General features: G+C 62.5%; 51 protein-coding genes and 8 tRNA genes (2 of these 59 running past the window's edge). 42 read left to right on the forward strand and 17 right to left on the reverse strand.

Going from position 1 to position 55,953, the window contains the following annotated elements; genetic code table 11:
* The 21 genes from ruvB to nadA all read left to right on the forward strand — a co-directional run.
* On the forward strand, positions 1–107 hold the 3' portion of the coding sequence (gene ruvB / locus KW821_RS18010) for a Holliday junction branch migration DNA helicase RuvB (RefSeq protein ID WP_042653366.1). 904 nt of this gene lie to the left of the window's left edge; the window shows 107 of its 1,011 coding nt (coding positions 905–1,011); its start codon lies off the left edge, out of view; its stop codon occupies positions 105–107.
* Between the two features lie 935 nt (positions 108–1,042).
* Positions 1,043–2,599, forward strand: coding sequence for a cytochrome ubiquinol oxidase subunit I (gene cydA / locus KW821_RS18015; protein ID WP_042653367.1), 1,557 nt, complete (start codon positions 1,043–1,045; stop codon positions 2,597–2,599).
* Between the two features lie 12 nt (positions 2,600–2,611).
* Positions 2,612–3,748 carry a cytochrome d ubiquinol oxidase subunit II gene (gene cydB / locus KW821_RS18020; protein WP_218292418.1) on the forward strand — a complete coding sequence of 379 codons (1,137 nt, stop codon included), beginning with the start codon at positions 2,612–2,614 and terminating at the stop codon, positions 3,746–3,748.
* 14 nt (positions 3,749–3,762) lie between these two features.
* Positions 3,763–3,879 carry a cytochrome bd-I oxidase subunit CydX gene (gene cydX, locus KW821_RS18025; RefSeq protein ID WP_033130708.1) on the forward strand — a complete coding sequence of 39 codons (117 nt, stop codon included), beginning with the start codon at positions 3,763–3,765 and terminating at the stop codon, positions 3,877–3,879.
* 52 nt (positions 3,880–3,931) lie between these two features.
* Positions 3,932–4,177: a cyd operon YbgE family protein gene (locus KW821_RS18030; protein ID WP_218292469.1), complete on the forward strand. Its 246-nt coding sequence runs from the start codon at positions 3,932–3,934 to the stop codon at positions 4,175–4,177.
* Between the two features lie 282 nt (positions 4,178–4,459).
* On the forward strand, positions 4,460–4,867 hold the full coding sequence (ybgC, locus tag KW821_RS18035; RefSeq protein WP_218292419.1) for a tol-pal system-associated acyl-CoA thioesterase: 408 nt from the start codon (positions 4,460–4,462) through the stop codon (positions 4,865–4,867).
* Position 4,868: 1 nt separating this feature from the next.
* On the forward strand, positions 4,869–5,546 hold the full coding sequence (gene tolQ, locus KW821_RS18040) for a protein TolQ (RefSeq protein ID WP_218292470.1): 678 nt from the start codon (positions 4,869–4,871) through the stop codon (positions 5,544–5,546).
* Positions 5,547–5,993 (forward strand): protein TolR, encoded by a 447-nt coding sequence (gene tolR, locus KW821_RS18045; protein ID WP_218292420.1) that lies wholly within the window; start codon positions 5,547–5,549, stop codon positions 5,991–5,993.
* A gap of 5 nt (positions 5,994–5,998) precedes the next feature.
* Entirely contained in the window at positions 5,999–7,141 is a 1,143-nt protein-coding gene (gene tolA / locus KW821_RS18050; RefSeq protein WP_042653373.1) for a cell envelope integrity protein TolA, read from the forward strand.
* A gap of 93 nt (positions 7,142–7,234) precedes the next feature.
* A complete protein-coding gene (gene tolB, locus KW821_RS18055; protein ID WP_218292421.1) occupies positions 7,235–8,560 on the forward strand; it encodes a Tol-Pal system beta propeller repeat protein TolB in 1,326 nt (441 codons plus the stop codon).
* Between the two features lie 51 nt (positions 8,561–8,611).
* Positions 8,612–9,136, forward strand: coding sequence for a peptidoglycan-associated lipoprotein Pal (gene pal, locus KW821_RS18060; RefSeq protein WP_042013644.1), 525 nt, complete (start codon positions 8,612–8,614; stop codon positions 9,134–9,136).
* Between the two features lie 12 nt (positions 9,137–9,148).
* Positions 9,149–9,949, forward strand: a complete 801-nt coding sequence (gene ybgF, locus KW821_RS18065) for a tol-pal system protein YbgF (RefSeq protein WP_042653375.1) — start codon at positions 9,149–9,151, stop codon at positions 9,947–9,949.
* A gap of 174 nt (positions 9,950–10,123) precedes the next feature.
* A tRNA-Lys gene (locus tag KW821_RS18070) sits at positions 10,124–10,199 on the forward strand.
* Positions 10,200–10,231: 32 nt separating this feature from the next.
* A tRNA-Val gene (locus KW821_RS18075) sits at positions 10,232–10,307 on the forward strand.
* A gap of 60 nt (positions 10,308–10,367) precedes the next feature.
* Positions 10,368–10,443, forward strand: a tRNA-Lys gene (locus KW821_RS18080).
* 21 nt (positions 10,444–10,464) lie between these two features.
* Positions 10,465–10,540: transfer RNA gene (locus KW821_RS18085), tRNA-Val, on the forward strand.
* A gap of 21 nt (positions 10,541–10,561) precedes the next feature.
* Positions 10,562–10,637, forward strand: a tRNA-Lys gene (locus KW821_RS18090).
* 18 nt (positions 10,638–10,655) lie between these two features.
* Positions 10,656–10,731, forward strand: a tRNA-Val gene (locus KW821_RS18095).
* Between the two features lie 23 nt (positions 10,732–10,754).
* Positions 10,755–10,830: transfer RNA gene (locus KW821_RS18100), tRNA-Lys, on the forward strand.
* 18 nt (positions 10,831–10,848) lie between these two features.
* Positions 10,849–10,924, forward strand: a tRNA-Val gene (locus tag KW821_RS18105).
* A 205-nt stretch (positions 10,925–11,129) separates the two neighbouring features.
* On the forward strand, positions 11,130–12,203 hold the full coding sequence (gene nadA / locus KW821_RS18110) for a quinolinate synthase NadA (protein ID WP_218292422.1): 1,074 nt from the start codon (positions 11,130–11,132) through the stop codon (positions 12,201–12,203).
* Between the two features lie 103 nt (positions 12,204–12,306).
* Here nadA and KW821_RS18115 read toward each other — a convergent pair whose 3' ends face one another.
* Together KW821_RS18115 and gap are read right to left on the reverse strand one after the other, a co-directional pair.
* Positions 12,307–13,173: a D-hexose-6-phosphate mutarotase gene (locus KW821_RS18115; protein WP_218292423.1), complete on the reverse strand. Its 867-nt coding sequence runs from the start codon at positions 13,171–13,173 to the stop codon at positions 12,307–12,309.
* A gap of 108 nt (positions 13,174–13,281) precedes the next feature.
* The gene (gene gap, locus KW821_RS18120; protein WP_042651298.1) at positions 13,282–14,277 is read right to left on the reverse strand and encodes a type I glyceraldehyde-3-phosphate dehydrogenase; all 996 of its coding nucleotides are present in this window, start codon (positions 14,275–14,277) and stop codon (positions 13,282–13,284) included.
* A gap of 339 nt (positions 14,278–14,616) precedes the next feature.
* Between gap and malQ the strand changes: the two genes are divergently transcribed.
* The 4 genes from malQ to msrB all read left to right on the forward strand — a co-directional run bounded on the left by malQ (position 14,617) and on the right by msrB (position 21,653).
* Entirely contained in the window at positions 14,617–16,806 is a 2,190-nt protein-coding gene (gene malQ / locus KW821_RS18125; protein ID WP_218292424.1) for a 4-alpha-glucanotransferase, read from the forward strand.
* An 82-nt stretch (positions 16,807–16,888) separates the two neighbouring features.
* Positions 16,889–19,066, forward strand: a complete 2,178-nt coding sequence (gene glgB / locus KW821_RS18130; RefSeq protein ID WP_042651296.1) for a 1,4-alpha-glucan branching protein GlgB — start codon at positions 16,889–16,891, stop codon at positions 19,064–19,066.
* The gene (gene glgX, locus KW821_RS18135) at positions 19,066–21,207 is read left to right on the forward strand and encodes a glycogen debranching protein GlgX (protein ID WP_218292425.1); all 2,142 of its coding nucleotides are present in this window, start codon (positions 19,066–19,068) and stop codon (positions 21,205–21,207) included. The genes glgB and glgX overlap by 1 nt, the downstream gene beginning before the upstream one ends.
* A 56-nt stretch (positions 21,208–21,263) precedes the next feature.
* On the forward strand, positions 21,264–21,653 hold the full coding sequence (msrB, locus tag KW821_RS18140) for a peptide-methionine (R)-S-oxide reductase MsrB (RefSeq protein WP_042651294.1): 390 nt from the start codon (positions 21,264–21,266) through the stop codon (positions 21,651–21,653).
* Between the two features lie 91 nt (positions 21,654–21,744).
* On the opposite strand, the gene chrA is transcribed toward msrB, so the two are convergent.
* From chrA to KW821_RS18155, 3 genes are all read right to left on the reverse strand, one after another.
* The gene (gene chrA / locus KW821_RS18145) at positions 21,745–22,878 is read right to left on the reverse strand and encodes a chromate efflux transporter (protein ID WP_218292426.1); all 1,134 of its coding nucleotides are present in this window, start codon (positions 22,876–22,878) and stop codon (positions 21,745–21,747) included.
* A 248-nt stretch (positions 22,879–23,126) separates the two neighbouring features.
* On the reverse strand, positions 23,127–23,573 hold the full coding sequence (locus tag KW821_RS18150; protein WP_218292427.1) for an NUDIX hydrolase: 447 nt from the start codon (positions 23,571–23,573) through the stop codon (positions 23,127–23,129).
* A 199-nt stretch (positions 23,574–23,772) separates the two neighbouring features.
* Positions 23,773–24,774: an NADP-dependent oxidoreductase gene (locus KW821_RS18155; protein ID WP_218292428.1), complete on the reverse strand. Its 1,002-nt coding sequence runs from the start codon at positions 24,772–24,774 to the stop codon at positions 23,773–23,775.
* Positions 24,775–25,004: 230 nt separating this feature from the next.
* Between KW821_RS18155 and KW821_RS18160 the strand changes: the two genes are divergently transcribed.
* The 3 genes from KW821_RS18160 to KW821_RS18170 all read left to right on the forward strand — a co-directional run bounded on the left by KW821_RS18160 (position 25,005) and on the right by KW821_RS18170 (position 26,149).
* Complete coding sequence (locus KW821_RS18160) at positions 25,005–25,430, forward strand: MarR family winged helix-turn-helix transcriptional regulator (protein ID WP_042651290.1); 426 nt, start codon at positions 25,005–25,007, stop codon at positions 25,428–25,430.
* A 24-nt stretch (positions 25,431–25,454) separates the two neighbouring features.
* On the forward strand, positions 25,455–25,685 hold the full coding sequence (locus KW821_RS18165; protein WP_042651301.1) for a hypothetical protein: 231 nt from the start codon (positions 25,455–25,457) through the stop codon (positions 25,683–25,685).
* A 146-nt stretch (positions 25,686–25,831) separates the two neighbouring features.
* A complete protein-coding gene (locus KW821_RS18170) occupies positions 25,832–26,149 on the forward strand; it encodes a hypothetical protein (protein WP_042651289.1) in 318 nt (105 codons plus the stop codon).
* A 98-nt stretch (positions 26,150–26,247) separates the two neighbouring features.
* Here KW821_RS18170 and KW821_RS18175 read toward each other — a convergent pair whose 3' ends face one another.
* Positions 26,248–26,724: an Lrp/AsnC family transcriptional regulator gene (locus tag KW821_RS18175; protein WP_042651288.1), complete on the reverse strand. Its 477-nt coding sequence runs from the start codon at positions 26,722–26,724 to the stop codon at positions 26,248–26,250.
* A gap of 399 nt (positions 26,725–27,123) precedes the next feature.
* On the reverse strand, positions 27,124–27,744 hold the full coding sequence (locus KW821_RS18180) for a metalloregulator ArsR/SmtB family transcription factor (protein ID WP_042651287.1): 621 nt from the start codon (positions 27,742–27,744) through the stop codon (positions 27,124–27,126).
* A gap of 443 nt (positions 27,745–28,187) precedes the next feature.
* Between KW821_RS18180 and KW821_RS18185 the strand changes: the two genes are divergently transcribed.
* Positions 28,188–29,426 (forward strand): MFS transporter, encoded by a 1,239-nt coding sequence (locus KW821_RS18185; protein ID WP_218292429.1) that lies wholly within the window; start codon positions 28,188–28,190, stop codon positions 29,424–29,426.
* Between the two features lie 177 nt (positions 29,427–29,603).
* The gene (locus tag KW821_RS18190) at positions 29,604–30,425 is read left to right on the forward strand and encodes a Cof-type HAD-IIB family hydrolase (RefSeq protein WP_218292430.1); all 822 of its coding nucleotides are present in this window, start codon (positions 29,604–29,606) and stop codon (positions 30,423–30,425) included.
* 40 nt (positions 30,426–30,465) lie between these two features.
* Here the strand turns inward: KW821_RS18190 and KW821_RS18195 are convergent, their stop codons facing one another.
* A complete protein-coding gene (locus KW821_RS18195; protein WP_218292431.1) occupies positions 30,466–31,029 on the reverse strand; it encodes a DUF2799 domain-containing protein in 564 nt (187 codons plus the stop codon).
* A 206-nt stretch (positions 31,030–31,235) separates the two neighbouring features.
* Between KW821_RS18195 and KW821_RS18200 the strand changes: the two genes are divergently transcribed.
* The 3 genes from KW821_RS18200 (at position 31,236) to KW821_RS18210 (ending at position 35,356) form a co-directional block, all read left to right on the forward strand.
* On the forward strand, positions 31,236–32,075 hold the full coding sequence (locus tag KW821_RS18200; RefSeq protein WP_218292432.1) for an isopenicillin N synthase family oxygenase: 840 nt from the start codon (positions 31,236–31,238) through the stop codon (positions 32,073–32,075).
* A gap of 213 nt (positions 32,076–32,288) precedes the next feature.
* Entirely contained in the window at positions 32,289–33,602 is a 1,314-nt protein-coding gene (locus KW821_RS18205; protein WP_218292433.1) for a sodium-dependent transporter, read from the forward strand.
* 440 nt (positions 33,603–34,042) lie between these two features.
* The gene (locus KW821_RS18210) at positions 34,043–35,356 is read left to right on the forward strand and encodes a sodium-dependent transporter (protein WP_218292434.1); all 1,314 of its coding nucleotides are present in this window, start codon (positions 34,043–34,045) and stop codon (positions 35,354–35,356) included.
* 174 nt (positions 35,357–35,530) lie between these two features.
* Here KW821_RS18210 and KW821_RS18215 read toward each other — a convergent pair whose 3' ends face one another.
* A complete protein-coding gene (locus KW821_RS18215) occupies positions 35,531–35,995 on the reverse strand; it encodes a hypothetical protein (RefSeq protein ID WP_218292435.1) in 465 nt (154 codons plus the stop codon).
* Positions 35,996–36,005: 10 nt separating this feature from the next.
* Positions 36,006–37,382 carry a PLP-dependent aminotransferase family protein gene (locus tag KW821_RS18220; protein WP_218292436.1) on the reverse strand — a complete coding sequence of 459 codons (1,377 nt, stop codon included), beginning with the start codon at positions 37,380–37,382 and terminating at the stop codon, positions 36,006–36,008.
* 118 nt (positions 37,383–37,500) lie between these two features.
* On the opposite strand from KW821_RS18220, the gene KW821_RS18225 reads away from it, so the two are divergent.
* From KW821_RS18225 to KW821_RS18235, 3 genes are all read left to right on the forward strand, one after another.
* The gene (locus tag KW821_RS18225; protein WP_218292437.1) at positions 37,501–38,097 is read left to right on the forward strand and encodes a LysE family translocator; all 597 of its coding nucleotides are present in this window, start codon (positions 37,501–37,503) and stop codon (positions 38,095–38,097) included.
* A gap of 101 nt (positions 38,098–38,198) precedes the next feature.
* Positions 38,199–38,789, forward strand: a complete 591-nt coding sequence (locus KW821_RS18230) for a LysE family translocator (protein WP_218292438.1) — start codon at positions 38,199–38,201, stop codon at positions 38,787–38,789.
* 87 nt (positions 38,790–38,876) lie between these two features.
* Positions 38,877–39,569: an aspartate/glutamate racemase family protein gene (locus KW821_RS18235; protein ID WP_218292439.1), complete on the forward strand. Its 693-nt coding sequence runs from the start codon at positions 38,877–38,879 to the stop codon at positions 39,567–39,569.
* Between the two features lie 92 nt (positions 39,570–39,661).
* Here KW821_RS18235 and KW821_RS18240 read toward each other — a convergent pair whose 3' ends face one another.
* Positions 39,662–41,452 carry a long-chain fatty acid--CoA ligase gene (locus KW821_RS18240; RefSeq protein WP_218292440.1) on the reverse strand — a complete coding sequence of 597 codons (1,791 nt, stop codon included), beginning with the start codon at positions 41,450–41,452 and terminating at the stop codon, positions 39,662–39,664.
* A 183-nt stretch (positions 41,453–41,635) separates the two neighbouring features.
* On the opposite strand from KW821_RS18240, the gene KW821_RS18245 reads away from it, so the two are divergent.
* Positions 41,636–42,178 (forward strand): thioredoxin family protein, encoded by a 543-nt coding sequence (locus tag KW821_RS18245; RefSeq protein ID WP_218292441.1) that lies wholly within the window; start codon positions 41,636–41,638, stop codon positions 42,176–42,178.
* A 13-nt stretch (positions 42,179–42,191) separates the two neighbouring features.
* On the opposite strand, the gene rimI is transcribed toward KW821_RS18245, so the two are convergent.
* Both rimI and KW821_RS18255 read right to left on the reverse strand, forming a co-directional pair.
* Positions 42,192–42,641, reverse strand: coding sequence for a ribosomal protein S18-alanine N-acetyltransferase (gene rimI / locus KW821_RS18250; protein ID WP_218292471.1), 450 nt, complete (start codon positions 42,639–42,641; stop codon positions 42,192–42,194).
* Positions 42,642–42,776: 135 nt separating this feature from the next.
* Positions 42,777–43,184 (reverse strand): DNA polymerase III subunit psi, encoded by a 408-nt coding sequence (locus KW821_RS18255; protein ID WP_218292442.1) that lies wholly within the window; start codon positions 43,182–43,184, stop codon positions 42,777–42,779.
* 299 nt (positions 43,185–43,483) lie between these two features.
* On the opposite strand from KW821_RS18255, the gene KW821_RS18260 reads away from it, so the two are divergent.
* The gene (locus tag KW821_RS18260; RefSeq protein ID WP_218292443.1) at positions 43,484–45,091 is read left to right on the forward strand and encodes an ATPase RavA domain-containing protein; all 1,608 of its coding nucleotides are present in this window, start codon (positions 43,484–43,486) and stop codon (positions 45,089–45,091) included.
* Positions 45,092–45,180: 89 nt separating this feature from the next.
* Positions 45,181–46,635 carry an ATPase RavA stimulator ViaA gene (viaA, locus tag KW821_RS18265; protein WP_218292444.1) on the forward strand — a complete coding sequence of 485 codons (1,455 nt, stop codon included), beginning with the start codon at positions 45,181–45,183 and terminating at the stop codon, positions 46,633–46,635.
* Positions 46,636–46,672: 37 nt separating this feature from the next.
* Here viaA and KW821_RS18270 read toward each other — a convergent pair whose 3' ends face one another.
* Entirely contained in the window at positions 46,673–47,671 is a 999-nt protein-coding gene (locus KW821_RS18270; RefSeq protein WP_218292445.1) for a sensor domain-containing diguanylate cyclase, read from the reverse strand.
* A gap of 195 nt (positions 47,672–47,866) precedes the next feature.
* Here KW821_RS18270 and KW821_RS18275 point away from each other — a divergent pair, with 195 nt between their 5' ends.
* The 3 genes from KW821_RS18275 to prfC all read left to right on the forward strand — a co-directional run bounded on the left by KW821_RS18275 (position 47,867) and on the right by prfC (position 53,800).
* Positions 47,867–49,741 carry a diguanylate cyclase gene (locus tag KW821_RS18275; RefSeq protein WP_256353560.1) on the forward strand — a complete coding sequence of 625 codons (1,875 nt, stop codon included), beginning with the start codon at positions 47,867–47,869 and terminating at the stop codon, positions 49,739–49,741.
* Positions 49,742–50,139: 398 nt separating this feature from the next.
* The gene (locus KW821_RS18280; protein ID WP_218292446.1) at positions 50,140–51,897 is read left to right on the forward strand and encodes a tetratricopeptide repeat-containing diguanylate cyclase; all 1,758 of its coding nucleotides are present in this window, start codon (positions 50,140–50,142) and stop codon (positions 51,895–51,897) included.
* Positions 51,898–52,210: 313 nt separating this feature from the next.
* The gene (gene prfC, locus KW821_RS18285) at positions 52,211–53,800 is read left to right on the forward strand and encodes a peptide chain release factor 3 (RefSeq protein ID WP_126623457.1); all 1,590 of its coding nucleotides are present in this window, start codon (positions 52,211–52,213) and stop codon (positions 53,798–53,800) included.
* A gap of 97 nt (positions 53,801–53,897) precedes the next feature.
* Here the strand turns inward: prfC and KW821_RS18290 are convergent, their stop codons facing one another.
* The 3 genes from KW821_RS18290 to KW821_RS18300 form a co-directional block, all read right to left on the reverse strand.
* Entirely contained in the window at positions 53,898–54,359 is a 462-nt protein-coding gene (locus KW821_RS18290) for an acyltransferase (RefSeq protein WP_218292447.1), read from the reverse strand.
* Positions 54,352–55,281: a bifunctional helix-turn-helix transcriptional regulator/GNAT family N-acetyltransferase gene (locus KW821_RS18295; RefSeq protein WP_218292448.1), complete on the reverse strand. Its 930-nt coding sequence runs from the start codon at positions 55,279–55,281 to the stop codon at positions 54,352–54,354. The genes KW821_RS18290 and KW821_RS18295 overlap by 8 nt, the downstream gene beginning before the upstream one ends.
* A 322-nt stretch (positions 55,282–55,603) precedes the next feature.
* Positions 55,604–55,953 carry the final stretch of an alkene reductase gene (locus KW821_RS18300; RefSeq protein ID WP_218292449.1) on the reverse strand. The gene runs 688 nt beyond the window's last position, so only the last 350 of its 1,038 coding nucleotides appear in the window; its start codon lies off the right edge, out of view; it ends in the stop codon at positions 55,604–55,606.

The raw sequence follows: 55,953 nt of genomic DNA on the forward strand, positions 1-55,953 counted from the left end.
AGCCTTATCTCATCCAGCAGGGCTACCTGCAGCGCACGCCCAGAGGGCGGCTGGCGACCCCGAGAGCCTATGCTCACTTCGGCCTGCAACGGCCCGATGAGGGATAAAAACAGCTGATTGAACAAAAAACCGCCTCCAGGGGCGGTTTTTTACTATTCTGACAAAAAAAAGCCCACCGCTGAGCAGGGTGGGCAAAGACAATTCAGGATGGATGTTCACAGACAGTGAGAGTGTCCAGAGACAGACCGGAAAAACACAAAGGAGCCGTCGCGAGGCTTCAGAGTCGGTTCATTTGATAGAGCTGAACGAACGAAAGCTTGTAGTAACGAATGGTCTTGGCAACAAACTTTTTCATCTTAAATTCCAACAAACAGGTTCGAGATGTTCATCGAATACATACCGGGAACCCAGAATGACCGGCCTGTACTCAGGGGCGTACCCTCACTGCGAGGCGCATTGTAGGAGCTCTTTCCGGGCCGGACAAACAAGAAAATTTACCTGTTTCGGATTAGATAAAGTAATTGATATGGTGGCCGGTCCAATAAGCATAAACATGTGTTTTTGTTGGTTTTAAATTGGAATTGCCGTGGGTGGTTCAGATTGGGAAATACAGAATGAAATCGCCCCGCCACACTATTCTTTTAACAGAATTGAAACTAATATTGATTTATCTAAAATTGATTTAAATCAAACATTTACAGATAAGTGTTTTTTGTGAACAAGCTCTCAAAATTAACCTGCACCCGTTGGTAAGTTACCTTGAAAAGGCATGTATTGATGATGGTTTTACATTGATTTCAATCAAATAAAGGTGATATAAAACGGCGGTCATTATAGGCGGGAATGGAATTACAGTTCTTGTTTATTAAATGTTAAACATTAGCTTTTTTTGTTCCTGTATATTGCCTTGTTGTTAATGTGGTGGCAGTCGAATCCGGTCGCCGGTGTCAACCGGGGTGTGACCGGCCATTCGGGGACTTCCAATGGAAGCTTTGTCCTTAAAACTTAAAATAGCCGTGCCAATAATCGGTGAGGAAACATCATGATTGCTGAGCATGTGGTAGACCTATCGCGGTTCCAATTTGCCGCGACGGCCCTTTATCACTTCCTGTTTGTACCCCTGACGCTGGGAATGGCCTTCATTCTGGCGATCATGGAGTCTGTCTATGTGATGACCAACAACTCTGTTTACCGGGACATGACCAAGTTCTGGGGCAAGTTGTTCGGGATCAACTTCGCCCTCGGGGTCACCACTGGGCTTACCATGGAGTTTCAGTTCGGTACCAACTGGGCTTACTACTCCCACTATGTCGGCGACATCTTCGGGGCCCCGCTGGCCATCGAAGGGCTGATGGCCTTCTTCCTGGAGTCCACCTTCGTCGGTATGTTCTTCTTCGGTTGGGATCGCCTCACCAAGCGCCAGCATCTGGCGGCCACCTGGTTGATGGCGCTGGGGACCAACCTCTCCGCCCTCTGGATCCTGGTCGCCAACGGCTGGATGCAGAACCCGGTCGGTGCCGAATTCAACTTCGAGTCCATGCGGATGGAGATGGTGAGCTTCGCCGATCTGGTGTTCAACCCGGTTGCGCAGGTCAAGTTCGTCCACACCGTGGCGGCTGGCTATACCACGGGTGCCATGTTCGTGCTGGGTATCTCCTCCTATTACCTGCTGAAGAGTCGTGATGTGGCCTTCGCCCGTCGCTCCTTCGCCATCGCGGCCGCGTTCGGCATGGCCTCTATCCTGTCCGTGCTGATCCTGGGTGACGAGTCCGGTTACGAGACGGGTGAAGTGCAGAAGGTGAAACTGGCCGCCATCGAGGCGGAGTGGAACACCGAGCCGGCACCGGCTTCCTTTACCCTGTTCGGCATCCCGAATCAGGAAGAGATGCGCACCGATTACGCCATCAAGATCCCCTATGCCCTCGGCATCATCGCGACCCGTTCCCTGGACGGCCAGGTGACCGGTCTGAAGGATCTGAAGAGCGAGCATGAACTGCGCGTGCGCAACGGCATGGTGGCCTATGACCTGCTGACCAAGCTGCAATCCGGTGACAAGTCCGACGATACCCGCGCCCGTTTCGACGAGGTGAAGCAGGATCTGGGCTACGGTCTGCTGCTCAAGCGTTACACCAGCAACGTGACCGACGCGACCGACGAGCAGATCAAGTCCGCCGTGGATGACTCCATCCCGCAGGTGGCCCCGCTGTTCTTCGCCTTCCGCATCATGGTGGCGTGCGGCATGCTGATGCTGCTGCTGATCGGCCTGGCCTTCTATGACAGCACCCGCCACAAGATCGGTGAGCGCAAGTGGCTGCTCAAGGCGCTGCTGTGGGGTATCCCGCTGCCCTGGATCGCCATCGAGTGTGGCTGGTTCGTGGCGGAATATGGCCGTCAGCCCTGGACCATAGCCGAAGTGCTGCCGACCTCGGTCTCCGCATCCAACATTCCTGCGTCCGAGATCTGGTTCTCCCTGATTGGGATCTGCCTGTTCTACACGGTGCTGCTCATCATCGAGATGTACCTGATGTTCAAGTATGCGCGTCTGGGCCCCAGCAGTCTGAAAACGGGCAAGTACCACTTCGAACAGAGCAAGGCATAAGGAGAGGATCTCATGTTTGATTACGAATTATTGCGCTTGATCTGGTGGGTGCTGGTCGGTGTCCTGCTGATCGGGTTCGCCGTCACCGACGGTTTTGACATGGGGGTGGGCGCTCTGCTCCCCTTCGTCGGCAAGAAGGATGTTGAGCGTCGGGTGATGCTCAACACCATGGGCCCGCACTGGGAAGGTAACCAGGTCTGGCTGGTCACGGCGGGCGGGGCACTGTTCGCCGCCTGGCCCATGGTCTATGCGGCGGCCTTCTCCGGCTTCTACATCGCCATGATCCTGACCCTGATGGCGCTGTTCTTCCGTCCGGTCGGCTTCAAGTACCGCTCCCTGCAGGAAGGCGCCAAGTGGCGCAACAACTGGGACTGGGCACTGTTCATCGGTAGCGCCGTGCCGCCGATCATCTTCGGGGTGGCCTTCGGCAACCTGCTGCAGGGTGTGCCGTTCAGCTTCAACCAGTTCCTGATGCTGACCTACCACGGCAACTTCTTCGGCCTGCTCAACCCGTTCGGTCTGCTGACCGGCCTGGTCAGCCTGTTCATGATCGTGACCCAGGGCGCCGCCTGGCTGATGATGAAAACCGAGGGTGAGGTGCTGGCCCGTTCCCGCACCGCCGCCACTGTGTTCTCGCTGTTGACCCTGGTCACCTTCGCGCTGGCCGGTGTCTGGGTCAGTGGCATGGATGGCTATGTGGTGGTCAGCAACATGGCGACCGATGCCGTCACCAACCCCCTGCACAAGGAAGTGGTGGTGCAGGCCGGTGCCTGGATGCAGAACTACAACCTCTACCCCTGGATGATTGCTGCTCCCGTGCTGGGCCTGGTGATGAGCCTGCTGACCGCCGCCGCGGCCAAGCTGGGTAAAGGCTGGCTGGCGTTCCTGTGCTCTTCCCTGGCCATCGCGGGCATCATCTTGACGGCGGGCTTCTCCATGTTCCCGTTCATCATGCCTTCCAGCCTGGAGCCATCCCAGAGCCTGACCATGTGGGATGCCACCGCCTCCTTCAACACCCTCAAGGTGATGACGGTCGTCGCGGCCATCTTTGTCCCGACCGTGCTGGCCTATACCATCTGGACCTACATCAAGATGTTTGGCCGGGTGAGTAACAAGCACATCGAAGACAACCAACAATCGCTCTACTAAGAAGGTGCCCTGATATGTGGTATTTCACCTGGATACTGGGTCTGTTGCTGGCTTGCGCGTTTGGGATCATCAATGCGCTCTGGCTGGAACACACCGAGAACCTGGATCGTCAGATAGATGAAAACAAGTGATCGCCTAGCCCGGTTGGCCGCTCCGCTGGAGCGCCAACCCTGGCAAGGAGTGATGCTGGTGGCGGCGACCCTGTTGGCCGTCGCCATCTTGCAGGCCCCCAACCTGATCGCCGCGAACACCAGCGAGCACGGCCTCTGGCTCGCGCCCTGGCTGATGTGGGCGGTCTGTTGCGGGGTGATGCACGGGCTGGGGTTCCACCCCCGCAGCCTGGTCGGTCGTCTGTTGTTTTGCCCCTGGCTCGCCCTGCCAAGTCTGTTGTACGGACTCTGGTTGACCAGCGGTTATTTCCTGCCATAACAAACGGGGGGAGGCGAGAATTGCTCTGTCTCCCTCTGTCTCCCTCTGTCTCCCTCTGTCTCCCTCTGTCTCCCCCTGCTTACCGACGTCATCGGTTGGCTGCTGTTTTGCTCCCTGGTTTGCCCTGCCAGCCCGTTGCGTGGGCTCCGGTTGACCATGAGCTATTGCCTGCCATAAAAAACGGGAGGAGGTGGGATTTCCCTGTCTCCCCCTGCTTCTTTCCTATTCAGCCCTGCGCTATGATAGCCCCCCATCTGACTGTCGAATGGATCACAGATTTTTATGGGGGAAGTCTCTGAGTTTCCGGTACGTGTCTACTACGAAGACACCGACGCCGGAGGCATCGTCTACAACGCCAACTATCTCAAGTTTATGGAACGGGCTCGTACCGAGTTCCTGCGCGCCGGCGGCATCGAACAGGATGTCCTGCTGCAAGAGGGGCTTGCCTTCGTGGTGAGTCGCACCGAGATCGATTTCCGCTCTGCGGCCCGCTTCAATGAACTACTGACCGTATTGACGCAAGTGACTGAAGTGAAACGCGCCTCCATGCGCTTTTCACAACGGATCCTGGCGGCTGATGGACGACTGATCACCCAGGCCATGGTACAGATAGCCTGTGTCAGTCATCTGCATATGAAACCTGTTGCAATACCTGAAAATGTGAAGGGAGTGCTGTTAAGTGCACGCTGAAATTTCGTTTATTGGCCTGTTTTGGCAAGCCAGCCTGTTGGTAAAACTGGTCATGATGACCCTGATGGGTATGTCGGTCGTCTCCTGGGCGCTGATCTTCCAACGCTCCAAGGTCATCAAGGCGGCCAATCTCGCATCGGAGCAGTTTGAGGACAGATTCTGGTCCGGGGTCGACCTCAACCGTCTCTACCAGGAGTCCTCTTCCCGCCGCGATGACATCGAAGGCATGGAAGACATCTTCTACTCCGGCTTCAAGGAGTATGCCCGCCTGCTCAAGGCCGGTGCCCGTGGCCAGGATGCGGTGATGGACGGTACCTATCGTGCCATGCGGGTCTCTCTGTCCCGCGCGGTGGACGAGCTGGAATCCAACCTGCCGGTGCTGGCGACCGTCGGCTCCATCAGCCCTTACATAGGTCTGTTTGGTACCGTATGGGGCATCATGAACGCCTTTATCGCCCTGGGTCAGGTGCAGCAAGCCACCCTGCAGATGGTGGCTCCGGGTATCGCGGAGGCGCTGATCGCCACCGCCATGGGCCTGTTCGCGGCCATCCCTGCGGTCATCTTCTACAACAGGTTCACCAACAAGGTAGAGAAGCTGGAGAACGCTTACGCCAACTTCATGGACGAGTTCACTACCATTTTGAACCGCCAGATTGCTCAACAGCAGGGTGAGAAGTAAATGCAAACCTATCAGCGGATCCGGCGCAAGAAGGTGTGCGAGATCAACGTGGTGCCCTATATCGACGTCATGCTGGTGCTGCTTATCATCTTCATGGCGGTGACGCCCGTGATCACCCAGGGGGTCAAGGTTGATCTGCCCCAGGCGGAATCCGAGCAGTTGCCAGAAGATGCCAAGCCCCCCTTCATCGTCAGCGTGAACACCGAGGGGGAGTACGTCATCAAGGCCGGCGAGGCGGATGACGAGCCGGTACCGAGCGGTACCCCGGAGGCGATGCAGCAATACATCACCGAGAAGGCCATGGGCTATCTGGCCATCAACCAGAATGCCCCCGTGGTGGTGGCGGGTGACAAGTCCGTACGCTACGAAGAGGTGATCCTGTTGATGGTCGCGCTCAAGAAAGCCGGTGTGCCTCAGGTTGGCCTGATGACGGATCCGGTGAACTGACGGAGATGGATGTGAAGCGTGGTATTTCCGGTTATCTCATCGCGTCGGTGCTGCTGCATCTGATCATCGGCATCATCCTGTTGGTTGGTGTCGACTTCAGCAAGCCGAAGCGACCCGAGTCGAAGGGCCAGATCGTCAATGCGGTGATGCTGGACAGCGAGTTCCTGGAGCAACAGGCGCAGCAGATCCAGCAGCAGAAGAAGGCGCAACCCAAGGCTGCGCAGCAGCAGAAAGAGAAGGACAAGGAAGACGCCGAACAGGTCAAGCGTGAGCTGGCGCAAGAGCAGGAGCGACTGCGCATCGCCGAGACCAAGCGTAAGGAAGCCGAGGAGGCGACCCGCAAGGCGGAGACCGAGAAGCAGAAGAAGGTAGCCGAGCAGAAGCAGGCGGAGGAGCAGGCACAGAAAGCCGAGGAAACCCGTAAGCTGGACGCCCAGAAGACCAAGCAGGCCGAGGCCAAGCGCGAGCAAGAGGAATTGGCCAAGGCACTGGCGCTGAAGAAGAAGAAAGAAGAGCTGGAGAAGCAGCAGGCCGACGAGAAGGTGAAGGAAAAAGCCAAGGCGGATGCGGCCAAGAAGGCGGAGGCTGACAAGAAAGCCAAGGCCGAGGCGGAGAAGAAAACCAAGGCGGAAGCCGAGAAAAAGGCCAAGGCCGAGGCCGATAAAAAGGCTGCGGACGAAGCCGCCAAGAAGGCAAAAGCTGACGCAGAGAAGAAGGCGAAGGCGGAGGCCGACAAGAAGGCCAAGGTAGAGGCGGAGCGCAAGCGCAAGGCCGCCGAAGAGGCCAAGCTGCAGAAAGAGATGGAAGCCATGATGCAGCAGCAGCTGGAGGCTGAGGCCAATTCCCGCAGTCAGGCCGCCTCGGCGGCAGCCAAGGGTGAGGTCGACAAATATGCCGCTCTCATCAAGGCCACGGTCGAGCGCTACATGATTTTGGATCCCACCATGCGGGGCAAAACCTGTACTATCGGTGTCAAATTGGCCAGCAGCGGCTTCGTCATTTCGGTGGATAGCGGCCAGGGTGACCCGGCGGTCTGTCGCTCCGGCAAGGCGGCGGTGTTGAAGGCCAATCAGCTACCGGTGCCGAAGGATCCGGCGGCATTCGAGATGTTGAAGGAGTTTAACCTCAAGCTGGAGCCGAGCATCTAAGCGGACTAGCGCGGGGGCATTGAACGTGGTTGGCAGCATCTTGCTGATAAAGGAACTTACCTCTCATTTTTATTGGAATAGAGTACTAAAGCCATGATAAGAAAAGTATTTTTTGCTTTGGTTGGCTGCCTTCTGCTGGGCCAGAGCGCTCAGGCGGCCTTGGACATCGTCATCACCGGCGGGATTGACAGCGCACGCCCCATCGCGATTGCGCCCTTCAAATGGGAAGGCAATGGCCAGCTGCCGCAGGACATCGCCGAGGTGGTCTCCAACGATCTGATGCGCAGCGGCAAGTTCAAGCCGCTGGCCCGTGGTCAGATGCCGCAGACCCCGAGCAGCAGTGGCGAGATCAACTTCGCCCCCTGGGCCTCCCAGGGTGTCGAGGCCGTGGTGGTCGGTACCGTCTCGGCCGTGGGCGATGGCACCTACAAGATCAACTTCGAGCTGGTTGACGTGCTGAAGGGCCAGCTGGCCAAGACCCAGGGCGGGGAAGCCAACGGCTACATCCTCGATAGCCGCATGGCGACTATCCCGGGTGCCCAGATGCGCCAGTTTGCCCACCGCATCTCCGACATCGTCTATGAGCGTCTGACCGGCGAGCGTGGTGCCTTCCTGACGCGTCTGGCCTATGTCTCCGTCCAGCAAGGGACCCAGTTCCCGTATCAGCTGCGGATCTCCGACTACGACGGCTACAACGAGAAGACCCTGCTGCGCTCCCGCGAGCCGCTGATGTCGCCGGCCTGGTCGCCGGATGGCAGCAAGCTGGCCTATGTCAGCTTCGAGAACCAGAAATCCGAGATCTACGTGCAGGACATCTATACCCAGCAGCGTAGCCTGATCAGCAGCTTCCGCGGTATCAATGGCGCGCCGGAATGGTCACCAGATGGTCGTCGATTGGCTATTGTTTTGTCCAAAGATGGGCAGCCTGATCTCTATGTCATTGATGTGGCAAGCAAGCAACTCACTCGAGTCACAAATAACCGCACCATAGATACCGAACCCTCCTGGTTGCCGGATGGCCAAACTTTGATGTTCACCTCTGAACGTGGTGGCAAACCCCAGATTTATAGCGTAAATTTGGCGACTGGCGTCACTCGCCGGATGACCTGGGAAGGGGATTCCAACCAGGGGGCATCCATCACGCCGGACGGCAAGTCCATGGTGATGGTGACCCGGGTTCAGGGACAATATCGCATCGCTCGTCAAGATATGGAAAGCGGAGCCATGTTGGTACTGACTCAGAGTGCTCTGGATGAGTCGCCAAGTGTGGCTCCCAATGGCAGCATGATTATCTATGCCACCATCTATCAGGGTCGCAAGAGCCTGGCTTTGGTATCGACCGACGGTCGTTTCAAGGCAGTGCTCCCGACCAGTAGCGGTGAAATTCGTGCACCAGCTTGGTCGCCCTTCTTGAATTGATAAAAAAAATCGATTGTTTTTTGTTTTGTTATAAAGGTTTAAGGAAATAGCATGCAACTCAATAAACTGCTCAAGGGTCTGGCCATCGCACTGCCACTGTTCACCCTGGCTGCCTGTAGTTCTTCTTCCGACTCCGACGCCGCTGGTGCCGAGTCTGGCATGACCGACGGCATGGGCGGTGTACAAACCGGTGGCGCCAACGGCATGTTGTCCCCGGAAGAGCAGATGCGTCAGAAGTTCGAAGCTCTGCAGCGCGACAACGTGATCTACTTCCCGTACGATGGTTACGACATTCAAGGTCAGTATGCCGACCTGCTGGATGCCCACGCCAGCTACCTGCGTGAGCGTCCGTCCGTCAAGGTGTTGATCGAAGGCCACGCCGATGAGCGCGGTACTCCGGAATACAACATCGCACTGGGCGAGCGTCGTGCCAAGGCCGTTGCCAAGTATCTGCAAACCCTGGGTGTGCAGGCTGAGCAGCTCTCCATCGTCAGCTATGGCGAAGAGAAGCCGCTGGACATGTCTCATACCGAGGATGCCTTTGCCAAAAACCGCCGTGCGGTTCTGGTTTACTAAGGTTTGATCCGAATGAAATTCGTGTTTAAGCAAGCGGCCATTTCGATGGCCGTTTTATTTGCACTGAACGCTCAGGCGGCCGCGCCGGTGAGCGACCTCAGTGGCGATAGCGGCGGTGTGGTCCTCAGCGGCAACAACGGCGCCATCGTGCCCACGGGCAGCCTGGAAGACCGAGTTGCCTTGCTGGAGCGCACCCTCAATGCCCGTCTGCGTCTGCAGGCCGAGCTGCAGCAGCAAGTCGACTCGCTGCAAGGGGAAGTCTCCGAACTGCGTGGTCAGCTGGAGCAGCAAACCTATCAGATGGAGCAGTCGCAAGAGCGTCAGCGCCAGCTGTATCAGGAGCTCGACAAGGTGGCCAACAGCCAGCCTGCCGCTGCGTCTGCAGCCTCCGCTGCGGCCGCCCCGGCCCCCGCAGCTGCGGCCAATTACTCGACCAATCAGGACGAGAACCAGGCCTACGATGCTGCCGTGAACATGGTGCTCAAGGAGAAGAACTACGACAAGGCCATTCCCGCCTTCGAAGGGTTCATCAAGCAGTACCCGAGCTCCAGCTACGTGCCCAATGCCCATTACTGGCTCGGTCAGCTGATGTTCAACAAGGGTGACAGGAGTGGCGCCGCGGCCCAGTTCTCCACGGTGGCGAACAAGTACAGCAAGTCGCCAAAGCGGGCCGATGCTCTGCTGAAACTCGGCATGCTGGCACAGCTCGATGGCAAGAAAGCGGAAGCCAAGACCTTCTATGAACAGGTGATCAAGGGTTACCCCAACACCTCACCGGCCCAGCTGGCCAAGCAGAGCCTGAGCAAGTTGTAGTATTGCTGTAGGTCACTGTTTTCGTAACAGTCTTGTAAATACGACGCCGCGTTGTATGCGCAGTGAACAAACAGATTTAATTTAAGAATTTTCTATTGCGCCAGGATGATAAATCCGTATTATAGGCCGCCGTCAGAGCCGGTGCAGTAATGCAGTCGGACCTGGTCGTGGTGAGGGTCGTTAGCTCAGTCGGTAGAGCAGTTGACTTTTAATCAATTGGTCGCTGGTTCGAATCCAGCACGACCCACCATTTCTTCACTCAGGGTGAAGACAGAATTCCCAGGTCGTTTAGCTCAGCTGGGAGAGCACCTCCCTTACAAGGAGGGGGTCACTGGTTCGAGCCCAGTAACGACCACCAGTTTTGTGAGTAAAGCGTTAGAGCTGTTTGCCGAAGGTGAGCAGTGTCAGGTGAAGGTGGGGGTCGTTAGCTCAGTTGGTAGAGCAGTTGACTCTTAATCAATTGGTCGCTGGTTCGAACCCAGCACGACCCACCAATGTGGCAACACAGAATCCCAGGTCGTTTAGCTCAGCTGGGAGAGCACCTCCCTTACAAGGAGGGGGTCACTGGTTCGAGCCCAGTAACGACCACCAGTTTGTAAAAATGATATAGATGGGTCGTTAGCTCAGTCGGTAGAGCAGTTGACTTTTAATCAATTGGTCGCTGGTTCGAATCCAGCACGACCCACCATCATTTAGCCATATCCCAGGTCGTTTAGCTCAGCTGGGAGAGCACCTCCCTTACAAGGAGGGGGTCACTGGTTCGAGCCCAGTAACGACCACCAAGTTTGTAAAAAATGATATAGATGGGTCGTTAGCTCAGTCGGTAGAGCAGTTGACTTTTAATCAATTGGTCGCTGGTTCGAATCCAGCACGACCCACCATCATTTAGCCATATCCCAGGTCGTTTAGCTCAGCTGGGAGAGCACCTCCCTTACAAGGAGGGGGTCACTGGTTCGAGCCCAGTAACGACCACCATATTTCGAGCCGACCGCTTGTGATAGAACGCCAAGAGCCCGCTGCATAGCGGGCTTTTTTGCATCCAGCGCCTGCCGGCCACCGGCGCGGCCGAGAAATTCACGAACCTATTTAGGCACTTGTATCTCGCCAGATTTGTTGGTGGGCTTGCGCTCGGCTTCTGGTTATAATTTTTGCCTTTCCAAGCGTTGATGGAACAGTCGCAATGAGCAATGCACTGAGCAGTGTCCCTCCGGCTATCGAGATGGACTACCCCTTTCCGGCCAAGCCGGCTCCGCTGACCAGCGAACAGAAAGCGGCCCTGATCACCGAGATCAAGGCCCTGCTCGAATCGCGTCAGGCGGTACTGATAGCCCACTATTACACGGACCCCGAGATCCAGGCGCTGGCCGAGGCCACGGGTGGCTTCGTCGGTGACTCCCTCGAGATGGCGCGCTTCGGCCGGGATCACGCGGCCCAGACCCTGATCGTGGCGGGGGTGCGTTTCATGGGGGAAACCTCCAAGATCCTGAGTCCTAACAAGCGGGTGCTGATGCCGGCCCTGGAGGCGGAGTGTTCCCTCGATCTGGGTTGCCCCATCGACCAATTCTCCGCCTTCTGCGATGCCCACCCCGACCACATAGTGGTGGTCTATGCCAACACCTCGGCGGCGGTCAAGGCGCGCGCCGACTGGGTGGTGACCTCCAGCATTGCGCTGGAGATCGTTGAGCATCTCGACAGCCAGGGTCACAAGATCATCTGGGGCCCGGACAGACACCTCGGGGCCTACATCGAGAAGCAGACCGGGGCCGAGATGCTGCGCTGGCAGGGTCACTGCATAGTGCACGATGAGTTCAAGGCCAAGGCCCTGCGCGAGCTTAAGGCCCAGAACCCGGACGCGGCCGTGCTGGTCCATCCGGAGTCACCGGCCTCGGTCATCGAGCTGGCCGATGCGGTGGGCTCCACCAGCCAGCTGATCAAGGCGGCGAGGGAGCTGCCCCAGCAGAAGCTGATCGTGGCCACCGATCGCGGCATCTTCTACAAGATGCAGCAGGCCTGTCCGGACAAGGAGATGGTCGAGGCACCGACCGGGGGCGATGGTGCCACCTGCCGCAGCTGTGCCCACTGCCCCTGGATGGCGATGAATGGCCTGGTGGCGATCAAGGAGGCCCTGACCGATGGTGCCGAACGCCACGAGATCCTGGTCGATGAAGCGCTGCGGCTGAAGGCGTTGATCCCGCTCGATCGGATGCTGAACTTTGCCGCCGAGCTCAGGCTCAAGACCCAGGGCAATGCCTGATCCATTAAGGCATCGCATGTAGAGAGGGCACCCAATGGGTGCCCTCTCTTGTTATTGCTGTCGCTCGCAGCAGGGGCACATGACGCGCCGCGGTTCCTTGGGATCAGATGATCACGGTGGAGAGGCTGTGTTCCTCGCCAGCGGCGACCGTGACACCGACCTCATCGGTGATGGCGGTCTCGACACAGAGCATGGTGCGATAGCCGTCATCGCTCATGTCGGCCATGGCGGTGGCTCCTTCCAGCCAGGGGGTCCACACCACCACGCTGTCGTGATTGCCGCTGGTCACCCCGATGCGATGATCCCCATCCTGGACGACAACTGTGGTCTCTGCGTCCAGATAGATGCGATCCAGGGCGCCTGAGAGCGTCAGGGAACCCTGTTGCTGCGCGTGCTGGCCGCCGACCACCTTGTCCAGGTAGGGTTCGCCCAGACCGGTCACGCTGACGGTCTCTGGCGCGCTTATCTGCAGATAGGTATGCAGGGCTCCGCTGTAGACGAGGGGTTCCTGCCCGGTGTTGCGGGTGGTCAGCACCAGGGAGAGCTCCTTGCCGACCAGCACATCCAGATCCAGCTCGAAGGGGTGGGGCCAGAGGGTGCGGCTGGCATCGCTGTCGGTCAGGGAGAGGTGCACCAGAGTGCCCTCCTCGTGGTCGGAGACGCCATCCAGCGTCCACAGGCTGGTGCGGGCGAAGCCATGGGCAGGTTTGCCGCTGCCAACGCGCGCGGGGGCGGGGCCGAACCAGGGCCAGCAGAGCGGAATGCCGCCGCGGATGGGCTTGCTGCCATCCAGCACGGCCTTGTCGCTGAGCCAAAGGGAGGCGGGCTCGCCGTGGCGCTGATAGCTCAGCACATGGGCGCCAAACAGGCTGATCTCGGCCTTGGCGTAACCATTGTCGATAGAGAGCAAGGGTTGGCCCGTCTCGTGGCTGAGGCTGCAGTGGGCGGTCAGAGTGCGTGTCGGTTGCATGAAGACTCCTGTGCTAGCGCACATTCAAGGAAGAGGTCGGCGGATCCAGAATACAAAAAGGCGGCCAATGGCCGCCTTTTTTCAAGCTACTTGATTGCGCATCCCAAATTACTTGGAGATGTGAGCGATCAGGTCCAGAACCTTGCTGGAGTAGCCCATTTCGTTGTCGTACCAGGATACAACTTTAACGAACTTGTCGTTCAGTGCGATACCAGCTTTGGCATCGAACACGGAAGTCTGACGCTCACCCAGGAAGTCAGTGGAAACCACTTGATCTTCGGTGTAGCCCAGCACGCCCTTCATGGAGCCTTCGGAGGCTGCTTTCATGGCTGCGCAGATTTCAGCGTAAGTAGCGGCTTTCTTCAGGTTGACGGTCAGGTCAACAACAGACACGTCCGGAGTCGGTACGCGGAAAGCCATACCGGTCAGTTTGCCGTTCAGTTCCGGGATAACGACGCCAACAGCCTTGGCAGCACCGGTAGAGGACGGGATGATGTTCTGAGCCGCACCGCGGCCACCGCGCCAGTCTTTGGCAGACGGACCATCAACGGTCTTCTGGGTAGCAGTGGTAGCGTGGACGGTGGTCATCAGGCCGGATTCGATACCGAAGGTATCGTTCAGAACCTTGGCGATCGGGGCCAGGCAGTTGGTGGTGCAGGAAGCGTTGGAAACGATGTCCTGGCCAGCGTAGGTAGAGTCGTTAACACCCATGACGAACATCGGGGTAGCGTCTTTGGACGGACCAGTCAGTACGACTTTCTTGGCACCGGCAGCGATGTGCTTACGAGCAGTCGCGTCGTCCAGGAACAGACCGGTGGCTTCGGCAACAACGTCAACACCGATGGCATCCCACTTCAGGTTTGCCGGGTCACGTTCAGCGGTAACACGTACGGTTTTGCCGTTGACAACCAGGTTGCCGTCTTTGACTTCAACGGTGCCATTGAAGCGGCCGTGAGTGGAGTCGTACTTCAGCATGTAAGCCATGTAGTCAACGTCGATCAGGTCGTTGATACCAACCACTTCGATGTCGTTGCGCTCAGCGGCCAGACGGAAGACGAAACGGCCGATGCGGCCAAAACCGTTAATACCTACTTTGATAGTCATAATTGGTTACCTAACTGTTCAGTAGTCAAAGAAAATTCCGTTTGTAAATTTACTAGAACTCACCCGTGAGTCAACCAACAATCTGCGCGAAATTGCGCTATATCATGAAAAACTGTGAAATTTATTTTCGGTTTATGTAACTGACTACCAACTTTTGTCGAAAGTGTCATCGGCTGGTTCGCGTCACAGAGATCAACAATAGTGCCTGTCTGGTCACACATCCAGCCAGGGAGATATGTAAAAATGTGCGCGGTTTAGCATGGCCAAAGAGCCACTGTTCAAGTACCACCCATAAAAATTAATCATATAGATAGAATCCACAGCGGGAATTCTCAAACTATGACCACCCTGATTGAACAGCTGGCTGCCGCCAAAGGTATTGCCAGCGAGTATGTTGATGCCTGGGGCCAGCCGGCTCTGGTATCCGAAGAGAGCAAGGCCGCCATGCTCGGCGCCATGGGTTACCGCGTCGATGACGAGCCCGCCCTGAGCGAACAGCTTGAGCAAGAGTATCGCCAGCACTGGTTGCGTCCACTGGATCCCGTGATGGTGGTGCGCAGCGGCGAACCCATCAGCCTTGAAGTCCGTCTGCCCATCGAGTTCGTCAACGACGCCCTTCACTGGCAACTCAGCCTGGAGCAGGGCGCGCTCCTGACGGGCCAGATCACGCCGATCGAGGGTGAACTGGTCGGCGTCGCCGAATTTGAAGAGATGGAGTGCCAGGCCTATCGCGTGGCGTTGGCGGTGCAGCCCGAGCTGGGCTATCACCAGCTGACCCTGCTGGAAGAGGGCAATGACGAGCCGCTGGCCAGCATGCGCCTCATAGTCGCGCCCAAATCCTGTTACAAGCAGGCTCCCATCGCCAATGGCCGCAAGGTGTGGGGCCCGAGCGTGCAGCTCTATTGCCTGCGCAGCCGCCACAACTGGGGCATGGGGGACTTCAGCGATCTCGGCCAGCTGGTTGAGAAGGCTGCCGCCTGGGGGGCCCACTTCGTCGGCCTGAACCCCATCCATGCGCTCTATCCGGCCAATCCGGAGAGCGCCAGCCCCTACAGTCCCTCCTCCCGTCGCTGGCTGAATCTGGCCTATATCGACGTGGAGGCGGTGCCCGAGTTTCTGGCCAACGACAGCCTCAAGGCGGAAGTCGCCAATCCGGCGTTCCAGCAGCACCTTGCCGCCCTGCGGGCCAAGGAGAGCGTGGACTACACCGGTGTCATCGAGACCAAGCTCGGCATCCTGCGCCAGGTGTTCGACCAGGCCAGCCTGGGTGCCGTACGCCAGGCCGAGTTTGAGCGTTTCGTGGCCGCCGGCGGCGACAGCCTGCAACAGCAGGCGGCGTTCGATGCACTGCAGGCGCACTTCTATGCCAAGGGCGAAAACGCCTGGGGCTGGCCGGTGTGGCCCGATGCCTTCCGCGATTATCACAACCCCGAGGTGGCGGCCTGGATGGCCGATCACAGCCAGGATGTGAACTTCTATCTCTACCTGCAGTTCCTGGCGGACGAACAGCTGGCGCAGGCGGATGCCCGCGCCAAGGCGGCCGGCATGGTGATGGGGATCTACCGGGATCTGGCGGTGGGTGTCTCCGAAGGATCCACCGAGATCTGGGCCAACCGGGATCTCTACTGCCCCAAGGCCTCGGTCGGCGCGCCACCCGACATCCTGGGCCCGCTCGGTCAGAACTGGGGCCTGCCCCCGATGAACCCGAGCCAGCTGTTTGAGGCGGCTTATCAGCCGATGGTGGACCTGTTCCGTGCCAACATGCGTTCCTGCGGGGCGCTGCGCATCGACCACGTGATGGCCTTGCTGCGTCTGTGGTGGGTACCGCCCGGAGAGTCCGCCGCCAAGGGGGCCTACATTTATTATCCGGTCGACGATCTGTTGGGGATCCTGGCGCTCGAATCCCACCGCAATCAGTGTCTGCTGATCGGGGAAGATCTCGGCACAGTGCCGGAAGGCATAGACGTCACCCTCAAAGAGAACGGCGTGCACTCCTACAAGGTGTTCTTCTTCGAACGCTCCAAGGCCGACGGTGGCTTCATCTCGCCGGCGCACTACACCGAGCAGGCGATGTCGGCGCTGACCACCCACGACATGCCGACCCTGAAGGGGTTCTGGCATTGCGACGATCTGGCGTTGGGTCGCGAGCTGGGATTGTATCCGGATGAAGACGTTCTGAAGACACTGTATGCTGATCGTCATCAGGCCAAGCAGCGGATCCTCGACAGCCTGCATGCCCATGGCGTCATCTCTGGCAACATCAGCCATGATGTGAACTGGGTCGGCATGAACACCGAGCTCAACCATGGCCTGCAGCTGCACATGTCTCGTGGCAGCTGCGCCCTGTTCAGCACCCAGCTGGAAGACTGGCTGGAGATGGACAAGCCGGTCAACGTGCCGGGCACCAGTTATGAGTACCCGAACTGGCGTCGCAAGCTCTCTAAGGATCTGGAAGATATTTTTGCCGATGAGGCACTCAAGGTGCTGGCAGGCAAGATGAGCCAGGCCCGTGATGAGGCCAGTCGTTGAGCCACTGTCGCCAACCTGTGACTCACTCTCACCCACTCCGGCTTCGGCCGGAGTGGGTGTTCAGCCATGAAAGGAAATGTCGATGCCCGTTGAACGTTTGGTTGCCGCCCGCTGTGCCGATCCCTTCTCCCATCTAGGCCTGCTGGCTAACCCGGATGGACCAGGCCTGAAACTGACCGCCTGGTTGCCCGATGCCCTCGAGGTCCGCGTCCAGGATCTCAAGTCCGGCAAGCTGGTTGCCACCCTGACTGCCGCCGATGAAGCGGGCCTTTTTGAAACTGTTTTCACCCGTCGCAAGAACCCCTTCCCTTATCAGCTGATCGCCAGCTACCCCGATGCCAGCACCGAGTGTGTCGACCCCTATCAGTTTCAGGCTGCCGCCTGGGAGGGACTGGCGGAGCTGACGTTCCAGCCGGAAAACCTCTATCACACCCTGGGCGCCCAACTGCGCACCGTGGAGCACCTCGGTCAGCGGGTGGAAGGGGTGCGCTTCGCCGTCTATGCGCCGAGCGCCACTGCGGTGAGCCTGATCGGCGACTTCAACTTCTGGGACGGTCGCCGCCACCCGATGCAGCGCAGCCAGTGTGGTCACTGGGTGCTGTTTGTACCCGGCCTCAAGGCGGGGGATCGCTACAAGTTTGAGCTCAAGGATCCGGCCGGCCATCGGCTGCCCCACAAGAGCGATCCGGTTGGCTTCTACTGCGAGCAGTATCCGTCCTTCGCCTCCGTCATCTATGACCACGAGCAGTACGGCTGGCAGGATGCCGCCTGGCGCGAGAGCCAGCGCACCGACAAGCGGGAGCAGCCGCTCTCCATCTATGAGCTGCACGTGGGCTCCTGGAAGCGCCATCCCAACGGCGACAGCCTGAGCTGGCGCGAGCTGGCGGTGGAGCTGGTCCACTACGTCACCGAGATGGGGTATACCCATATCGAGTTGATGCCGGTCTCCGAGCACCCCTTCAGCGGCTCCTGGGGCTACCAGCCGGTGGGCATGTTCTCGCCCACCAGTCGCTACGGCAGCGCCGATGACTTCAAGTATTTCGTCGACCAGTGCCACCAGGCCGGCATCGGTGTGATCCTGGACTGGGTGCCGGCCCACTTCCCGTCGGATGCCCACGGCCTTGCCCGTTTCGACGGCACGCCGCTCTACGAGTACGAGGATCCGCGCCGTGGCTGGCACCCGGACTGGAACTCCTACATCTACGATTTTGGCCGCAACAACGTGCGCCAGTTCCTGGTAGCGAGCGCCCTGTTCTGGCTCGACAAGTTCCACATCGACGGCCTGCGGGTGGATGCTGTCGCCTCCATGCTCTACCTGGACTACTCCCGCAATGCCGGCGAGTGGGTGCCGAACGTCGACGGTGGCAACCACAACTACGAGGCGATCAGCCTGCTGAAGTGGACCAACGAAGAGGTGTACGGCAAGTATCCCCACACCATGACCATCGCCGAGGAGTCCACCGCCTTCGCCGGTGTCTCTCGCCCCACCTTCCTCGGCGGGCTGGGGTTTGGCTTCAAGTGGAATATGGGCTGGATGCACGACACCCTGAGCTACATGCAGAAGGAGCCGGTGTACCGCCGCTATCACCACAACGACATGACCTTCTCCATGGTGTATCACTATGACGAGAACTTCATCCTGCCGCTGTCCCATGACGAGGTGGTGCACGGCAAGCACTCCCTGCTCTACAAGATGCCGGGGGACGAGTGGCAGCAGGCCGCCAACCTGCGCGCCTACATGGGCTTCATGTATGGTCATCCCGGCAAGAAGCTCAACTTCATGGGCACCGAGATCGCCCAGAGCAACGAGTGGAATCACGACGCCCAGCTGCCCTGGCACCTGCTGCAGTATCCCAAGCACGGCGGTCAGCAGCGGCTGATCCGCGATCTCAACCGGCTCTATCGTCATGAAGTTGCCTTGTATCAGGGCGATTATGAACAGCGTGGCTTCCGCTGGCTGGATCACAACGATGCGGACAACAGCGTCTTCGCCTGGCTGCGGGCCGACAAGCAGGGCGCTAATCCCATCATGGTGGCCTGCAACTTCACGCCGGTGCCGCGCCTCGCCTATCGGCTCGGGGTGCCGGCGGCGGGCCACTATCGGGTGGTGCTCAATACCGACAGCGAGCATTACTGGGGCAGTAACTATGATGTGGGTCTGACCTTCGTCGCCGAGCCGACCCCCTGGCAGGGGATGGCGCAGAGCATAGTGCTGGATCTGCCGCCGCTCGCGACCTTGTTCATCAAACAGGAGTCCTGATGTTTGCAATGGAAAAAGGGCAGGACCACCCGTTGGGGGCCCTGCTCGACGAGACAGGTTGTCACTTCTGCGTCTGGGCGCCCCAATCGGACAAGGTGGAACTCTGCCTGTTCGACGAGCAGGAGCAGGAGCTCGCCCGGCTGGCCTTGCCCGGCCGGCGCGGTCAATACCGATTCGGCTATGTGCGCGGCGTCAAGGCCGGCCAGCGCTACGGCTACCGGGTCCATGGCACGCCCCAGGAGGGCATGCTGTTCGATCCCGAGAAGCTGCTGATCGACCCCTACGCCAAGGCGCTCAGCCGGGCGACCCACTGGGATGACAAGCTCTATCAGGGGGACAGCGCGGCCATGGTGGCCAAGTCGGTGGTGGTGGCTGACGACTTCGACTGGCAGGGGGTCGGCAAGCCCGGCATCCCGCCGGAGCGCGTCGTCATCTACGAGACCCACGTCAAGGGCTTCACCCGCCAGCACCCGGGCGTGCCGGCGGCGCTGCGCGGCAGCTACCTCGGCATCAGTCATCCGCTGATGATCGAGCACCTCAGCTCCCTCGGCATCACCTCGGTGCAGCTGATGCCGGTGGCCGCCTTCATGTCCGAGCCGAGGCTGGAGCAGCTGGGGCTCACCAACTACTGGGGCTACAACCCCATCGCCTTCTTCGCCCCCGAGCCGCGCTATGGAACGGGGGAGGCGGTGACCGAGTTCAAGACCATGGTGCGCGAGCTGCACCGGGCCGGGCTCGAGGTGATACTGGACGTGGTCTACAACCACACCGCCGAATCCGGCTTCGATGGCCCGGTGCTGTCGCTCAAGGGCTTCGACAACGCGGGCTATTACGCCTTCGAGGCAGGCGCCCATGGCCCCGACTACCACCGTCACGCCAACGTGACCGGCTGTGGCAACAGCGTCAACCTGGATCATCCCAACAGCCTGCGGCTGGTGCTGGATGCCCTGCGCTACTGGGTCACCGAGATGCAGGTGGACGGCTTCCGCTTCGATCTGGCGGTCACCCTGGCGCGGGAGGCGGGGGAGTTCGATCCCATGAGCGCCTTCTTCAAGGCCATGATGGCGGATCCCGTGCTGGCACGGGTCAAGCTGATTGCCGAGCCCTGGGACATAGGCCCCTTCGGCTACCGGCTTGGCCAGTTCCCGAGCCAGTGGCTGGAGATCAACGATCGCTATCGCGACACGGTGCGCGCCTTCTGGCGCGGGGATGCGGGCAAGATGGGTGATCTGGCCACCCGGCTGGTGGGATCGCGGGATCTGTTCCCGAAGAACTGGCGCGCCCCCCATACCAGCGTCAACTACCTCTGCTATCACGACGGCTTCACCCTGGAGGATCTGGTCTCCTACAACCAGCGCCACAACCAAGCCAATGGCGAGGACAACAGAGACGGTCACGGCAACAACCTCTCCTCCAACCACGGCGTCGAGGGGCCGACGCTGGATCCCAGGATCAACAACCTGCGCCAGCAGCAGAAGCGCAACCTCATCGCCACCCTGCTGCTCTCCCAGGGCACCCCGCACTTCCTGGCCGGGGACGAGATGGGTCGCAGCCAGCTTGGCAACAACAACGCCTACTGCCAGGACAACCAGATAAGCTGGGTCAACTGGCAGTGGCGGCCGGAGGATGAGCGGCTGCTCGCCTTCACCCAGCAGATGATGGCGCTGCGGGCCGAGTCCGGGGTCTTCTCCAACCTGCAACTGAGCGACGACAGCTGGAATGGCACTGCCACCAGCTGTCATAGGGTCAACTGGTACCATCCCGATGGTCATCAGCTGACGGATCAGGACTGGCACTCCCCCATGGGCCAGGCATTCGCCATGGACATCGGCATGATCGACTGCGAGGGGGAGCGCTGGTATGTGCTGTTCAACGCCAGCGACTACGACATCCAGTTCCGGCTGCCACCGCCCGGGGAGGGGCTGGAGTGGATCCAGACCATAGACACAGCCACCAACGATGGCCTGCCCTTCCTGCCCGACGACATCAAGCGGCAGGTGACGGTGGGGCGCGCCCACTCCCTCAAGTTGCTGGAGCGGGTCGCCCTGTCGGCGGCGACCCTGGCCAAGGAAGGGGTAGTGGCCGTGCCGGATGTTGCCGTCTTGTTGCCAACGGGATCACAGTTCCCGCTGGCGGGGTAGAGTCGGGGCGTCCGAGTGGGTATGCTGGGCGCCGTGATAAATGGCAAGGAGTCAGTATGAGCGGCAACAATCCCGAGCAATGGCGCAATCGACTGAGCGCCGAGCAGTTTCATGTCTGCTGGGAGAAGGGCACAGAGCGCCCCTACAGCGGCGCCCTGCTCCATAACCGCAAGAGCGGTGACTACCTCTGCGTCTGCTGCAAGAGCGTGCTGTTCCACTCGGATGCGAAGTTTGACTCGGGCTGTGGCTGGCCCTCGTTCGACAAGGCCATCGAGGGCACAGTGACCTACACCGAGGACGGCAGCCACGGCATGAAACGGGTGGAGATCACCTGCAGCCAGTGCGGCTCCCACCTCGGCCACGTCTTCCCCGACGGACCGACCGAGACCGGCCAGCGCTACTGCATCAACAGCCTGAGCCTGGATTTCGAGCCCGACCCCGAGTAAGCCATCAGGATGCGAAACAATAACGGCGCCTCTTTGCGAAGAGGCGCCGTTATTTTATGGGGCTGGCGCTATGGCTGCGCAGGCCAACGGGTCAGATCTGCAGCAGGGCTGCGCCGACCAGCAGCCCGGCGAGGGCCAGGACCGGCAGCCGCAGGATCCGCAACAGATAGAGACCGATGGCGGCCAGCGCCATATCGGTCGGGGCCTGCACGGCGCCTTGCCACACCGGCTGATAGAGGGCGGCCAGCAGCAGCCCCACCACGGCGGCGTTGATCCCCGTCACCGCCCCTGCCAGGCGGGGTCGGGCCAGCCAGCTTTGCCAGCAGGGCCCCATGGCCCACAGCAGCAGAAAGCCCGGCAGGAACAGCGCCAGGGTCGCCAGCAGGGCGCCCAGGAGCGGCGCGCCCGGCAGCAGCAAGGCGCCGAGGTAGCTGGCCAGGCTGAACATGGGGCCCGGCACCAGCTGGGCCAGGCTGTAGCCGGTCAGGAACTGCGGCTGGCTGAGGCTGTGGCCAACGCTCTCCTGCAACAGCGGCAACACCACGTGGCCGCCGCCGAACACCAGGCTGCCCGCCCGATAGAAGTCGGCAACCAGCTGGCTGGCCGGGCTCTGAGCCAGCCAGGGCAGGCCGACAAACAGCAGGCCGAACAGGATCAGGGTCGGCCAGTGGGGCGGATGGGCGGATACGGGGTGGGAGCTGGCCGGTGCTGCCTGCCGGGCGCAGAGCAGGGCGGCCCCGATCAGCATGGCTGATTGGGTCAGCAGGCCGGGCTGCCACCAGAGCGCGGCGGCGGTGGCCACCATGATGCCCTGCTGCAATGGGCTCTTGCAGAACTGGCGGCTCATGGTGAGCACCGCATCGGCCACCACCACCAGCGCCAGCAGCTTGAGGCCGTGCAGGGCGGCATCCAGCCAGAGGTTGTTGCTCAGCTGGCCGAGGCCGATGGCCGCCGCCAGCGACAGTAGGAAGGAGGGCAGGGTAAAGCCGACGAAGGCCGCCAGGGCGCCGCCCAGTCCCGCCCGCTGGCGGCCGATGGCGAAGCCGAGCTGGCTGGAGGCCGGGCCCGGCAACAGCTGGCACAGCGCCAGCAGTTGGGCAAACTCGGCCTGGCTGAGCCAGCCAAGCCGCGTGACTAAGGTGCGCTGGAAATAGCCGATGTGAGCGGCGGGCCCGCCGAAGCTGATACAACCCAACCACAGAAATTGAATGAATACCTGCCCCACCTCGTCACTCCCTGTTCGTCATCATCGACACCGGGGGATGATATGACAAAGCGGTGACTTTTTTATGACAAATCGGGGTGTGCTGCAGGCAGGTAGCCGTGTCCGGCCAGCCAGCAGGCGATGGTCACTCTGCCGGCTGGCTTGGCTGTGGCAGATAGCAGTGCCCGGCCAGCCAGCAGGCGATGGTCACTCTGCCGGCTGGCCTGGTTGTGGCAGATAGCAGCGCCTGGCCAGCCAGCAGGCGATGGTCACTCTGCAGGCTGGCCTGGCTGTGGCAGATAGCAGCGCCCGGCCAGCCAGCAGGCTATCGACTGGCGGCTGGCATCGAAGTGGGGCTCGGGCAGCTCGCGGGGATCGCACCAGCGCCAGCCCTCGCATTTTTCCGGCTCCAGCAGTTGCGGCTCGCCTTCCACCTCGGCCAGCAGGGTGACCGAGACGTAGTGCAGCCCGCTCTCCCGCCAAGTATCCAGGTTGTTGGTGACGGCGATGACGCTGGGGCTGGTGATGACGAAGCCCGTTTCTTCGGCCACCTCCCGTATCGCGGCCGACTCGAAGCTCTCCCCCAGCTCCAGATGACCGCCGGCGATGGACCAGTAGGGGGCATGGCTGCCCTTGCGCTTGCCGAGCAGCACCTGGCCCTTGGCATTGGTCAAGATAACGCCGACACCGACGCGGGGATAGGGAGTGGAAGACATGCGAGAGGCTCCTTGCTGAGACGAGATTTCACCATAAAAACGGGCCCACCTTAGGTCGGATGGGCCCGTTGTGCAAGTCGTCCACGAGTCGGGGCGGGGGCATTAATCCAGTCTGCTCAACTGCTTGCCACAGTGGCACCTTCGGCAGGGGCAAGGGACGCCGGCCGCTACCATACGGTGCTCTCGGCCGATGGCGGGCTTAGAGCCTGACCAGCATCTTGCCGGTGTTGCGTCCCTCGAACAGCCCGATGAAGGCCTGGGGCATGCTGGCCAGCCCCTCGCTGACGGTCTCCTCGGCCTGCAGGGTGCCCGCCTCGAAGGCGGGGATGGCCTCGGCCAGGAAGTCACCATAGTGCTGCCAGTGATCGGAGACCAGCAGCCCCTGCATCAGGATGCGCTTGCGGATTATTTGGGAGAGATTGCGCGGCCCGCTCGCACCCCCCTCGCTGTTGTACTGATCGATGAGGCCGCACAGCACTATGCGCCCGTGCAGGGCCATGTGGTTGAGGGCCGCCTCCAGCATGGCGCCGCCCACGTTCTCGAAGTAGACGTGGATCCCTTCCGGGGCGAGCCTGGCCAGCTCGGCATCGAGATCCGGCGTCGCCCGGTAGTTGATCACGGCATCGGCGCCCAGGGTCTCGAGGTAGGCGACCTTGTCGGCCGAGCCGGTCGAGCCTATCACGCGTGCCCCGGCTCGCTTGGCGAGCTGCACCGCCATGGTGCCGACCGCGCCGGAGGCGGCCGAGACCAGCAGGGTCTCACCCGCCTGCAAATTGGCTATCTTGTGCAGCCCAGCCCAGGCGGTCATGCCCGGCATGCCGAGGGCGCCGAGGAAGAGCTGGGCCGGCAAGTCGGTCTTGGGCAGGCGGGTGAGCTGCGCGGCATTGGCGACGAAGCTATCCCGCCAGCCCTGCATGCTGCTGACCCTGTCCCCTGCGGCGAAGTCGGGGTGGCGCGAGGCCAGCACGGTGCCGATGGCGCCGCCGTCGAGGGGGCCGTTGAGCGGGAAGGGGGGCACATAGCTCTTGGCCTCGCTCATGCGGCCGCGCATGTAAGGGTCCACCGACAGCCACTGGTTGGCGACCAGCACCTCAGCCTCCTGCAACTCGGGCAGCGGGACCTCTCTCAGGGCGAAGTCGGCGGGGGTGGGCAGGCCGCTAGGGCGACGAAGCAGTTGGATCTGATGACTGAGCTGACTCATGGTATTTCCTCCAGTGGGGTGCCGCTCGGCGACAGTGGGTCACACTGCCCGCCTGGGCGATGGCCCGGGTACGACAGGGCGTTTGCAGATCGGGCTCGCCGACTTGCTTTGTGTGCAAATTAAAACCAGACTAGTCCCGAATGCGCGCGTTGACAACTGTTTTGCGTGCAAATTATTCGGCCCCCCAGGGTCCTGGGGTATACTGGGCCCACTTGCCAACGAGGTGCCTCATGAGTGAATTGAAAAAGCAGGTCTGTTTTGCCCTCTACAGCGCCTCCAATGCGGTGATGCGTGCCTACCGGCCGCTGCTGGACAGACTGGATCTCACCTACACCCAGTATCTGGTGATGCTGTCGCTCTGGCGACGGGATGATGTCAGCCTCAAGGAGATAGGCCAGGAGACCGGGCTGGATGCGGGCACCCTGACCCCCATCGTCAAGCGCCTGGAGAGCAAGGGCTGGCTGACCCGGGCCGTCTCCCTCGAGGATGAGCGGCAAAAATGCATCTGCCTGACCGAGGCGGGGCGCCAGCTGCAACAGGAGGTCAGCGCCTGCTGCCTGGCAGACAACTTGCGTAACCAACTGGATCTGGACGATGCTGAGCTGGCCCAGCTCAAGCAGCTCTGCGATCGTCTCGCGGCGCAGCTGGGACGCTGAATCCCCATGCCCAGGAGCCCTATGATGAAACCCTTGCTTCCTCTGCTCGTGTTGTTGCTGAGCGCCTGTACCAACGGTGCTCACCCGCCTTCCTCCCTGGAGATCGATGATGCCGACGCCTGGCAGGCCATCTGCAAGGACGGCGTCCGGGTCCGGGCCATCACAGATGAGGGGATCTGTGCGGATCATCGCGGCGTGGCCATGTGGATGAATAAGCCAAGAGCCGAGCGAATGGCAGAGAAAGCCGCCAAATAGTGTGACCTAGGCGCCATAAAATGACAGAACCGGCCCCTTGGCCGGTTTTTTTCGCGATCCCGCCTGCACTTTGCCACCTTGTTCATGGTGCGCTCATTGTTCTCTTCCCATACTGGCCTCACAGTTTCAAAGAGAGGAGAAGCAAGATGCAGTCATCCATCGTCGGGCTCTCCATTCTGTGGGGGCTGGCCAGTTTTGGTGTTCAGGGGGATTTCATCGAGAGCCGTGATTCCGTTGCGCCATCCTGGCAAGCCGAGTCCAGAGTGGAGATGGAAGGTTATCTGATAGAGTCGTTGGGAGAGGATCGCTGGTTGTTCGACAACGGCAGCGAGAGCCTGCTGGTTTCCCTGCCTGAGGGGCAATGGGTCCCCGCCGGTGAGCGGCTGCGATTGAGCGGCGAGCCCCAGCAGGAGCAGGCCGGCTGGCTGCTGCAAGTGCAGGATATCAGCCAGGTCGCCGTCTGATCCCGGTCAGAGCATGACAGTCGATGAATAGAAAAGAGGAGGCCCAGGCCTCCTCTTTGCATGCTGACGCTGCCGTGCCTGAGCGCAGCGGCTGGCGGTTAACCCAGATGATTGAGCGGCAGCGCCGTCTTGTGCTTGATGCGGCGCAGCACGAAGCTGGAGCGCACGCCGGTCACACCCGGGATGTGGGTCAGCTTGTCCAGCAGGAAGTGCTGGTAGTGCTCCATGTCCCGCACCACCACCTTGAGCTGGTAGTCGGCGTCATTGCCGGTGATGAGGTCGCACTCCAGCACCTCGGGCAGCTCCCTGATGGCGGTATCGAAGTTCTCGAACCGCTCCGGGGTGTGCCTGTCCATGGAGATGTGGATGTAGGCGGTGAGCGTGAGCCCCAGCTGGCGGGCGTTGAGCAGGGTGACATGGGTATCGATGAGACCGGCATCCTCCAGCGCTTTGACCCGGCGCGAGCAGGGGGAGGGGGAGAGGCCGACCAGCTCGGCCAGCTCCAGGTTGCTGATGCGGCCATTCTCCTGCATCAACTCCAGAATGTGCCTGTCTATACGATCAAGTTTCAGCATTCTCCGTTCCTCGTTGCAATTAATAATTCACTTTTTCTAGATTAAGGGTGAACTATTGCAAAAACAACTGAAAATACCTGCTACTTCGCAACCACTCACCGGGACGTGAGGGATATGATGGTTGCATCTTCCGGTGGCAAGACAGATACCCAACCAGGTCTCTGTGGTGAAGGACCTTACCGGGTCACCCGCCCCATCAGCCGTCCGACCTTATCGGGAAGCGACGGGCTGGAATGAGAGCACCCCCTCCCCGAAGGCAACAAAGCAGGCATCCCGGCGCCTGCTTTGTTGTTTCTGGCGTTCAGCCCCTCAGGACGACGGAGTGATGCGATGTTGTTGTCGGCGTTCGGCCCCTCAGGATCCCGGGGTGATGCGATGCTGTTGTTGGCGTCCGGCCCCTCAGGACCCCGGGGTGATGCGATAGAGACAGCGCCGATCGCCGTCCAGCAGATACTGTTCCCGCTCCACCCTGGCCGGCGCCAGCAACTGGCGAAACAGCGCCAGCTCGCTGCGGCAGAATCCCCGGCAGGCCTGCGCCGCGGCGCAGATGGGGCAATGACTCTCCCACCATAACCAGCTGCCATCCTCCTCCTGGCGCATGTCCGCCATATAGCCTTCCCGGGTGCGCAGCTCCTTCAAGCCCGCCAGCCGATCGGCCAGCGCCGGCTGGATCAGCTGTGCCTGATAGCGGCCCAGCTGTTGCTGCTCCCGCTGCTGGATCAGGCGCTCCATGCCGACCTCGCCAAACAGCTGCTGGATGTTGTCGATAAGCTGCAGGGTCAGCTCGCTGTGGCTGTCGGGGAAGCGCTGCCAGGCCTGCTCGGTCAGGTGCCAGAGCCGCACCGGGCGACCACGACCACGGGCCTCGTCATTGAATCCAATCCAGCCTTCGGCCTCCAGCGCGATCAGGTGCTGGCGGGCGCCCATGGAGGTCATCTGCAACTGCTCGCCGAGCGCGGCGGCGCTCTGGGGGCCATGGGTCTTGAGCAGGAACAGGATTTTATCGGTGCTGGCGTTCATTCGGTGGCTCTCGTTATCGACAGGCGTGCTCTGGGGGATCTATGGCATCTCGAGCAGGAACAGGATCTTACCAGTACTGGCGTTCATTCGGTGGCTCTCGTTATCGACAGGCGTGCTCTGGGGGATCTATGGCATCTCGAGCAGGAACAGGATCTTGCCGGTGCTGGTGTTCATTTGGTGGCTCTCGTTATCACAGGCGCGCTCTGGGGGATCTATGGCATCTCGAGCAGGAACAGGATCTTGTCGGTGCTGGCGTTCATTCGGTAGCTCTCGTTATCGACAGGCGCGCTAAGGATCCAGGGTATCGGAAGAGGATCTTGTCGATGCCGGTGTTTATGGGGTCATTATGGGCAGCTGCACCATTTAAATCAATAATTCGCTTTACTTAATGGCGGCGCCTTCGCAGTATAAATAAACAAATAACTTTATTTAATGGAATCAACATGGAAGGAATCAAGGCGCAGGCCACCCTCTGGGTGCTGGTGATGACGGTGACCCTGGCGGTGGCGGGCTTCAGTCTGCCGTCGCCGGTACTGGCGCCACTGATGCTGGATCCGGCCCAGGGCATGCTGACGGCGGAGGCGTCGGACTGGAGTCGCAAGGTATGGCTCGGGGTCATCATGGGGCTCTATCCGCTGTTCCAGTTGCTGGGGGCTCCCTGGCTCGGGCGACTGTCCGATCGCTATGGCCGCAAGCCCATACTGCTCATCTGCCTGGTCGGCGTGCTGGCCGGTTATGCCCTGATGGCACTGGGGATCGCCTGGCGTTCCCTGCCGTTGCTGCTGCTGAGTCGGGTGCTGGAGGGCTTCTTCAATGGCGACATCGCCATAGTGCAGGCGATGGCGGCCGACATGAGCACTACTAGGACCAAGGCGCGCAACTTCGCCAGGATCAACATCGGCATGAACCTGGGCTGGGTAGTGGGCCCCATGATAGGGGGCTATGCCGCCGTAATGTCGGGGGATTACAGCCTGGCGGCCTGGCTGGCGGTGGCCATGACCCTGGTCAACCTGCTGCTGGTGCTCTGGCTGATCCCCAATCGGCCACCGCTGTCGCCAGCGCAGGAGCTGGTGCCCCTCTCGACCCGCCAGCTGCTGGTGCAACCTCGCCTGCTGCCCTACTTCGTGCTGACCCTGCTCAGCTACGGGGCTGTGCAGCTCTATTTCAGCTACTTCAACGTCTGGTTGGTGGAGCGGCTGGCCTGGGATCCGGTGCAACTGGCCCAGGGGGCGGTGCTGGTGAGTGTGCCCATGATGCTGGGTTCCTGGCTGGGGGCGCTGCTCGCCCGCCACTGGCGTGGCAGCAGCCTGGGGATAGTCGGCCACCTGGTGATGGCGGCGGGCATGCTGATGTTCGTGCTGCCGGGCCAGTGGTGGGGGCTGGCGCTCACCTTCATCCCGGCCGGCATCGGCATGAGCCTGGGGGAGCTGGCCACCTCGGTTGCCGTCTCCAACCGCAGCCATCCCCAGCAGCAGGGGCAGGCGATGGGGCTCTACCGCGGGCTGGCGGTGGGCAGCGAGATCCTGGCGGTGCTGGTGGGCAGCCTGGTGCTGCTGGCAGGCACCGAGTGGCCCTTCTATCTGGCAACGCTCTTCGGGCTGCTCTGTGCCCTCGGCTTCTATGGGCTGCGCCGAGCGGCGGATCGGCGTGAACGGGTGGCCGCCTGTGCCGAGCCGGGTTGAGCCCGGGCGGCGGCTGGATCACAGATTGGCGACGGGATGGCGGGCCGGACTTGCATCGTGGCGCCGACTCTGGGACGGTATGACTCTTTGCTCCGCCCTGCCTCGCGCTGAGCCGAGCCGGTATCAGGACATAGAACGAAATGGCGCTGCTTTGTGCCAGCGCACGTTGGAGGAGATATGAGTCATTACCAGGCCATCGCACTGGATATGGATGGCACCCTGCTGACCCGGGATCACAAGATCTCGTCCGCGACCCGGGCCGCCCTGGCCCAGGCGCGAGCCCACGGCATCAAGGTGCTGCTGGTGACGGGTCGCCACTTCATGACGGCGCGCCCCGTTCACCATGAGCTGGCGCTCGATACCCCCATCATCTGCAGCAACGGTGCCTACCTCTACGATCCGGCGCAAGACAGGATCCTGGCCGGCGATCCGCTGGCGGTGGCCCCGCTCACGGCGCTGCTGGCCGAGGTCGAGGCGCAGCAGATGGAGGCGCAGTTCCACCTCGACGATGGCATAGGTTACATCGGCTGTGACGAGTATGTTGCCCGGATACAGCGCCGGTCGGATGGCCTGCCGGCGCACCTCAAGATCTCCCTGCTGCCGGCCCAGGATCTGGCCGCCTGGCTGCAAAGGCCCATCTGGAAGCTGGAGCTGTTCAGTCAGGATCCGAGCCGCCTGCACCGCTTCGTGAGCGAGGTGGTGCAGGGACTGCCCTTTACCCAGGATTGGGCGGCCCCCTACGCGGTCGAGCTGGTGCAGCCCGGTTGCAGCAAAGGCAACCGGCTGGCCCAGTGGGCCGCGAGCGAGGGGATAGCGATGGAGAACGTGGTGGCCTTTGGCGACAACAACAACGACATCAGCATGTTCGAGCAGGTCGGGCTGGCGGTGGCCATGGGCAATGCCGCCCCCCAGATCCAGGCCCATGCGGACCGGGTAACCGCGGATCACAACGAGGATGGCATAGCGCTGGCGCTGCAGCGCTGGGTGCTGCCGTCCTAAGACTGCGTGGGTTGGGGGGAGGGGACGCCTCCCCCGAGGCTCAGCTCCCGAAGGAGAACTGGATCACCCGATCCGGGAAGCGGATCCGGTTGTAGTCGCGGCGCACCCCCTCGTAATGGCGGATGGCGCGATCTCGCTGGGCGCGGTAGTAGTCCCGCTGCTTGCTGTCACTCTCATTGCGGATCTGCTGATCCAGCTGGTTGATGGTCCGTTCGGTCTGCTCCAGATCGCGCTGGAGCTCGCCGAGCCGCTGCTCCAGCAGGAACTCCTTGCGGCCGCGCTCGAACCGGGTGAGAAAAGTCGTGTCATTGGGGCAGACCCCCAGGTATTCGTTCCCCTCCCGCCCCTTGCTGTAGGCCAGCTCGGGGATGCAGTAGAGCTCCAGCCCCTTGGCGTAGCCTCGCTTCCACTCGGCCTCGTCCACCTTGAGACCATATTCGCCGCAGCTTTTCGCGTAGTCGCGGGTGGCCGCCCGGGTCTTGCCCTGCTCGCCATCCTGATAGCCCAGGTTGTACCAGCTCATGGCGCGGCACTCCTCCTCCGACAGCGAACTGCAGCCGGCGAGCAGGAGAGGCAGGGTCAGCAACAGGATCTTGGGGGACATGAGATGGGCTCCGGACGGGATGATACCGGCATTCTAGAGAGGAAGCGGGGGCAGGACAAGGGCTGGCAGCGCGCCGTGCCAGTCTCGCCATCATGATGTTTTTATCAGTATTTTCAATCTGTTGCAGCCGTGGCGCCGGCAACCTTTTCTTGCCGGGGGAGGCAGGGTAAACTGCGCCTACTTTTAACTGGCACGTAACAAAAACAATGAAAGTCCTGACCGTCGATTATCGCTCGCCCGATGCGGCCCAACGCTTCACCGAATCCCTGCGCACCACCGGCTTCGGGGTCTTGACCCACCACCCCATCCCCAGGGAGCTGGTGCAGTCCATCTATGACAACTGGTATCGCTTCTTCATGAGCGAGCAGAAGCAGGATTTCCTGTTCAACCGCGAGACCCAGGATGGCTACTTCCCGCCGTCGGTGTCCGAGGTGGCCAAGGGCAACACCCAGAAGGATCTCAAGGAGTACTTCCACCTCTACCCCTGGGGTCAGATGCCGGAAGAGCTCAGGGCCCAGGCGATGGAGTACTACCGCCTCGCCAACGATCTGGCCGCCGAGCTGCTCTCCTGGGTGGAGCAATACACCCCGAGCGATATCGCCGCCCACTACAGCTGCCCGCTCTCCTCCATGATCGAAGAGAGCCAGAAGACCCTGCTGCGGGTGCTGCACTATCCGCCGTTCGACGGCACCGAGGCGCCGGGCGCCATCCGTGCCGCCGCCCACGAGGACATCAACCTGCTGACCATACTGCCCGCCGCCAACGAGCCGGGCCTGCAGGTGAAGGGCTCGGATGGCGAGTGGATGGACGTGCCCTGCGACTTTGGCACCCTGATCATCAACATAGGTGACATGCTGCAGGAGGCCTCCCACGGCTACTATCCCTCCACCACCCACCGCGTCATCAACCCGACCGGCGGCAGTGCCAGCAAGTCCCGCATCTCATTGCCGCTGTTCCTCCATCCGCGCCCGGACGTGGTGCTCTCCGAGCGTCACACCGCCCACAGCTACCTGATGGAGCGGCTGCGGGAGCTGGGAGTCATCTAGTCGCCCGCGCAGTAGCGACCAGCATAAAAACCGGAGCAAAAACGCTCCGGTTTTTATTGGTTGGCAGGATTGCGCGTATAACCGAATTTTATTGGTTATTGATGCCAATAAATCGTTTTTAAGCCAGATAAGCGTCGTTGTGATTGCGCGGTCCCGACCGTACTCTGAGCGCCATTCCGGGCCCCTGTGGCGGGCCCATCGATTGGAGTTCTTATGAAGCAGTCCCAATGGTCATCCCGGCTCGGTTATATCCTGGCCGCCGCAGGCTCGGCGGTCGGTCTCGGCGCCATCTGGAAGTTCCCCTATGTGACCGCCGCCAACGGTGGCGGCGCCTTCCTGCTGGTGTTCCTGCTGTTCAGCTTCACCCTGGGGGTGGCGGTGCTGATGGGGGAGACCCTGCTCGGCAGCCTGAGTCGGCGCGGGGTGGTGGGGGCCTTCGAGGCGCTGCTGGGCAAACGCTGGCGCTGGGTCGGTGCCATGGGCCTGCTGTGCAGCCTGCTCATCTTCAGCTTCTACAGCGTGGTGGGCGGCTGGACACTTGGTTACACCGGCATGGCGCTGGCGGGTAGCCTGCAGCACGGAGATGGCGCGGCGCTGACCGCCCGTTTCAACGACTACGTCGGCGATCCGCTCTGGCCTGTGCTGACCCATCTGCTGTTTGCCGCCCTCACCTGGTGGTTCGTGCGGGGCGGGGTACAGCAGGGGGTGGAGCGCACCCTGCGCTGGATGATGCCGGCCCTGTTCATCATGATGCTGCTGCTGGTGGTGTTCGGCCTCACCCTGCCCAATGCCATGGCCGGGGTGCGCCACTTCCTGATGCCGGACTTCAGCAAGCTCGGCATGTCCGGGGTGCTCGATGCCATGGGGCTGGCCTTCTTCTCCCTCTCCATCGGGCTTGGCATCCACACCACCTATGGCGCCTATCTGCCGAGCAGCGACGGCGTGGGCCGCTCCAGCCTCTGGGTGGTGCTGCTGGCCAGCCTGATCGCCGTGCTGGCGGGACTGATGATCTTCCCGGTGCTGGCGGCGACCGGCATAGATCCCGCCGCCGGCCCCGGCCTCACCTTTATGACCATGCCGGCGGTGTTCCAGCAGTTGCCGTTCGGCCAGGGGCTGGCGGTGGTGTTCTTCGCCCTGCTGGTGGTGGCGGCGCTCTCCTCGGCCATCTCGCTGCTGGAGCACCTGCAGTGCTTCGTTTGCGAGAGCCTTGGCTGGTCGCGGCGGGCGGCCTGCAGCCTGATCACCGCGCTGGTGATGGCAGGCGGCATCCCGGTCAGCCTGTCGTTCGGCCCCTGGGCCGAGGTGACCCTGTTTGGCAAGAACATCTTCGAGCTGCTGGATTTTGTCACCTCCAACCTGCTGATGCCGCTGTTCGGGCTGGCCCTCACCCTGTTGCTGGGCTGGCGGCTGGGTCGCAAGGCCCTGCCCCAGGGGTTGGCGCCGCACTGGCGTGGCCTGGTGATGGGCTGCTGGCGCTGGCTGGCGCCGCTGCTGATCGGCGGCATCCTGGTGCGGGGGCTGCTGTAACCCGGCTTGGGGCAGGCGGGTCTATAGGCCCGTTTGCCCTCTGGTGGCCAGGGTCGCCGCCAGGGGGCAGGCCATCCCAGGTGACGGTATTGACTGCATCGAAAAATCCATAAAACGGCTGATATTGAAATTTAAATTTATAAAATGCAGATATTTTTGATCAATATTCTGTTTTATGGAGAGGCAGGGAGGATTGGCTGTCAACTTCTCTTGCCGTGGTTTAGGCTGTGGCTCCCTTTTTGCGCTCGAGTCACCCGCCCTATGTCACCCCTCATCGCCCGATCTGGCCGATTTTTTAGCTCGCAAGAGAGGTGACCTTGCACGCGCAGTCTGTCTGAATGTTCATTGCAAAGGTCGCCGCCAGGCGGCCTTTTTTGTTGCGACCCAGGTTGCACTCACCCATGGAGTATCGATTCGATGTTGTCTTCCCCGGAGGTTGTATGAGCCAGGTTCAGTGGTCTTCCCGTCTCGGTCATGTGCTGGCGGCGGCCGGCACGGCGATCGGCCTCGGCGCCATCTGGAAGTTTCCCTATGTGACCGCCACCAACGGCGGTGGCGCCTTCCTGCTGGTGTTCCTGCTGTTCAGCTTCACCCTGGGGGTGGCGGTGCTGGTGGGGGAGACCCTGCTCGGCAGCCGTAGCCAGCGCGGGGTGCTCGGCGCCTTCAACCGGCTGGTGGGGCCGAACTGGCGCTGGATGGGCTACATGGGGATACTGTGCGGCTTCTTCATCTACAGCTTCTACAGCGTGGTCGGCGGCTGGACCGTGGGCTATGCGGCGCTGGCGGTGATGGGCAAGCTCAACCTCGGCGAGGGTTCGGCGCTGACCGCCCTGTTCAACGGCTATGTCAGTGATCCCTGGTGGCCGGTGCTGACCCATCTGGTGTTCGCCGGGCTCACCTGGTGGTTTGTGCAGGGGGGCATCCAGAAGGGGGTGGAGCGGGCGCTGCGCTGGATGATGCCGGCCCTGTTCATCATGATGTTGCTGCTGGTGGCGGTGGGGCTCTCCATGCCCGGCTCCATGGCCGGAGTGCGCCAGCTGCTGCTGCCGGACTTCTCCATGCTGACCGGTCAGAGCGTGCTGGATGCGCTGGGGTTGGCCTTCTTCTCCCTCTCCATTGGCCTGGGGGTGCACACCACCTATGGCGCCTACCTGCCCAATAGCGAAGGTGTGCTGCGCTCCGGGGTCTGGGTGGTGACGCTGGCGAGCCTCATCTCGGTGCTGGCGGGGCTGATGATCTTCCCGGCGCTGGCTTCCACGGGCATTGACCCGACTGCCGGGCCAGGGCTCACCTTTATGACCATGCCCGCGGTGTTCAGCCACCTGCCGTTCGGCCAGGGGCTGGGGGTGGTGTTCTTCCTGTTGCTGCTGGTGGCGGCGCTCTCCTCCTCCATCTCCATGCTGGAGCACCTGGTGCGCTTCACCACCGAGGAGTGGGGCTGGTCCCGTCGTGGCGCCTGCCGGGTGCTGACCCTGCTGATCATGGCCTCCGGCATTCCGGTCAGCCTGTCGTTTGGTCCCTGGAGCGAGCTGACCCTGTTTGGCAAGACGATTTTCGATCTGCTCGACTACCTCACCTCCAACCTGATGATGCCGCTGTTCGGCCTGGTGCTGACCCTGCTGCTGGGCTGGCGGCTGGGGGACAGCATCTTGCCCGCCGGCCTGTCGCCCGTGCTGCGGTTCTGCCTGCTCTGGTGCTGGCGGCTGGTGGCACCGCTGCTGATCGGCGGGATCCTGGTGCGGGGTCTGTTCTGACCCCGAGCCGATCGGGTTGCGGATAGCCAGAAGGCGCGGGTGACTGGTGATGTCATTGCCGATCGCCGGGATCCTGATGCGGGGGTTGTTCTAAGGCACCCTGGATAAGGCGATGCACTAAACACAAGGGGTTGGCCACTGGCCAACCCCTTGTCACATCTACCTGCGGTACGGCTATTGCAGGCCGGGCCCCATGGCCGAGAAGCGGCAGTCGGCCTGATAGAGGCGACGGCGGCCTTGGTGGTCATCCGCCTGCCAGACCAGATCGAGTTGACCGAGGCGACCGAGGTGGCGCAGCTCGAACTCGTAGCGCAGGCAGGGATTATCCAGGGGCAGCCGGGCCATGCCGGTCGGCAGACGATAACGATAGCGCAGCAGGGGGCCGTCCAGCAGCTGGATCTGCTCTGGCACCAGCCCTTCCGCGGTCGGGGCGGGGGCGCTCAGATAGCGGCGCAGGGCGGCGGGGGCATCGATGGCTTGCTGGTAATGGAGCCCGTTCATGGCGGCCAGCTCCTCCTCCAGCCGCTCCAGCTCACCCTCCAGCCCGCTCAGGGTCTGGCCCAGCTGCTGGTGAGTGGGCGAGGCGCAGCCCCCCAGCAGCAGGGTCAGCAACAACAGGGTGGTACGGGGTGGGAACATGAAGACTCCTTTATAGCAAGGGATTGGTCGGCGGCGCGGCGCGCAGCAGGCCGGCGAGCCGCTCCAGCCCCTCGGCGACCCGGGCGTCGGTGGCGGGCTGGCTGAGGCTGAGGCGTACCCCCTGGGGGGCGGCAAACTGGCCGGCAGCAAAGTGTTCCCCGCTGGCCACCCCGACGTCAAGGGCGTTGGCCGCCTCGGCGAACTCCTGGCTGCGCCAGGGCTCGGGCAGCGGCAGCCAGGCGTGCATGGAGCCCGCCTGCCAGCGGGCGCCAGGCAGCAGGTGACGCAGCAGCTCGCCACGGCGCGCCAGGATGCGTCTCTGCTGCTCGATGAGCGGCATGATCTGGCGCTGACTCACCAGCTTGCAGGCCAGCTCGATCAGCAGCGGGCTCACCATCCAGCTCGACAGCCGCATCGCCTGGGCGAAGCCGTTGCGCAGGGCCGGCGGGGTCAGCACGAAGCCGACCCGCAGCCCGCCACAGGCGATCTTGGCCAGGCTGCCGAGGTAGATGACCCGCTCCGGCGCCAGGTTGACCAGGGGCGGGAGCGGGACCTCGGGCAGCAGGCCGTTGACGTCGTCCTCGATGATCAGCAGATCGTGCCGGCGGGCGATGGCGACTATGGCCTCGCGCCGCGCCCGGCTCATGATGGCGGTGGTGGGGTTCTGCAGGGTGGGGGTCAGATAGAGCAACTTGGCCCGCCGCTGGCGGCAGGCGGCATCCAGGGCTGCGGGGATCAGCCCCTCCTCGTCCATGGGCAGGCCCACCACCTGGTTCTTCAGCTGGCGCGCATTGCCCAGCATGCCGGGGTAGCTGAGCCCCTCGCACAAAATGGTCTCCCCCACGCAACCGGTGGCCAGCAACGCCAGCATGATGCCGTGCTGGGCACCGTGGCTGAACAGCAGCCGCTCCTCGTTGCCGTTGATCCCCTGCTCGGCCAGCCAGTCGACAAACAGCTGCCGCTGCGGGAGCCGTCCCGCCTCCTTGTCATAGCCGAGCAGGCCGTTGAGATCGCCGTCCGCGAGCTCGGTCAGCATGGGCCTGATGATGGCGGCTCGATCCAGCTGGACCGGCAGGTTCTGCCACAGCTCGATGCGGTGGTTGTCCTCGTTGCGGATCACCCATTCGTTGGCCGGATCGGTGCCCGCCTCCTTGACCCAGGTGCCGTGGCCCACCCTGGCGGCCAGCAGGCCGCGCCGCTCGGCCTCCGAATAGGCGCGGGTGATGGTACCGACCGTCACCCCCAGCCGGTCCGCCAGCGCCCTGTGGGTCGGCAGCCGGGTCTGGGGGGGCAGGGTGCCATCGGCGATGGCCTGCTCGATGGCCTTGACCAGTTTCAGGTAGAGGGGCCCCTCGAAGGGGCTGAGGTCGGGAGTCCAGATTGTCATGGTGACAATAAATCCATTGATCGCAGAATTGTCTCAATATAGCGTGAATGTCAGCCCCTAAACAATCTGGAACTGCATATTGTACCGATACAATGTGCTGCCATATGGAGATGACCCTATGACCCTCGAATGGTATGTCACCCTGGTGGGCTTCGCCCTGCTCACCTGCGGCACCCCGGGCCCGAACAATCTGATGTTGACCGCCTCCGGCGCCAACTTCGGGGTGCGCCGCACCCTGCCACACCTGATCGGGGTGGCCGTCGGTCAACCCGTGCTGCAGCTGGTGCTGGCGCTGGGGCTCTATCCCCTGTTCGAGCGCTGGCCCCTGCTGCGGCTGGGGCTGCAGATCTTCGGCAGCCTCTATCTGCTGTGGCTGGCCTGGCGCATCGCGGTGGCCGGTGCCCCCGGCGATCCGGCTAGACGGGCACGTCCGCTGACCCTGCTGGAGGGGCTGGGCTTCCAGTTCCTCAATCCCAAGGCCTGGATGATGGGCATCTCCGCCATCAGCCTGTTCAGCCTGGCGGGCAGTGCCTACTGGCCGAGCCTGTGGGGCATCATGCTGATCTTCCCCCTGGTCGGCTTCCCTATCTGCTTTGTCTGGGTCCTGTTCGGTCATCAGCTCGGCAACTGGATCAGCTCGGATCGCGGCTGGCGTCGACTCAACGGCAGCCTGGGAGTGCTGACCGCCCTCTGCGTGGTGATGCTCTGGTATTAATGGCTGTCTGATTATTCATGCAAAAAAATGCATTGGTGAGCTTGTCGTCAGGACGCTGACTCTGCATATTAGGAGGCTTGCTCTATATCGATGAGGTTGAGATGGATCTGAACTGGTTGCTGCCCCTGGCGGGATTTGCCCTGATCACCTGTGGCACGCCGGGCCCCAACAACATGCTGCTCACCAGCGCCGGGGCCGCCCAGGGGTTTCGCCGCTCGGTACCGCTGCTGGTGGGGGTGGTCGGCGGCATCAACCTGATGATCCTGGCCACGGCGCTGGGACTCGGGGTGATGTTCGAGAAGCTGCCGCTGCTGCACGAGGGCCTCAAGCTCATCGGCTCGGCCTACCTGTTCTGGCTGGCCTGGAAGGTGGCGACCGCCAGCGGCCCGACCGAGGGCAGCCGGCCTCTCATTCCGGCCCATCAGGGGGCCATGCTGCAACTGCTCAACCCCAAGGCCTGGATGATGGCGCTCTCCGCCATCAGCGGCTTCACCCTGGCGGGGGAGTCCTACTGGCCGTCCGCCGGCTGGGTGCTCGGCATCTTCTTCGTCACCGGCCTCTACACCGGTGCCTTCTGGGTGCTGTTCGGTGCCCAGGTGCGCCGACTCATCCGCACCGCCAGGGGCTGGCGTCGTTTCAACCGAACCATGGGGCTCGCCACGGCGGCCTGCGTGCTGATGATCTGGATTTAGGCCTTTGGCCTTACCCTCTGTCTTGTTGGCCCTTCGGGGCCTTTTTTGTCTGTGGGTGGCCGTCACCCGATGTGAAAAGGAGCGGTTATGAAATGTATCGGTCTGCTGGGTGGCATGAGCTGGGAGTCCAGCGTCAGCTATTACCAGGCGCTCAATCGGGGCGTGCGGGCGCGACTCGGTGGTCTGCACTCGGCCAGGGTGCTGCTCAACAGCGTCGACTTCGCCGAGATAGAGCGGCTGCAGCACGCCGGTGACTGGCCCGCCACCGCGCGGCTGCTGGCGGCCGAGGCCCATGCGCTGCAGGCGGGGGGCGCCGATTTCCTGCTGATCGGCACCAACACCATGCACAAGGTGGCGCCCGAGATAGCCGCCGCCATCGACATTCCGCTGCTGCATATCGCCGACGCCACCGCCCAGCGCTTGCTGGCCGATGGCGTGCAGCGGGTCGGGCTGCTCGGCACCCGCTTCACCATGGAGCAGGATTTCTACAAGGGGAGGCTGGAAGATCAGTTCGGGCTGGAGGTGCTGGTGCCGCCGGCGGCCGAGCGGGAGCGGGTGCACCGTATCATCTATGACGAGCTCTGTCTGGGGCAGATCCTGGCGTCATCGCGGGCCGAATACCTGGCCATCATAGCGGCGCTGGCCGAGGCGGGAGCCCAGGCGGTGATCCTGGGCTGCACCGAGATAGCCCTGCTGATGGGGGAGGCGCAGGCCGCCGTGCCGCTCTACGACACCACCGCCATTCACGCCGACGCCGCCGTGGCGTGGGCGCTCGGCTGAAGGGGCTACCCAAAAAAGAGCAAACAAGAGAGGCGCCGCGGCGCCTCTCTTTTTATTGGTGTGTAGCCAGGCCGGATCAGGCGTGGCTGTGCTCAGACATGGCTATACATGGCCTCGATCTCGTTCTGGTACTTGGCCTCGATGATCTTGCGGCGCAGCTTCATGGTCGGGGTGATCTCCCCCAGCTCCATGGAGAAGGCGCTCGGCAGCAGGGTGAACTTCTTCACCTGCTCGAACTTGGCCAGCTCCTGCTGCAGCTCATGAATGCGTGACTCGAAGAACTCCACCACCCGGGAGTGACGCAGCAGCTCGGTCTTGCACTGGTACTGCAGGTTGATGGAGCGGGCGTACTCCTCCAGCGACTCGAAGCAGGGCACGATCAGCGCCGACACGAAGTGGCGGGCGTCGGCGACGATGGCGATCTGCTCGATGAAGCGATCCTTGCCGAGGGTGCCTTCCACCAGCTGCGGTGCCACGTACTTGCCGTTGGAGGTCTTCATCAGCTCCTTCAGGCGCTCGGTGAAGTAGATGTTGCCCTCGGCGTCCAGCTCGCCCGCATCGCCGGTGCGCAGGAAGCCATCCTCGGTCATCACCTCGGCGGTAGCCTCTGGCTTGTTGTAGTAGCCGCGCATCACGGTGGGGGAGCGCACCAGCAGCTCATTGTTTTCCCCCAGCTTTACCTCGATGCCGCCGAGGGGCGTGCCGATGGAGCCCAGCCTGAACTGTTGATCCTCATAGCAGCAGACGGTGGCCGTGGTCTCGGTCATGCCGTAGCCGTACTTGAGGTTGAGCCCCATGGCCTGGAAGAACAGGTTCACGTCGTCGGCGAGGCGGGCACCGGCCACCGGCAGGAAGCGGGTGCGGCCGCCGAAGCGGGCGCGCAGCTTGCGAAACACCAGCCGTTCGGCCAGGGCGAGCTGGGCGTAGAGCAGGGGTGAGGCGGACTTGCCGGCCTGGCGGGTCGCCACCATCTGCTTGCCGACCCCGGTGGCCCAGCCGAACAGGGCGCGGCGCAGGCGCGGTGCCTGGGCGACCTTGGCCTGGATCATGGCGTAGGCCTTCTCGTAGAGGCGCGGCACGGCGCACATCACGGTCGGCTTCACCTCGTCGATGACCTCCATCACCTTCTGGGGATCGCGGATGTAGACATTCTCGGCGCCGCAGTAGAGCACGTAGTAGCTCCAGGCGCGCTCGAACACGTGGCTCAGCGGCAACATGCAGAGCGACACGTCCTGCTCGTTCAGATCCAGGCGGCTGTCATGCATCTCGAAGCAGGCGGCGATGTTGGCGAAGTCGAGCATGACGCCCTTGGGCTCGCCGGTGGTACCCGAGGTGTAGATCAGGGTCAGCAGATCATCCATCCGGTAGCGGCATTCGCGCTCGCGCAGCACCAGCTCGCTTGGCTGATGGTTGCCGGAGACCAGGAAGGTCTGGAAGTGACTGGCCTGCGCGCAGCCGCGCAGATCGACGCCGCCATCGAGGGCGACGAGCTGGCTGATCTCGCCCTCATTCAACAAGACGAGGGCCTGATCGAACTGTTGCTGCTCGCCCACGAACAGCAGCTTGATGCCGGCATCGCGCACTATGTAGCGCAGCTGGTCCAGGGTGCTGGTGGGGTAGATGGGCACGCTGACCCCGCGGGCGGCGAGGATGCCGAGGTCGGCCTGGGTCCACTCCGGCATGTTGCGAGCATAGATGCCGACCATCTCGGTGGGCTGGTGGCCGGCCCGGATCAGGGCCTGGGCGCAATAGTCCATCGCCTGTCCCAGGGTGCGCCAGCCGATGGCACGCCATTGGCCATCCTGCTGGACGCGCAAGGCGGCCTTGTTGCCAAGACGGGCAATGCGCTCACGCATCAGTCGAACCAGATGAAGCTGCGACATGGTCAATCATCCTCAAGTAACAGTTGTACGCCCGTGAGGGCACTAAAAATCGGACTGGAGTTTAAACTCTACCATTCCGGCTTACAAGTGTGCGCTGTTTGCTTGGGATCACAAAGTCGTCAAGTCGGTTTGGCTCAGGCATGATGGGGGCTGACAGACTGGATTCGTTCAGGGAGGTGTGCCATGAGTGTCGGGATCAAGAGCCTGATCACGGGGATCTTGCTGGTACTGGCGGGCGCCGGTGCGCTCTGGTTCGTCCTGGGGCCTCCGGCCGGGGAGGACAATCCCTGGCTCAGCGGGGCCGAGGGTTATGAGCAGGCGCAGCAACGGGCGCTGAGCGAGGGTTACCCCCTGCTCTATGTGATAGAGCACGCCAAGTGTCGACGCTGCAAGACGCTAGATGCCCTGCTGTGGCGCGCCCCCGAGATGCAATCCACCCTGGCCGGCCTGGTCAAGGTGCGGCTCAACCCGGATGCAGGGGATGGCAGCGAGCACATACTGCGCCGCTTCCCGCCGGTGGCGACGCCGCCAGGCGTCTATATCCAGCGACCGGGAGAGCCGCTTCGGCCCATCAAGATAGTGGTGGATCTGCAGCAGATCTGGATGCCCGGAGTCACCTACGGCCGCGGCTTCTTCATGCCGCTCTCGGGGGCCGGTTTCGACGCCGTGCTGCGGGTGACCCTCAGCCTGGAAGACCCGGCCATCGACAATGCGCCGCTGCCCTAGCCGAGGGAAGGGCTCAGCCGAAGTCGAACAGCCGTGACATCAGCACGGCGTCTTCCCTGTCCTGGCCGGTGCCGTAGTAGTCGGCGCGGCGGCAATATTCGGCGAAGCCTTCACTCTCGTAGAGGGATATGGCGCGCTTGTTGCCGGCGCGTACCTCCAGGAACCAGGCCTCGGCGCTCTTGGCCTTGCTGCGGGCGAGGTACTCTCTGAGCAGCGTGCGGCCCAGCCCCTTGCCCTGAAAATCGGGGTGAACGCAGATGTTCATCAGCGAGCTGTCGCCCGCCACCAGATCCGCGATATAGAAGCCGGCGGGGCGCCCCTCTACCAGCATCAGGCCATTGAGATAGCGCGGCCCGAAACAGGAGAGCAGGTTGGCCTGGCTCCAGGGCTCCTGGTGGGCGGCCTGCTCGATGGGGTAGATCAGCTCGAAATCGGTGTCGAGCAGGGGGCGAAAGCTGGGCATGGGGTCAGACATGGGAACTCCGGATCGGATTCGTACTTGCGAGCGGCGCCGCGGCCATGCCATGGTCTTGGCACCAGTTCGCAAGCCGGGATGAGTAAGGCGGCATAGGGGCCGGCAGGCCGCGGATCGGTTGGCTCAGCCGGGGGCGTGCTGGCGCAGCTGCTGCCACAGCGCCCGCTTCTGGGCCGCATCCGGGGTCAGCGGGCAGATCAGGGCGTCGGGCCAGCGCGCATCGGCGGCCGTCAGCCAGAGCCGGGGCGGAGTCAGCCCCTCGGGCAGCCGATCCAGCACCGCGACCTCGTCGGTGCGGATGCCGAGCCACTGGCAGATGTCCGCCAGCAAGGTCGGGGCGGGCAGCCCGGGGGCCAGCAGCCACAGCTTGCCTTCGGGCATCACCGCTACCGCCGGCGTGCGGGCTGCGCTATCTTCCTGAACGGGCGCGGGCTCGTCACCCAGCAGGGTCGGCACTCTCAGTTGCCAGCTCGGTATGCCCATCCGGGCCAGGATGCGCTGACGCAAAGGGTCCAGCAGGGGATCTTGCATGGCGAAGGCTCACTCTTGATCTGCGTTGGGGTAAATCGTGACGGGCAGAGTACACTTTCGCGGGTTTTGCTGCACCCCGGAGTTTGCGTTTGATCCTACGGGCTCAAGCCGTCATGGGGATGCGGCGCACGCCAGCCCATGTTTACGGGTAGATGCGATCCCTCTGATTCGCTATGTTAACCCTGTTTCCCGGCGCCCTGCGGCGGGGATGACCAGAATCAACAGACCATTGCAGTGGTGCAGGGCCAGAGGCCGGACTGCGCAGCCACTCATGACCACCCAGCTTCGGAATCGTGCCTATGCCGCCTTTAGCCCAGAATACTGTTCGTGCCGTCCCCATTCATGAGCGTCTGCCCAGATTGCTGGCGGCCCTCGGCGAGGGACTCTACGAGCGGCAGGACGCCTTGCGGCTCGGTCTGCTGGCCGCCCTCAGCGGTGAGAGCGTCTTCCTGCTGGGCCCGCCCGGCATCGCCAAGAGCCTGATCGCCCGCCGTCTCAAGCTGGCCTTCCACGATGCCCGCCACTTCGAATACCTGATGACCCGCTTCAGCACACCGGAGGAGGTGTTCGGCCCGCTCTCCATCCAGGCGCTCAAGGAGGATGGCAAGTACCTGCGGCTGACCCGCGGCTACCTGCCGGAGGCGGAGGTGGTGTTCCTCGACGAGATCTGGAAGGCGGGCCCGGCCATCCTCAACACCCTGCTCACCGCCATCAACGAACGCCAGTTCCGCAACGGCGACAGCCAGCACCCCATCCCCATGCGGCTGCTGGTGACCGCCTCCAACGAGCTGCCCGCGCCGGACAGCGGCCTGGAGGCGCTCTACGATCGCATGCTGGTGCGGATCTGGATGGACAGGGTGCAGGAGAAATCCAACTTCCAGGCCATGCTGGCGAGCGATGGCCAGTCCAGGCAGAACCTGCCGCCCTCGATCCAGATCCAGGGGGAGGAGTACGAGGCCTGGCAGGAGCAGATCGAGCAGGTGCGGCTGCCCGCCGCCTGTTTCGAGCTCATCTATCAACTGCGCCAGCAGCTCGACAGCCAGCTCGGCCACAGCTGCTACGTGTCGGATCGACGCTGGAAGAAGGCGGTGCGACTGATCAAGGCGAGCGCCTTCTTCAACGGTCGCGACGAGGTCGCCCCGCTGGATCTGCTGCTGTTCAAGGATTGCCTCTGGCACGACGAGGCCTCCCGCACCGCCCTGCTGGAGATGATCGGCGAGTTTTCCCGCCTCTACGGCTACCAGCAGCTGGCCATGACCCGTCAGCTGCTCTCCCTGCGCGAGCAGTTCAAGCAGCTGAAGGGGGCCGTGTCCCAGCGGCTCGGCTGCAAGGCGGTCAAACGCAAGCAGTGGTTCGGCCGCCGCGCCCGTGGCATGCAGCTGCCGCTGCTCAACGCCAAGCCCTTCGGCAAGCAGGTGCACTTTCACCTGCTCACGCCGGCCCCGCTCGATGGCGGCGACCCCGAGCGCCTGACCGAGACCCTTACCTTCGATCGCACCCTGCTCTCCCACTGGCACCCCACCGGCGAGGCGCTGGTGGGCTGGCAGCTTGGCAACCCCAAGGAGGGCCACTACGAGCTGGTGCTGGATGAGCAGCTGCGGCTGCACGTGCTGGATATCCAGCGCCAGCCGGTGCCTCTGGTGCTGGTGGAGCGGACCGCTATCCCTGAGCTGGTGATCACCCCCTGGCAGGCCGAGCTGGACGTCCTGGCCGCCGAGGTGGGCAAGGTGCAGCAGGCCCTCAAGGGGCAGCGCAGCCTGTTCGAGCGCCATCAGCAGCACCTGTTCATCGGCGATCACTGGCTGCAGCAGGTGGAAGACAGCTTCTTCGTGCTGAACCGGGATCTGGACCTGCTGCGCGGCGATCTGCTGCAGTGGCGGGATCGCCTGCCCAGGCTGGATGCGTGAGGCTGACCATGGGTGACGCGACTGCAATGAGCAAGCCGGGGCCGTGCCTGTGCAGCTGATGGCGCGGGATAGCGGGATGAGGGCTCATCATGCTTGAGATCGGCATGATGGATCTCGGGCTCCTCATGGGGGAGGGGGAGCTGGCGGGGGAGATGGCGCTGCTGCTGGCCTCGACCCCCAAGATCTCCGAATTCCTCAAGCGCTCCCCGCTGCAGGGCAAGCTGCTCAAGAAACGCATCCAGAGCTGGAGCGAACAGCTCGGCGAGGAGATGCGCCACAAGCCGGTGCCGGTGGCGCTGGAGCGGGAGTATCTGCTCTATCAGGCCCATCGCTTGCTGCCCCTGTCCGAGCTGGTGGGGCGCCTGCCCAGCCTGCTGGAGGCGCTGGAGCAGCACAGCCCCTTCGCCGGCGATGCCCGCAGCCTGGTGCGCCAGATCATGGTGCAGCCGACCGAGAGCCTGCGCCAGCTGTTCATCGAGAAGTGGCGGGGCAGTCTGGTGGGCAGCCTGTTGCAACTGCAGCAGCAGATCGCCGAGGCGGAGCGGGAGAAGCAGCGCCAGGAGATAGAGGATCAGCTGCTGGCAAACCGCACCCTGGCCGACGCCCTGGATCCGCACCAGATCTCCGCCGGCGGTCTCTGGGATCTGGCTCAGGGCAGCTGGCACAAGCGCAGCCTGGTGCTGGTGAAGCAATATGCCCGCATGTTGCAGCAGGAGCCCCTGCTGGCCGAGATCGCGGCCCTGCTGGGGCGCAGCGAGCGGGATAGGCGCACCGACGCCCGGGTCTTGCCGCCGGTGCCGGTGCACGAGCTGGAGGAGGTGCAGACCGACGATGTGCCGGACGATCTGGTGGGGGTGCATCCGGCCAATGATCTGATGCGGCTGCTGCCGAGCGAGGCGGTGATGCTGGCCCTGCCGGAGCTGGAGCTGGAGTTCTATCGCCGCTATCTGGAGCGGCGCCTGCTCAGCTACCAGTCGCGGGGCACCCTGCCACGCCAGCGCCTCATGCTGCGCAGCCCGGAGCAGGGCGGGCAGGAGCCACAGCCGCGCGGCCCCTTCATCGTCTGTGTCGATACCTCGGGCTCCATGGGCGGCTACCCGGAGGAGTGCGCCAAGGCGCTGTTCCTGGCCCTGCTCAAGGTGGCGATGGACGAGCAGCGAGGCTGCTATCTGATGCTGTTCTCCACCGAGGTGGCGACCCTGGAGATCACCGCCGAGACCGGGCTCGACAAGGCGGAACGCTTCCTCTCCATGAGTTTTCACGGCGGTACCGATCTGGTGCCCTGTCTCGAGAAGGCGCTGATCCGGCTCGAACAACCGGACTTTGCCAAGGCCGACGTGCTGGTGATCTCGGACTTCATCGCCCAGAGCCTGCCCCATGCCCTGCTCGATCGCATGAACCAGCGGCGCAAGCAGGGGACCCGCTTCCACGCCGTCGCCATGTCCAGGCACGCCAAGGCGGCGATCCTGCGGGTGTTCGACAACAGCTGGCTGCTCGACTGCGGCCTGCGTGGCCGCCTGCTGCGGCGCTGGCAGCGCAGCTAGGAACTGGGGGCGACGAGACGCCGCTCCGCCGCGCCTATCAGATGCTGTGGTTGAGCCCCCGCTCGTTCACCTGCTCCTGATCCAGCAGCGGCTGACCGCTCGGCTGGGCGATATAAAATCCCCGCTTGCCGCCGCGCTTGACCCTGTACATGGCCTGATCGGCCCGGGCCAGGGCGCCGCTGAAATCGTCCTGTGGCCGGATGGCCGCTATCCCCATGCTCAGCCCCACGACCGCCTCGCCATTGGGCAGCTCGAACGGGGTGGCGATGGCCTCGATGCAGCGGTGTGCCAGCTGGCCGGTGCGGGGATCCTCGCACTGCCAGGGCAGCAACAGCACGAACTCGTCCCCCCCGAGCCGGCCCAGCCGGATGTCGTCGCCGCAGCAGGCGCGCAGGCGCTGGCTGATGGCTACCAGCAGCTCGTCGCCGGCGCGGTGGCCCAGGTTGTCATTCACCTGCTTGAAGTCATCCAGATCGATGAAGCAGATGGCCCTGTGCTCCCCGGGGAACTGGCGGTGCAGGGCGGTGCGATTGAGCAGGCCGGTGAGGGGATCCCGGTGGGCGAGCTGGGCCAACTGCTGCTCGTACTCCTTCTCGTGGGTGATGTCGATGTGGGTCCCCATCACCCGGACCGGGTTGCCCCGCTCGTCCCGCTCCACCACCCGGCCCCGGTCCAGCACCCAGGTGACCTTGCCATCCTTGGCGAGCATGCGGTGCATCACCTGATAGAAGGGGCTCTTGCCCTCCAGGTGATCGAAGAAGGCCTGCAACACCCGCTCCCTGTCTTCCGGGTGCAGGTGGGCACGCCACACATCGAAGTGGGCCGACAGCTCCTTGGGCTGGTAGCCCAGCATGGCACCCCAGCGCCGGTTGAAGATGACGAGCTTGCCGGTGGGGATGTGGTTCTGCCAGATGCACAGGCCGGTGCCGTCCATGGCGGCATCCAGCTTCTCACGGGCATCCTCGGCCACCCGCTTCAGGCGCTCATTCTCCTGCAGCAGCCTGTCATAGGCCTCCCGCAGCTCTTCATATGTCATCCATAGGCCCTTACCCGTTCCAGCTTTGTCTATAGTCGATGCAGATTTTCCTCCTGTAAAGAATGAGATAGCGGGAGTGAGAGCGAGTCGATGCTGGTTGTCTGCGCCCTGTGGTGACTGTGCGGCCACCACAGGGCGGGATATGATGGGCATCTGCATTGCGTCAGCGCTATCGAATGGGGAAACGGAACCGGCATGAAGATCCTGATGAACCTGATCCTGCTGCTCGGGTTGTGCGCCACCCCGGCCCAGGCGGCCCAGGCCCTGCTCGCGGAACCCGCGCTGTCCCGGGAGCTGCAGCAACTGGAGGACGATTTTCATCCCGCCAGGGAGTTTCGGGAGCGGGTCGCCAAGCTGGTAGCCCAGAGTGACAGCTACCCACCGGACGTGCAGGGGCGGATCGCCCGCCTGCAGTGCTGGGCCATGCCCGCCGAGCGGGACAGCGAATACCGGCGCATCGTGGCCTTCGCCAGCCAGGAGCTGGCCAGCGCGCGCGCCCGCAAGGACAGGATCACCGAGAGCGGCCTGCTCGCCTGCCGGGCCCTCCATCAACAGCTGCTCGGCAACATGGGCCAGGCCAGTCAGGATTACGACGACGGGCTGACCCTGGCGCGCCGGCTGGGGGATGACCGGCAGCGCGCCGATATCCTCAGCCTGCGTGGCGAGATGTACTCCTATCAGGGGGAGATGGCCGAGGGGCTGATGGAGCTGATAGATGCCCATCGGCGCTACGAGGATCTCGGGCTGGACAACAAGGGGCGGGAGGTGCTGGCCAAGATCGCCAACGCCTATCGCCGGATGGGGCTCTATGAGCGGGCGGAGGGCTACTTTCAGGAGCTGGAGCACGACTACCGCAGCCGCAACGAGCAGGAGCACCTGATCGACATCCACTCCCAGCAGGGGCTGCTCTACAGCGAGATGGGGGAATATGACAGGGCCCTGCCCCTGCTGTCCCGGGCCGAGCAGTTTTACCAGGCCCAGCATCGGGACGGGATGCTGGCCTGGAGCCAGATCGAGATGGCGACCATCTTGCTCAACCAGGGCAAGACGGCGGAGGCCATGAGCAAGCTGGAGCAGGCCTCCTCGCTGCTGAACCAGCGGGAGGGGGCCGACACCGTGACCCGGGGTCACTGGCACATAGTGATGGCCATGGTGCAGGATGCCATGGGGCAGTCGGCCAAGGCGCTGGCGCACCTGGCGCAGGCCGAGCCGATCTTCGGCAGGGAGCAGAATCTGCGCTTCCTCGCCTGGGTCCACGAGGTGCGGGCCAGGGTGCTGGAGCGGCAGGGGCGCATCAAGGAGGCGCTGGCCAGCCTCAAGCAGTTCGTGAGTGCCAATCAGGATCTCGAGCGGGTGCTGCAAGAGCAGCGCTCCTTGCAGATGCGCTTCGAATTCGATCTGGCTCGCAAGGAGCTGGAGAACCAGACCCTCAAGACCAAGCAGCTGTTGCAGGAGGAGAAGCTCAAGCAACTGCAGGAGCGACGGCAATGGCAAGCGCTGGTGGCCGGGCTGCTGGTGCTGGTGATGGCCATGCTGGTGCTCTATCAGCTCGGCCGCACCCGCAAGATGCGCCGGCTTGCCATGACGGATGAGCTCACCGGCATCCACAACCGGCGCCAGATCCAGGCCAAGGGGCGCAAATGGTTCAGCCAGGCGCGCGCGAGCGGCAAGCCGCTGTGCGTGCTGCTGCTGGACATCGACCACTTCAAGCGGGTCAACGACCGGCTGGGCCACCACGTCGGCGATCTGGTGCTGACCGCCGTGGCCCAGTGCATCGAGGATCAGCTGCGCAGCCTGGACAGGGTGGGGCGCAACGGCGGCGAGGAGTTTCTGGTGCTGCTGCCGGAGACCCGGCTCGACGAGGCGGCCGAGGTGGCGGAGCGGATCCGGCTCGAGGTCGCCCGGCTGCGGATCGAGGGGGTCCCAGAGGATCATCCGATCCGGGTCAGTATCGGCTGTGCCCAGTACCGGTCGCAGGACGACAACCTGGGGGAGCTGATCCGCCGCGCCGACGAGGCCATGTACAAGGCCAAGCAGAGCGGGCGCAACCGGGTGGTCATGGCCACCTGAGCGGTCATTGCCGTGGTGGGAGGCTATCCGGCTCGAGCGATCCCCCTCCATCACTAGTTTCCGCAGGGTGACGGTCATCACCAGAGCGGGCCTGAGCAGATGGATCCTTCGTCAGGATCCGGTCTACTCTTCTGTGGAAACTACTCATCGGTCCAGTTTCTGTCAGGTTTGCGAGATTAGCATTCGGTGTGACCAGGGTCACATTTTTGGCGGTAAGCTGTGCACCCTCTATTTAAGATCGCATCCAGGAGGCCCCCATCCAACGACAGAATCAAGGAGCGCAATTTTTGACGCGCTCGATACGTTTGTTATGTCTGTTGCTGCTCATCGCATCACCCGGATGGGGCCAAGCTACAGCCTACAACTTGCTGGAGAGGGGGCAGGATGAGATCCGCCAATTGGAAGATGATCTGCTCCCCTTCGACGAGTTCAAACGTAGGGTCGACCTGCTGGCACTGCAGAAATCAAATTATCCCGTTGCTCTGCGTGGACGCATTACCCAGTTGCAGTGCTGGGCCTATACCATCAGGGATCTCGAACGGTACGATGAGGCGATCGAGTTCGCCAGGCAGCAGCTTGAGCTGGCGCAGCATGCGGGTGATATGCAGACCAAGACGGGCCTGATGATCTGCCTGAGTTGGTATCAGCAACGGCAGGGCAAGAATGATGAGGCGCTGCGGGGCTATGAGCAGGCCTTGGAGCTTGCCACTGTACTGGGGGATGTCAGGCGGCAGGCCAAGGCCCATGGCTATTTGGGCGGCCTGCTTTCGGCTCAGGGCAACATGCTGGAGGCGATGCGCCATCTGCAGGCCTCCCTCGATCTCTATAAGTCCATCGGGCTGGAGGATCGGGACCTGCACCTGCAGGTCAGCATGGCCAACCTCTATCGCCAGTTGGGGATCTATGAGCAGGCCGAGCAGCTGTTAAAGAAACTCTCCGATATCTATCAAGCCCGTGACGAGGCGGAGTGGCTCACCACTATTCGTGTCTACCAGGGCATCCTCTACACAGAGACAAATGAAAATGGCAAGGCGATCGCCTTGCTTAGCCAGGCCGAGCAGTACTATGAGGACAAGCAGCGACCGATGGAAGTTGCCGAGGTGCGGCTGTACCGGGCCTTCGCCCTGCTCAAACGGGATCGCATCGAAGAGGCATGGGACAAGCTGCAACAGGTCAATGACAGCATCGCAGCGGGTGAGCGGCTCGAACCCATGCTGCTGGCATTACGGGATATGCTGATGGGGATCGTCTTGAACAAGAGGGGCGATCATCAGCTTGCCCTCAATCACCTCGATGCGGCTATCACTGTCCTGCAAGAGGGAGATAGCCAGAAGCAACTGGGCTACGCCTATCGAGTCAAGTCACTGGTGTTGAAGGAGATGGGCCTCTATCAGGCCAGTTTGCAGGCGCTTGAGCAGTTTATAGAGATAGATCATCGGGTGGAGGATGCGTTGCGTGATCGTCGCATCATGCAGGTGCAACTGGAGCGGGAGCTCACGCATCAGGCGATGAAAAACGAGCAACTTGAGAGCGAGCGCAAGCTGGAGCAACAGACGTCGGAGCTCTCCCGTGAACGGCGCCAGTGGCAGAGGCTGATATTGGCGCTGCTGCTGGGAGGGCTGCTGTTCTACCTGGTCAAACGGATAATCGCCCTGCGCACCCTGTCGATTACGGATGAGCTGACCAGTCTGCTCAATCGCCGCCAGATCCTGATGCAGGCGCAGATGATGCTGCAACATGCACAGCACAGCCGTGCGCCTTTCTCACTGCTGATGCTGGATATCGATCACTTCAAACGGGTCAACGATACCCTTGGCCACAACATGGGTGACGTCGTGTTGATTGAGGTAGCCCAATGCATCAGTCGTACCCTGCGGGCAGAGGATGTGGTCGGTCGCAACGGCGGGGAGGAGTTTCTGGTGTTGCTGCCCAACACCGACATGGCCGCAGCAGCCAGGGTCGCGGAGCGGATCCGTACCCAGGTGGCTGCATTGCAAATCGAAGATGTCACCAACGTCTTGGATATCCGGGTCAGTATCGGCGTTGCCCAATATCATCTGGAAGATAGCAGCCTGTCGGCCCTGGTGCATCGAGCCGATCTCGCCATGTATCAGGCCAAGCGGCAGGGACGAAACCGAGTCGTCATGGCCTCCTGAGTCAGCCTGGGGGTGGCCGGGACGCTGCGATCGCCCGGATAGAAGCGGCCTGCTCCGGCACAGTTCGTCGGCATCAAGGTGGGGGCTAAGCCGGGCTGGGTATTTTTCACTCGCGCGGGTATAATGTCGCGCAATTTTGCTTTGGCTCAGGCGAGAAAACCCATGTAACGCAACGCTCCTCCTTTTTTCCACCGGCTTGGCCAGATGCCAGCCAGCGTGGTGCTGTTGCGTGTATATGTGCCGTGAGTTGAATGCGGCAGCCCGGATTTATTCCCACGGTGGCCAAGGCCACCGCTCAATAGAAGAACGTCGAATCATGTCAGCTGAATTTCTGAGTGAAGTCTCCAAGAGACGCACCTTTGCGATCATCTCGCACCCGGATGCGGGTAAAACCACCATCACCGAGAAAGTCCTGCTGTTCGGACAGGCCATTCAGCGCGCCGGTACCGTCAAGGGCCGTGGCTCAGGCCAGCATGCCAAGTCCGACTGGATGGAGATGGAGAAGCAGCGCGGTATCTCCATCACCACCTCGGTGATGCAGTTCCCCTACAGCGAGTGTCTGGTCAACCTGCTCGATACCCCGGGTCACGAGGACTTCTCCGAAGATACCTACCGTACTCTCACAGCCGTGGATTGTTGCCTGATGGTCATCGATGCCGCCAAGGGGGTCGAAGACCGTACCCGCAAGCTGATGGAAGTCACCCGGCTGCGCGATACCCCCATCCTCACCTTCATGAACAAGATGGACCGCGAAGTGCGCGATCCCATGGAAGTCATGGACGAGGTGGAGCGCGAGCTGAAGATCATGTGTGCCCCCATCACCTGGCCCATCAGCTGCGGCAAGTCCTTCAAGGGGGTCTACCACCTCTACAAGGACGAGACCTACCTGTACCAGACCGGTCAGGGCCACACCATCCAGGAGAAGCGGGTGGTGAAGGGGTTGCACAACCCCGAGCTGGATGCCGCCATCGGTGAAGACCTGGCGGCCCAGCTGCGCGGCGAACTGGAGCTGGTGCAGGGCGCCTCCCCCGAGTTCGATCACGAGGCCTTCATCGCCGGCGAGATGACCCCGGTCTTCTTCGGTACCGCGCTCGGTAACTTCGGTGTCGACCACATGCTGGACGGCCTGACCGACTGGGCGCCGTCCCCCATGCCGCGCAAGGCCGAGAGCCGTATCGTTGCCGCCACCGAGGAGAAGTTCTCCGGCTTCGTGTTCAAGATCCAGGCGAACATGGATCCGAAACACCGTGACCGCATCGCCTTCATGCGCATCGTCTCCGGCACCTACAGCAAGGGCATGAAGATGCGCCACGTGCGCATCGGCAAGGATGTGAACATCTCCGACGCCGTCACCTTCATGGCGGGTGATCGCGAGCAGGCCGTCGAGGCCTGCGCCGGCGACATCATAGGGTTGCACAACCACGGCACCATCCAGATCGGCGACACCTTCACCCAGGGTGAGGATCTGAAGTTCACCGGCATCCCGAACTTCGCCCCCGAGCTGTTCCGCCGCATCCGCCTGCGCGACCCACTCAAGCAGAAGCAGCTGCTCAAGGGGCTGGTCCAGCTGTCCGAAGAGGGCGCGGTGCAGGTGTTCCGCCCGCTCATCAGCAACGATCTCATCGTCGGTGCGGTCGGTGTGCTGCAGTTCGATGTGGTGGTTTCGCGTCTGAAGAGCGAGTACAACGTCGAGGCCCTGTACGAGGCGGTCAACGTCTCCACCGCCCGCTGGGTGGAAGGCACAGACGTCAAGAAGTTCGAGGAGTTCAAGCGCAAGAACGAGCTTAACCTGGCGCTGGATGGCGGTGACAACCTCACCTACATAGCCCCGACCATGGTCAACCTGCGCCTGGCCCAGGAGCGTCACCCTGACGTCCAGTTCCGCCAGACCCGCGAGCACTGATACGCAGCGATGCCGTGATCACGGATAAACAAGACCCCGCCTCGGCGGGGTCTTTGCTTTATGGGGTTCTCGGGCGTCGGTCAGGGGTGCCGGGCACTCAGAAGGCGCGCAACAACCGGGCGGGATTACCGGCATAGGTGCCGGGGATCAGGATATCCCGGGTCACGACAGCCCCGGCGCCGATGACGGCACCCCGGCAGATCCGCACGGGCAGGATGGTGGCATTCGATCCTATGGCGACGCCGTCTTCGATGACAGTCCGTCCCCAGCTGGCGGGATCCGGATCGGGCGCCCCTCCCCGAAACAGATCATTGGCAAACATGACCCCGTGGCCGATGAAGCAGCGCTCGCCTATGGTGACCTGTTCGCAGATGAAGCTGTGTGACTGGATGCGTGAGCCGCGGCCAATCGACACATTGGCCTGGATCTCCACGAAGGGGCCGACGAACACATCGTCGGCCAGGGTGCAGCCGTAGAGGTTGACCGGCTCGATCAGCGTCACGCGCTCACCGAAGCTGACATCGCGGATCCCGGCGGATCGCAGTATGGGTTCATTCATGGCGGGCGCCCTGTTCCAGCGTCATCACCATGCAGATCTCGCAGGCGTCGTGGCCGGTGCAGCCGAGCGGGCCGGGCAGGTGTTCGAAGCCCAGCGACTCATAGAGCGCGGTCGCCTCCCGCAGCACCGCCGTGGTCTCCAGGTAGCAGCGCCGGTAGCCGAGGGTTCTCGCCTCAGCCTGGGCCTGCAGCACCAGCCGTCGCCCCAGTCCCAGTCCGCGCAGGGCGGGCAGGAAGTACATCTTCTGCAGCTCGCAGGTCTCGCTCTCCCCCGCCAGCGGGGCTATGCCGCCGCCGCCGAGGATGGTGCCGTCCGGCCCCTCGATGACCCAATAACGGCTGCGCTCACCCTGATAGGTTTCATGGAGAAAGTCTAGATTCGGATCCGCCACCCCATAGCCCTTGTCGGCGGTGAGGCCGTATTCGGCGGAGACGGCCCGCACCACGGCGGCGATGGCGGCATTGTCATCCGGGGTGATGGGCCGAATGTGATAACCCTGCTGGCGGCGGGCGCGGGAGAGGGCGCTGCGATAGAGGCGCAGGCCGTCCCACAGCTGTTCGCACTCGGCCTGACTGAGCTGGGCCAGGGCTTGCTCGGTGGCGCCGTCCATCTCCTGATGCAGCGCCTGCAGCTGGATCTCGCCGGCCCGGGTGAGCCGCGCCTCCTTGCTGCGCCCATCCGAGGGGTGGGGGTGCCAGTCGATGAGGCCCCGCTCGGCGAGGCGAGCCAGCGGCCGGCTGGCGTTGGACTTGTCGATGCGCAGTCGCTCGGCGAGCTGCTGGTTGGTGGCGGGGCCACTCTCCAGCTCGATCAGCAGGTGGGCTTCGAGGGGGGTCAGGGCCAGTGCGCCGCACTGCTGGGAGAGCATGCCGAGTTCGCGTACCAGCTCCCGTGACAGGGCGCGCAGGGGACGGGGATCCATGTGTCATTGTCCTTTTGGTTGTAACCAGCAACCAATATAACCAACAAGTTGTCACTGGCAACCGCTTTCTTGGGCAGGGACGCTGGCGGCCGGGCATAAAAAAAGGGCCCGGGAGGGGGCCCAAACATTGGAAACCCGCGCCGGGGCGCGGATCCCATCCTTGGTCAGAAGAAGAGCCGGTGACACCGGTTCGGCCAACGTGGCGTCGGCCGTGGTGTCACCCGCGGTTCGATTTTCTTTTTATTCCCGGCTTACACCAGCTCAGCCAGCATGGCGTCGGCCGTGGTGTCACCCGCGGTTCGATTTTCTTTATATTCCCGGCTTATACCAGCTCAGCCAGCATGGCGTCGGCATAGGGCACCAGCGGCTCGGCCTGTTTCACCCTGCTGAGGTAGTCCGGGTTGGCGATGAGCGGGCGGCCGATGGCGATGAGATCGAAGCGATCGGCCTTGATGGCTTCGGCAGCGGTCTCGGCACTATAGTTGCCGACCCCGACCAGGTGGCCATCATAGTGGGCGCGCAGGTAGTCGGAGGCGCGACCATCCAGGTAGTCGAAGGTGAGGCTGTCATCGAAGATGCCGAGGTGCACATAGGCCAGGGTGCGGTGGTTGAGCTCGGCCAGCAGATGGTCGAACACGGCGCGGTCGCGTTTGTCCCCTGCCAGATGCACAT

This window comes from Aeromonas sp. sif2416, assembly GCF_019218665.1.
GTDB lineage: Bacteria > Pseudomonadota > Gammaproteobacteria > Enterobacterales > Aeromonadaceae > Aeromonas > Aeromonas encheleia.

Bases quoted from the DNA above. Each gene is read 5' to 3' on its own strand.
- cydA (WP_042653367.1), top strand. From the start codon at position 1,043: ATGATTGCTGAGCATGTGGTAGACCTATCGCGGTTCCAATTTGCCGCG.
- cydB (WP_218292418.1), top strand. From the start codon at position 2,612: ATGTTTGATTACGAATTATTGCGCTTGATCTGGTGGGTGCTGGTCGGT.
- cydX (WP_033130708.1), top strand. From the start codon at position 3,763: ATGTGGTATTTCACCTGGATACTGGGTCTGTTGCTGGCTTGCGCGTTT.
- KW821_RS18030 (WP_218292469.1), top strand. From the start codon at position 3,932: ATGCTGGTGGCGGCGACCCTGTTGGCCGTCGCCATCTTGCAGGCCCCC.
- ybgC (WP_218292419.1), top strand. From the start codon at position 4,460: ATGGGGGAAGTCTCTGAGTTTCCGGTACGTGTCTACTACGAAGACACC.
- tolR (WP_218292420.1), top strand. From the start codon at position 5,547: ATGCAAACCTATCAGCGGATCCGGCGCAAGAAGGTGTGCGAGATCAAC.
- tolA (WP_042653373.1), top strand. From the start codon at position 5,999: ATGGATGTGAAGCGTGGTATTTCCGGTTATCTCATCGCGTCGGTGCTG.
- tolB (WP_218292421.1), top strand. From the start codon at position 7,235: ATGATAAGAAAAGTATTTTTTGCTTTGGTTGGCTGCCTTCTGCTGGGC.
- pal (WP_042013644.1), top strand. From the start codon at position 8,612: ATGCAACTCAATAAACTGCTCAAGGGTCTGGCCATCGCACTGCCACTG.
- ybgF (WP_042653375.1), top strand. From the start codon at position 9,149: ATGAAATTCGTGTTTAAGCAAGCGGCCATTTCGATGGCCGTTTTATTT.
- nadA (WP_218292422.1), top strand. From the start codon at position 11,130: ATGAGCAATGCACTGAGCAGTGTCCCTCCGGCTATCGAGATGGACTAC.
- KW821_RS18115 (WP_218292423.1), bottom strand. From the start codon at position 13,173: ATGCAACCGACACGCACTCTGACCGCCCACTGCAGCCTCAGCCACGAG.
- gap (WP_042651298.1), bottom strand. From the start codon at position 14,277: ATGACTATCAAAGTAGGTATTAACGGTTTTGGCCGCATCGGCCGTTTC.
- malQ (WP_218292424.1), top strand. From the start codon at position 14,617: ATGACCACCCTGATTGAACAGCTGGCTGCCGCCAAAGGTATTGCCAGC.
- glgB (WP_042651296.1), top strand. From the start codon at position 16,889: ATGCCCGTTGAACGTTTGGTTGCCGCCCGCTGTGCCGATCCCTTCTCC.
- glgX (WP_218292425.1), top strand. From the start codon at position 19,066: ATGTTTGCAATGGAAAAAGGGCAGGACCACCCGTTGGGGGCCCTGCTC.
- msrB (WP_042651294.1), top strand. From the start codon at position 21,264: ATGAGCGGCAACAATCCCGAGCAATGGCGCAATCGACTGAGCGCCGAG.
- KW821_RS18150 (WP_218292427.1), bottom strand. From the start codon at position 23,573: ATGTCTTCCACTCCCTATCCCCGCGTCGGTGTCGGCGTTATCTTGACC.
- KW821_RS18155 (WP_218292428.1), bottom strand. From the start codon at position 24,774: ATGAGTCAGCTCAGTCATCAGATCCAACTGCTTCGTCGCCCTAGCGGC.
- KW821_RS18160 (WP_042651290.1), top strand. From the start codon at position 25,005: ATGAGTGAATTGAAAAAGCAGGTCTGTTTTGCCCTCTACAGCGCCTCC.
- KW821_RS18165 (WP_042651301.1), top strand. From the start codon at position 25,455: ATGAAACCCTTGCTTCCTCTGCTCGTGTTGTTGCTGAGCGCCTGTACC.
- KW821_RS18170 (WP_042651289.1), top strand. From the start codon at position 25,832: ATGCAGTCATCCATCGTCGGGCTCTCCATTCTGTGGGGGCTGGCCAGT.
- KW821_RS18175 (WP_042651288.1), bottom strand. From the start codon at position 26,724: ATGCTGAAACTTGATCGTATAGACAGGCACATTCTGGAGTTGATGCAG.
- KW821_RS18180 (WP_042651287.1), bottom strand. From the start codon at position 27,744: ATGAACGCCAGCACCGATAAAATCCTGTTCCTGCTCAAGACCCATGGC.
- KW821_RS18185 (WP_218292429.1), top strand. From the start codon at position 28,188: ATGGAAGGAATCAAGGCGCAGGCCACCCTCTGGGTGCTGGTGATGACG.
- KW821_RS18190 (WP_218292430.1), top strand. From the start codon at position 29,604: ATGAGTCATTACCAGGCCATCGCACTGGATATGGATGGCACCCTGCTG.
- KW821_RS18195 (WP_218292431.1), bottom strand. From the start codon at position 31,029: ATGTCCCCCAAGATCCTGTTGCTGACCCTGCCTCTCCTGCTCGCCGGC.
- KW821_RS18200 (WP_218292432.1), top strand. From the start codon at position 31,236: ATGAAAGTCCTGACCGTCGATTATCGCTCGCCCGATGCGGCCCAACGC.
- KW821_RS18205 (WP_218292433.1), top strand. From the start codon at position 32,289: ATGAAGCAGTCCCAATGGTCATCCCGGCTCGGTTATATCCTGGCCGCC.
- KW821_RS18210 (WP_218292434.1), top strand. From the start codon at position 34,043: ATGAGCCAGGTTCAGTGGTCTTCCCGTCTCGGTCATGTGCTGGCGGCG.
- KW821_RS18215 (WP_218292435.1), bottom strand. From the start codon at position 35,995: ATGTTCCCACCCCGTACCACCCTGTTGTTGCTGACCCTGCTGCTGGGG.
- KW821_RS18220 (WP_218292436.1), bottom strand. From the start codon at position 37,382: ATGACAATCTGGACTCCCGACCTCAGCCCCTTCGAGGGGCCCCTCTAC.
- KW821_RS18225 (WP_218292437.1), top strand. From the start codon at position 37,501: ATGACCCTCGAATGGTATGTCACCCTGGTGGGCTTCGCCCTGCTCACC.
- KW821_RS18230 (WP_218292438.1), top strand. From the start codon at position 38,199: ATGGATCTGAACTGGTTGCTGCCCCTGGCGGGATTTGCCCTGATCACC.
- KW821_RS18235 (WP_218292439.1), top strand. From the start codon at position 38,877: ATGAAATGTATCGGTCTGCTGGGTGGCATGAGCTGGGAGTCCAGCGTC.
- KW821_RS18240 (WP_218292440.1), bottom strand. From the start codon at position 41,452: ATGTCGCAGCTTCATCTGGTTCGACTGATGCGTGAGCGCATTGCCCGT.
- KW821_RS18245 (WP_218292441.1), top strand. From the start codon at position 41,636: ATGAGTGTCGGGATCAAGAGCCTGATCACGGGGATCTTGCTGGTACTG.
- rimI (WP_218292471.1), bottom strand. From the start codon at position 42,641: ATGCCCAGCTTTCGCCCCCTGCTCGACACCGATTTCGAGCTGATCTAC.
- KW821_RS18255 (WP_218292442.1), bottom strand. From the start codon at position 43,184: ATGCAAGATCCCCTGCTGGACCCTTTGCGTCAGCGCATCCTGGCCCGG.
- KW821_RS18260 (WP_218292443.1), top strand. From the start codon at position 43,484: ATGCCGCCTTTAGCCCAGAATACTGTTCGTGCCGTCCCCATTCATGAG.
- viaA (WP_218292444.1), top strand. From the start codon at position 45,181: ATGCTTGAGATCGGCATGATGGATCTCGGGCTCCTCATGGGGGAGGGG.
- KW821_RS18270 (WP_218292445.1), bottom strand. From the start codon at position 47,671: ATGACATATGAAGAGCTGCGGGAGGCCTATGACAGGCTGCTGCAGGAG.
- KW821_RS18275 (WP_256353560.1), top strand. From the start codon at position 47,867: ATGAAGATCCTGATGAACCTGATCCTGCTGCTCGGGTTGTGCGCCACC.
- KW821_RS18290 (WP_218292447.1), bottom strand. From the start codon at position 54,359: ATGAATGAACCCATACTGCGATCCGCCGGGATCCGCGATGTCAGCTTC.
- KW821_RS18295 (WP_218292448.1), bottom strand. From the start codon at position 55,281: ATGGATCCCCGTCCCCTGCGCGCCCTGTCACGGGAGCTGGTACGCGAA.